This window comes from Haloechinothrix alba (assembly GCF_900188115.1).
Lineage (GTDB): Bacteria > Actinomycetota > Actinomycetes > Mycobacteriales > Pseudonocardiaceae > Haloechinothrix > Haloechinothrix alba.
The window spans coordinates 1-57,671 of record NZ_FZNW01000009.1 but is presented as its reverse complement, the minus strand read 5'-3'; the positions used below and the strand labels follow the sequence as shown (position 1 = coordinate 57,671).

The following is a 57,671-nucleotide window of genomic DNA, read 5'->3' as shown; positions in this document are numbered from 1 at the left end:
ACGGCGTCCCGCCGGTCGGCCTCGTCCAGCGGGTGCATCTCCAGCTCGGCCGCGCGCATCAGGAAGCGGGGACCGGCGAACGCGGACTTGTTCTCCTCGTGGTCACGAACCACGTGGCAGGTGTCCTGGCACAGGAAGCACTCGATGCACTTGCGGAACTCCTGGGAGCGTTCGACGTCCTCCTGCTGCATGCGGTACTCGCCGGGTCCGAGCCCCTCCGGCGGGGTGAAGGACGTGACCTCCCTGGCCTTGGTGTAGTTGTACGACACGTCCGGGACCAGGTCCTTGATCACGGAGAACGCCCGCATCGGCGTCACGGTGATGGTCTCGCCCTCACTGAAGATGGACATCCGCGTCATGCACAGCAGGCGCGGACGCCCGTTGACCTCCGCGGAGCACGAACCACACTTGCCTGCCTTGCAGTTCCACCGCACGGCCAGGTCCGGAGCCTGGGTCGCCTGCAACCGGTGGATGATGTCGAGGACGACCTCGCCCTCGTTCACCTCCACCTCGAAGTCCTCGAGGGAACCACCTTCCTCGTCGCCGCGCCAAATCCGGAAGTGGCCCTTGTAGGTCATGGTGCTCCTTCCTCGCGCTGCGCGCCGGAGCGCGCGGGGTGCTCGACCAGCTCGGGCTCGGTGTAGTACTTCTCCAGCTCGGTCAGCTCGAACAACTCGAGCAGGTCGGCACGCATCGGCACCTGCTCGCCCGGTGTCACCGTCACCGACTCCCCGTCGAGCGTGCACTCCAGCAGGGTGTGGCGCCATTCCGCGTCCATCTTCGGGAAGTCGTCCCTGGTGTGCCCGCCCCGGCTCTCCGTGCGCCGTAATGCCGCACGCGCCACGCACTCGCTGACGAGCAGCATGTTGCTCAGGTCGAGTGCGAGGTGCCAACCGGGGTTGTACTGCCGGTTTCCCTCGATACCCACGTGCCGGGCCCGCTCCGCCAGGTCCCGCAGCTTGGTCAGCGCCTCGCTCATCTCACCCTCGGTGCGGATGATGCCGACCAGGTCATTCATCAGCCGCTGCAGGTCGCTCTGCAGCGTGTAGGGGTTCTCGTAGGTCTCCCCGGCCCCGAACGGCTCGACAGCGGCCCGCGCCGCCTCATCCACCTGGGTCTGGTTCGCGGTGGGGCGCTCGGTCAGCGACGAGAGGTACTCGGCGGCGCCCGCCCCTGCGCGGCGGCCGAACACCAGCAGGTCGGACAGCGAGTTGCCACCGAGCCGGTTGGAACCGTGCATCCCGCCGGCGCACTCCCCCGCGGCGAACAGGCCGGGAACGCCGTCGGCGGCCCCGGTGTCCGGGTCCACCGCGACCCCGCCCATCACGTAGTGGCAGGTCGGGCCCACCTCCATGGCCTCGGAGGTGATGTCCACATCGGCCAGCTCCTTGAACTGGTGGTGCATCGACGGCAGGCGCCGCTCGATCTCCTCATCGGACAGTCGGGATGCGATGTCGAGGTAGACGCCACCGTGCGGCGAACCGCGCCCCTCCTTGACCTCGGTGTTGATCGCCCGCGCGACCTCATCACGGGGCAGCAGGTCGGGGGTGCGCCGGTTGTTGTTCGGGTCGGAGTACCACCGGTCGGCTTCCTCCGGGTTGTCGGCGTAGTAGCCCTTGAACACGTCGGGGATGTAGTTGAACATGAAGCGCTCGCCGTTGGCGTTCTTGAGCACTCCCCCGTCACCCCGCACACCTTCGGTGACCAGGATGCCCTTCACGCTGGGCGGCCACACCATGCCGGTGGGGTGGAACTGCACGAACTCCATGTTGATCAGCTTGGCGCCCGCGCGCATCGCCAGTGCGTGCCCGTCCCCTGTGTACTCCCAGGAGTTCGAGGTCACCGAGAACGACTTGCCGATCCCGCCGGTGGCGAGCACCACGGCGGGCGCGTCGAACTGGACGAACCTGCCGGACTCGCGCCAGTAGGCGAACGCACCGGAGATCGCGCCGGAGTCATCGTTGAGCAGCTGGGTCACCGTGCACTCGCTGAAGACCTTCAACCTGGCGTCGTAGTCACCGAGATCCCGGTAGTCCTCCTGCTGCAGGGACACGACCTTCTGCTGCATGGTGCGGATCAGCTCGAGCCCGGTCCGGTCACCGACGTGGGCCAGCCGGGGGTACTCGTGACCACCGAAGTTGCGCTGGCTGATCCGCCCGTCGCCGGTGCGGTCGAAGAGCGCACCGTAGGTCTCCAGCTCCCAGACGCGGTCGGGAGCTTCCTTGGCGTGCAGCTCGGCCATCCGCCAGTTGTTCAGGAACTTGCCGCCGCGCATCGTGTCGCGGAAGTGCACCTGCCAGTTGTCCCCGGAGTTGACGTTGCCCATCGCCGCGGCGCAGCCGCCCTCGGCCATGACGGTATGCGCCTTACCGAACAGGGACTTGCAGATCACCGCCGTGCGCAGCCCCTGCTCCCTGGCCTCGATGGCCGCACGCAGCCCGGCGCCTCCGGCACCGATCACCAGCACGTCATAACTGTGCCGCTCTACCTCGGTCACTCATTCACCTCAAGTCTCGCGGGTAACGCACTCACCCGATGAATCGCAGGTCCGTGATGGTCCCGCTCGCCACAAGCATGACGTACAGGTCGACCAGCATCAGCGTGCCGAGCGAGATCCACGCGAACTCCATGTGACGGGTGTTCAGCGCGGAGATTCTGGTCCACATCCGGTACCGCACGGGGTGCTTGGAGAAGTTCTTCAGCCGGCCGCCCATCACGTGCCGGCACGAGTGGCATGACAGCGTGTACAGCCACAACATGACCACGTTGACCACCAGGATCACGTTGCCGAGCCCGAGCCCGAACCCGCCGTCGGCGGTCTGGAAGGCCAGCAGCATGTCGTAGGTATTGATGATCGTGATGGCGAAGGCCAGGTAGAAGAAGTACCGGTGGATGTTCTGCAAGATCAGCGGGAACCGCGTCTCGCCGGTGTACCGCGCGTGCGGCTCGGGCACGGCGCAGGCGGGCGGAGCCAGCCAGAAGGACCGGTAGTAGGCCTTGCGGTAGTAGTAGCAGGTCAGCCGGAACAGCAGCAGGAACGGCAGACTGAGCGCCGCGTACGGGATCAGCGCATGATCAGGGATGAACCTGCCGAAGTGCGCCGCCCCGTCGACACACCCCGTCGAGATGCAGGGCGAGTAGAACGGCGTGAGGTAGTGGTACTCCTCCACCCAGTAGTTCTGCTGCAGGAAGACCCGGACCGTCGCGTAGATCACGAAGATCGACAGTCCGGCGATGGTGAGGACCTGCGGTACCCACCATCGGTCGTTCCGCAGCGTGGAGACCGGTAAACGTGCTCGCGGGGGTGCGTGAACTCCTGTGTCTGTACTCACAAGCGCTTTCCGTGGTAGCCGCCGACACCTTCGTCGTCCGCATCCTCCCACAAGGACGGGTCGTACGGTGTGTCGGGCACCACTACCACTTCAGAGCGGTCAGCGGGCGTCCTCGGCGGCGCCACCCGATCGCTTCCGGAGCCCTCGAACTCCTCGACGTCGATGTTGAGCCGTTCCACGTCGTTGACCAGCCGCCGTACCGCCGGTGCGTCCCCGTACCGGCTACGGAGCGCACCAACGCACTGGCGCAGCTCACTGAGGGTTCGCCGGAACTCCGCGATCTCGCCTCGTGTCATCTCGACACCTCCCTGCCCGCTCGTGACACCTACGGCGCTCCCTGCGCCGACGGTGCTTCAAGGTCAACTTTGCCTTGATCGCATCTCTGTGACAAGAGCCACATCGTGCGGGCTCAATGAGACCACAGTCACATTCCGCGTTCGCCGAGCACCCCGAGTTCCTCGCTTGCCACGGTGTACGAGAGCCCTTCCGGGTAGCCCTTGCGAGCGAGCATGGTGACGACACGCCGCAGTGCGGTAGTGGAGTCGACTCGTTGCAACGACGGCAGCTTCTTGCGCACGAGCGCCCGCGCGCGTTCCTCCTCGTCGCCCTCTTCGACCCCGCTGACGGCCTCGTCGGCGATCTCCTTGGGCACGCCCTTGCGCAGCAGTTCGGCGCGGAGCGCGCGACGTCCCAGACCCTGGTGGGTCTGCCGGGAACGCACCCAGGTCGCGGCGAAGTCGGCATCGTCGATCAGGCGGGCGGCTTCGAGCTTGTCGAGCACCTGCTCGATCACGTCACCGTCGAACCCCTTACGTGCCACCGCGTCGCGCAGCTCCGCCCTGGTACGGGGTCGTGCGGCGAGCCGCCGGAGGCAGATGTCCTTGACTTGCCGGAAACTGTCCCCGGCAGCCGCCGCACCGTCATCAGGACCGGACATGACCCGTGTCAGAACTCCACTGGGGCGGGAGCGGAGTCATCGCCGTCCTCCGCCGACGCTCCGATGCCCATCTTCTCCTTGATCCGCTTCTCGACCTCGTTGGCGATGTCCGGGTTGTCGGACAGGAAACGGCGCGCGTTCTCCTTACCCTGCCCGAGCTGATCGCCCTCGTAGGTGTACCAGGCACCGGACTTGCGCAGGATCCCGTGCTCAACACCCATGTCGATCAAGGAACCCTCACGGGAGATTCCCTTGCCGTAAAGTATGTCGAACTCACTTTGCTTGAAGGGGGGTGCGCAGTTGTGCACCACGATGTCCTCGGCGACAAAGGTGTGCAGCTCCTCGACCTCGATGTCGAAGGTGCGAGCCCGCTTCACTGGAAGTACCTCGCGAATCACCGCGTAGCGCACGTCTTCGGCGAGTATGTCGTGGAGGAACTCGTCGTCCAGGGCATCGGCGAGAGCTTCGAGCCTGTCCCTACGGATGCGGTACTGGCCCAACACCTGCCTCATCCCGCCCCGTGGGTTACCAGCACAGGAACCGATCATCTGCGCTGCTTCATCAGCGGTCAGCCCACGCTGATCCAGGTACTCGAGCACGGGCGTCATCGCCTCGGTCGACAGGTATCCTGCCTGCGAACCGCGCCGTCGCCTTCCTTCCAGGCTGTCCGGTATCGCCTGCGCCAGGGCCGTGCCACGGGGCCCCCACAGCGGAATGGAGTCGGCAAAGAGCGTGACGTTGTCCATACCGGCGACACGCACCTCGAATGTCGGCCGCTTGCCCTTGACACGGCGCCCATCGATAACACTGGGGCGCTTCTGTGTCGGGTCGTACTCCCGAACGGCGCTGACGATGCCGAACCGTAGCAGCAACCAGTGAATCTGGTGGGCCAACTGTTCCGAGGTCGTCGTGAACCCCACCCGGAGCGCTCCGGTCTGCTCTCGACTCACCCATCCATCGGATTCGAACAACCCGAAGAGAAGGTTCCCCACCACCTCGGCGGAGACATCGGTCTCGAAGCACCACTCCGGAACGCTCTTCTCCCACGCAAGCTTGCCGTGAATGCCCGCCTGGCGGCACAGTTCGAGGACACCATTTCGCTCGCCTGGCCGGTGACTGATCGCGAGCGAGATCCGCCCTTGCGGGTGAGCGTCACACCCGAGCCCCGCCGCGATCTGCTTGACATCGTCGATGAGTGTCTCTTCGACATTGATGAAGTTGATCGGGGTCTTGCCCCCCACGTAGCCGTCACCGATCAGATAGCCGAGTAGACGGGCATGATCCGGTGCAACGGGCTCACCGTCGCCGAACCCGTCGAACCGGCGCGGCTGGGCCACGCGATCGCCGCGCTGCAGCTCGCCCGCCAGGCACCATCCGCGCTCTGTCAGCACCTTGTGGTCAGGCGTTGCCCAGATGGTGCTCCCCCCGGCGACACGGAGGCCGACCACCTCCTGCTCACCTTGATCGAACCACGAGACGACAGGCCGCGTATGCAGCGTGCCGTCCTTCGCAGCCGCGACCACGTGGATCGGTTTGCGCTCGTCCACCACATCCTCGATGCGATGTGTCAATCCGGTCACCGGATCGAACACACGCGTTCCCTCAGCCAAGCACTTGTTCTTCACGACCTTGACCCGGGTGCGGTTACCGACCGGTTCCCCGCCGTCCTTCAACGTCTCGATACGCCGGACATCCAGCCGCACTGAGGCGTAGAACTTCAACGCCTTACCACCGGTCGTCGTCTCAGGTGAGTTGTGCACCATCACGCCGTCGGCGAAGTAGTTGTGCGATCCCTCGATCTCGATGTCATAGCGACTCATGATCGGGTAGTCCGTCTTACAAGTGATCTCGGTCACCCGAGCCGGCATGAGCTGCAACGTCGAGTCGACAAACTTGTGCGTTACATCAAACTGGCCACGGAGCCGAGGGAGGAGCTTGTATTCCATGGACGGGTGAACATAGGGCGCGATGAGCTCTTGGAACTGTGCTGTGGCTGCTGTGGTGAACTGCAGCACGGGCACCTGTCGCGCACCTCGACGGGTGAGCTTCACATCCAGATCGTAGGTATCGCGAAGGTAGTCGACTAGACGCTCCTGTGAGCCTTCGCCAAATGCTGCAACGCAGATCTCCGCGCGCCCGCTACCACCGGCGGTACGCTGCTGGGCGCCCTTCGAGCGGACGGTAAAGCAGCCGTCGTCCATATACCAGATAGCGAGCGAGAGTGGTGTGAGCGCTTTGAGGTAGTCCCAGGACAGGTGCTTCTTCCCGTCACCGAAGTAGACGGCCTCCCTCAACTCCGACAGCTCGGCGAGCGGTGTGAAATCAGCGAACACCGCGTCCTTGCTGTTCGTTGTCCAGCTATGTGGAATGTTCTCCATCAACGAGAGCTTCCAGCGCAAGTACTCTGACTGTTCAGCACCATGGCCCATACGGAACCTGGCGCTCTCCGAGTCTTGGCGCACTGGACGAGACAAGTTCCCGTCTCCCATAAGAGAGCCAAGTATGACCTGCCACTGCTGGTCACTGAGGAAGCATGGCTGAGCGAGCATCACCCGTTCTCCCACTCGGATGTCCTCTGCTTCGCGCCAGCCCCCAGGAGTACGGATGAGGTGATTACGAGTCATCGCCAGACTTGCGTGGCCGCGTCCTGTTCCACCACCGGGACGGTCGACCTTGAAGTGGAGAAATTCATCGGCTCTACCGTTATTGAACCAGTTCACGACGCGACGGGGGACGACATTCCCACTGTCAGGGTCATACGACATGACCTCGACATCCATCTTCTGGTTGACGATCTTGCCGAGCTTCTCTTGCGTACCATCAGCCAGTGTGACGTTTGTGTACCAAGATCCACACCCGAACATCACACCGACTTTCTCCCGGAGCTGGTTGATGAACAGCGCCATGGTGCCCGAGTTGTGCAGTGCCGATGTCAGCTTCCGCAGCGCCTGACTCATCAGCCGCGCCTGCAGCCCCACGTGCGAGTCCCCCATCTCGCCCTCGATCTCGGCGCGCGGCACGAGCGCGGCGACCGAGTCGATGACCACGATGTCCAGCGCGCCCGAGCGGATCAGCATGTCCGCGATCTCCAGCGCCTGCTCCCCGGTGTCCGGCTGAGAGACAAGCAGTGCGTCGGTGTCCACGCCGAGCGCCTTGGCGTACTCCGGGTCCAGGGCGTGCTCGGCGTCGATGAACGCCGCGATCCCTCCTGCCGCCTGCGCGTTGGCGACCGCGTGCAGCGCGACCGTGGTCTTACCGCTGCTCTCCGGGCCGAACACCTCGACGACCCGGCCACGCGGCAAGCCGCCGAGGCCCAGGGCCACATCCAGCCCGATGGCTCCGGTCGGAATCGCCCCGACGGACGCGCGCTGGTCCTCGCCGAGACGCATCACCGAGCCCTTGCCGTACTGCTTGTCGATCTGCGCAATGGCCAGCTCGAGTGCCTTGTCCCGATCCGGTGCTGCCATGGAAACCCACCTCGCTGATGTGAAGCCGTTTACTGGGGGCGCGTCGAGGCCAACGCTACGGTGCGGGACCGACAGTTCCCGACCTCGTGCGGCGCTCCGTGGCCGGTAGCCCTGCTCGCGAACCCATCATAGGCGAACATTCGTTCGACACCATACGACACGCCGATGTACCGGCCTATTCGCCGGGTCCCCGACTACCGGTGACGCATCCCGTTCGCGCATCATCCCGCCGGCCGTCAGATCTCTTGACGGTCCAGCGGCACCTCGAACTCCGCGCACACCGCCCGCCATACCTGCTTGGCAGGCACCCCATCGGCCAGCGCCTGATCCACCGTCCGCCCGTCCAGGCGGCCGAGCACATAGTCGGCGGCGAGCGTCTCCGCCCGTACCTCTCCGAACTCGGCGGCCATCAGGCGCCGGAACACCGTGCGTCGCATCGCCAACTACCTTAATGATCCCGCACGACCGTGCCGCACCGACCACGGTCCGAGCCGCGCACCCCGGCCTGCGGGTACCAGCACGCGCCTGTGCCCCCGCCTCGCCGGTACGGTCGGGGCGTGCTACCCGATCAGATGGACGTACCCGACTGGGGCCCGCTCGCCCTCGAGCTCGCCAGTCTCGCCGCCATCCTGGCCACGCTGACCCTTGTGGTCATCGCGTGGCGGAACATGCGGGACCGCGACAAGTAGCCCCGCCAGTCCGCCTGGACCTGCTCCTGGCCACCGGCCGAGCCGACCAGGTCCCCGGCGAAAAGCTCGGCGTCCTCCTGCGAGTCCGCGTGCACGCAGGTCACCTGCGCGCCGGCCGGACCCGGAGTCGCGCATGTGACGGCGGGACCGTACTCCTCCCCCGCCGCGGCGACGACCCTCCGGACTCGGGCGGTCCCGGGTACGCCGGGAACGCGGCGGCGTCCGGTGGTCCCGATAGACCTGCAGTGGGGTGCTGCGGCGTCACGGGAACCGGACCGCTCTGCGCGGGTGAGGCCTGTCCCGGCGGTGCGGGTTGGGTTCGAACCGGGTGGGATCCGGCCGCAAGGCGCGGGAGACGGATGCCCCGAGGTCCTCCCGTCTCCCGTCGCGAACGTCCCTGCGGAAGGCTTCCGCCAGCCGACTCGTGAGTAACCGTCCCGGCCTGCGACGGACAGATACAACGCAGTCGACGCCCCGATCCCGGAGGCAGCCCGCGCGATGCATAGATCGTGTGCGCTGCGTGGTTCCACACACGCAACGCACCTGACCAGGAGTGATCAAGTTTCGCTCGATACACGAATCTATGACATTATCACCCGATAGAATGACCATTGAGCACGCGCTGTAGCGGAAATTGTGTTACGCTCACATTCGCGCAAATCCGCACCGGCTCGCCCAGGTCAGGGCGCTATGTCAGGCGAATGCCGAGAAGGTCGCCGCATCACTCAGTGTCACATTGATGAACACTTACAGTCCCTATTGCGCGAATTCCTCCTGCTATACCCTCGTTAACTTCGGGTGAAGTCGATCACCCTGGTTGCTATGTGTATTATTCCGATACCCAACTACCCCGGACGTGGGTGATAAGCACGCAAAGGAGGTAGATCCGGTCTTGTCCTCCTCGAATGTCACTGAACACCGCACTTCTCAGCACGAAACCCGCCGAACATTGCAGAAGCTACCGGGGACCGCCGGGCTGCCCCTCGCGTTCGGCGGCACTGTCTCCGCAGGTTCCGAGCTGCACATGAGCGAGTTGGTGGGGACGACAACCGACTCGCTGTACGGCCTGACGGTCAAGTCGGGTCAGGGGCTCGGCGGCCGCGCCATCGAGCTTCGCCGGCCGGTCACGGTCACCGATTACGAGGTGGCAAGGGTGATCACGCACCATTTCGACGGCCCGGTCCGAGAGGAAGGGATACGCTCGATACTCGCCGTACCCGTGATTGTCCGGCGGAACGTGCGCGCCGTCCTCTACGGGGCGATCCGGCAGCCGGTTCCGCTCGGCGACCGTACGATCAATGCGGTCGTCGAGTCGGCCCGCGAGCTCGAACAGGACATCGCCGTGCGCGAGGAAGTCGACCGCCGGATCGCGGCGCTGACCGAGCACACGACTCCCGGAAATCAGGTTCCTACCCCGGACTCGAGGGACCGCGAGTACGTGCGGCAGGCACACGCCGAGCTCCGGGCACTGGTGCACGACCTGGACGACGCGAACCTGAGCACCCGTATCGACGCGGCGTGCGACGCCCTGCGGGCGAATCTCGACAACGCGTCGCCTTCCGAGACGGTCCAGCTGTCCCGCAGGGAGCTCGATGTGCTGTCCATGGTGGCAATCGGCAAGACGAACGCCGAAGCCGGAAACGCACTCGGGCTGCGGTTGGAGACGGTCAAGAGCTACATGCGCAGTGTCCTGCACAAGCTCGACTGCCACACGCGAATGCAGGCTGTGCATACCGCGCGGCGGATAGGACTCCTGCCGTGACGAGAGCTGGTCCAGGCCGCACGCGCCGCACGCCGTGACGCGACGCCTCGACGTGCACCCCGAGCGCCCGTGCTGACGCGCGCACCGTCGGTGTCGTACGTGAGGATGGGCGCATGGGCGAGAAGGCAACCGGCGATCCCCTCGCGGGCTTCTCCGCAGCCACCCGTGCCTGGTTCACGAGCACCTTCACGGCGCCGACGGCCGCTCAGGACGGTGCGTGGCGCGCAGCGGCCGAGCACCAGCACTCCCTGGTGATCGCCCCGACCGGCTCGGGCAAGACACTGGCCGCCTTCCTGTGGGCCCTCGACCACCTGCTGACCACGGCACGCCCGAGCGATCCGGCCTACAGGTGCCGCGTGCTGTACGTCTCCCCGATCAAAGCCCTGGCCGTCGACGTGCAGCGCAACCTACGAGCCCCGCTCGACGGCATCGCCGAACACGCCGAGCTGCTGGGGACTCCCTCGCGCGAGATCGGCGTCGGCATCCGCACCGGGGACACACCCGCGTCCCAGCGGCGCGCCTTCCGCACCAACCCACCCGACATCCTGGTCACCACGCCCGAGTCACTGTTCCTGCTACTCACCTCGAACGCGCGGGAGAACCTCCGCGGCGTGGACACGGTCATCGTCGACGAGGTCCACGCCGTCGCAGGCACCAAACGGGGCGCCCATCTCGCATTGTCGCTGGAGCGCCTCGAACACCTCCGCCATTCCGGAGCCAACGACCAGGCGCCCGCGCGCCGCATCGGGCTGTCCGCGACGGTGCGCCCCGTCGACGAGGTCAGCACGTTCCTCACGGGAGGGCGGCCCGTACGGGTCGTCGACCCGCCCGCGGGCAAGTCCGTGGACCTCACCGTCGAGGTACCTGTAACGGACATGACGACGCTCGACGAGCACACCCGGTCCATCTGGCCCGCCGTCGAACGGCGCATATTCGACCTGATCACGCAGCACCGGTCGACGATCGTGTTCGCCAACTCCCGCAGGGTCGCCGAGCGCCTCACCGCCCGGCTCAACGAGCTCCACCAGGAGCGCACCGGCTGGCCGGAAGGGCAGCGCATCCCCGCGGAGGCGATCGGCCAGTCCGGCCTCACAGCGGGCACAGCCGAGCAGACCATCGCGCGCTCCCACCACGGTTCCATGGCACGCGAGCAGCGCACCGCCGTCGAGACGCAGCTCAAGTCCGGCGAGCTGCCGTGCGTCGTGGCCACGTCCTCGCTGGAGCTCGGCATCGACATGGGCGCCGTCGACCTGGTGGTCCAGGTGGAGGCCCCGCCCACGGTGGCTTCCGGGCTGCAGCGCGTGGGGCGGGCCGGACACCACGTCGGGGCCGCGTCCTCCGGCGTGGTCTTCCCCCGTTTCCGGGGCGACCTCGTGCCGTGCGCTGTGGTGGCAGAACGGATGGCCGCGGGCGCCATCGAGTCCCTGCACTACCCCCGCAACCCCCTGGACGTGCTCGCGCAGCAGATCGTGGCGATGGTGGCCGAGCGCGAATGGACCGTCGAGGAGCTCGCGCGAGTGGTGCGCGCGGCCGCGCCCTTCCACGAACTGCCGGACGACGCGCTGCACGCCGTGCTCGACATGCTGGCGGGCCGGTATCCCAGCACCGAGTTCGCCGACCTGCGACCAAGGATCACCTGGGACCGGGCGCGCGGAACGCTGCTCGGCAGGCCCGGTGCCCAGCGGCTCGCGGTCACCTCTGGGGGCACCATCCCGGATCGAGGCCTGTACTCGGTACGCACGCCCGACCCCGCGAGCGGCCGGGGTAACAAGGTCGGCGAGCTCGACGAGGAGATGGTCTACGAGTCGCGGGTGGGTGACAGGATCCTGCTCGGTACGACCTCCTGGCGCATCACCGACATCACCCATGACCGTGTGGAGGTGGTCCCGGCCCCTGGAGAGTCCGCTCGTATGCCGTTCTGGAAGGGTGACGCGCCTGCCCGGCCCCGCGAGCTCGGCGTCGCGCTCGGCGCCTTCGTACGCGAGCTGACCGCGCTCGGCGGTGACGACGCGCGCGGGCGCCTGACCCGCGCGGGCATGGACCACTGGGCGAGCGAGAACCTGCTGGCCTACCTCGCCGAGCAACGCGCGGCCACCGGTCACGTGCCGGACGACCACACCGTCGTGATCGAACGGTTCAGGGACGAGCTCGGTGACTGGCGTGTGGTCGTGCACTCGCCGTTCGGGGCGCGGGTGAACGCCCCGTGGGCGCTGGTTATCGCCGCAGGACTGCGGGACAGCCGTGGGCTCGACGCGCAGGTCGCGCACTCCGACGACGGGATCGTGCTGCGCCTGCCCGACACCGAGTCGTACAGCCCGGACGGCACTGCCACCGCGACCGGGTTACCCGCATCGGCGCAGGAGGTGTTGCTCGACCCGGACACCGTGGAGCACACGGTAACGGAGGAGGTCTCCTCCAGCGCACTGTTCGCGGCCCGGTTCCGGGAGTGCGCGACACGCTCGCTGCTGTTCCCGCGCCGCGACCCCGCCAAGCGCATGCCGCTGTGGCAGCAGCGCCAGCGTTCCTCGCAACTGCTCGACGTGGCCTCCGGCTATCCCCGCTTCCCCGTGGTGCTCGAGGCCATGCGGGAATGCTTGCAGGACGTCTACGACCTGCCCGGCCTGCGCGAGCTGATGCGCGACATCGCCGCGCGACGCACCCGTGTGATCGAAGTGGACACTGCAGGCCCCTCCCCCTTCGCGCGCAGCCTGCTGTTCGACTACGTGGCGACCTTCCTCTACAACACCGACACCCCCATCGCCGAACGAAAGGCGGCCGCGCTGGCGCTGGACACGTCCCTGCTCGGTGAGCTCGTCGGCGGCGAGTCGCTACGCGATCTGCTCGACCCCGACATCATCGACGAGATCGAGGAGTCCCTGCAGTCGCTGCATCCCGACCGGCACGCCCGCGATGCCGAGGGTGCCGCCGACCTGCTGCGCGTGCTCGGGGACCTCACCGAAGGGGAGGCGGCCGCGCGTGGTGTCGAGCCGGTCTGGTTGGCCGAGCTGGAGCGCGCGCATCGCGCGATCCGGGTCCGGATCGCCGGGCAGGAGCGCTACCTCGCGGTCGAGGATGCCGGCAGGGTCCACCAGGCGCTGGGCGCCGTGCTGCCCTCCGATGTGCCCGAGGTGTTCCTGGATGCCGGCCAGCAGCCATTGCACGAGCTGCTTGCCAGGCACGCGCGACGCCGGGGACCGTTCACCGCTGCCGAGGTCGCGGCCCGCTTCGGCCTCGAACAGGGCACCGCTCGGGCGGCACTCGACGAGCTGGCGCACACGGCGCAGCTGGTGCGCGGTGAGCTGCGCCCCACCCGGACCGGCGAGGCCGGCCCCGCAACCGGCGAGCCCGACTACTGCGACGCGGCCATCCTGCGCCGCATCCGCCGCGCGTGCCTCGCACGCGCGCGGGCCGAGGTCGAGCCGGTGGACACCACCGCGCTCGCGAGGTTCCTGCCCGCGTGGCACGGGGTGACGAGCACCGCGCGGGCACCGCACACCACGCCGGGCAGCGACGACGTGCTGGCCTGCGTCGAGCAACTGGCCGGTGCCCCCATCCCGGCCAGTGCGCTGGAGACGCTGGTACTGCCCGCTCGCCTGCCCGGATACTCCGAGCGCACCCTCGATGAGCTCACCGCGTCCGGCGAGGTCGTCTGGACCGGTTGCGGATCACTCCCCGGGTCCGACGGCTGGGTCGCGCTCGCCCCTGCCGACCTCGCCGACCTCCTGCTTCCCGACGCCGCGGACGCAGCACCGGACAGCCCCGTGCACGCGGCCGTTGTGTCCACTCTCGACGGCGGGGCCCAGTTCTTCAGGCAGCTCGTCGACGGCGTCCGCGGCCGCGGTTGCGCAACCGCATCGGAGGACGAGATCGCCGCGGCACTCTGGGACCTGACCTGGGCCGGTCAGGTGACGTCCGACAGCGTGGCCCCGCTGCGTGCGCGGCTGGAGGGGCGCGGCACCACGCACAAGGCACGCTCCGCACGGCCACGCGGGCGTTACGCGCGGCTGCGGGCCGGTCGCGTCGCCCCGGGGCACGCCTCGCAACCCGCGACCTCCGGCAGGTGGGCACTCGTGCCGAGCCGGTCCGCCGACACCACCCGGCGTGCACACGCGCGAACCGAGGCGTTTCTGGAACGGCACGGCGTACTCACCCGGGGAGCGCTGGAGGCAGAGGGAACGGTCGGCGGGTTGGCGGCGATCTATCCGGTGCTGCGGGAGATGGAAGATGCCGGGCATGTGATTCGCGGGTATATCGTGGACGGGCTCGGCGCAGCCCAGTTCGCCGCGCGAGGTGCCGCGGATCGGCTGCGCGGGTTCGCGGGCCCTCGATCCCCCGGCCGGCCTGCCGAGGCGATCGTGCTGGCAGCCGCCGATCCCGCGCAGCCGTACGGAGCTGCGCTGCCCTGGCCCGAGCCTGCGGGCGTGACCGGCCACCGCCCGGCGCGCAAGGCCGGGAGCCTCACCGTGCAGGTCGACGGCGAGCTGGTGCTCTACATCGAGCGCGGCGGGCGGTCCGTACTGACCTTCACCACGAGCGAGCACGCGGTGCGCACCGCGGCGAGCGCGCTCGCCGATGCGGTCCGTTCCGGGATGCTCGGCACCCTGTCCGTGCGCCAGGTCGACGGAGCCTACGCGCTGACATCGCCCCTGGCCGCGGCGTTCCACGAGGCTGGTTTCCGCACCACCCCGCAGGGACTGCGGCTGCGAAGGCCATAGGGCGCCGTCGCGGGTCCGGCGACCGTGCCGAGGGCGGGTCGCGAAGCTAGTACAGTATGCGCGACCGGTGGCGGTGAGGCCCATCAGGCGGACGGTGCGGCACGGCATGCGAACCGGTCGAACGGTGCGAGGTCCTCGGGAGGCGACGGGATGGCGGTACGGAACCTGCGGTATTTCGGCGATCCGGTGCTGAAGACCGTGTCCGATCCGGTCACGAGGTTCGACGCAGCCACCGAGTCCCTCGTCGACGACCTGCTCGACACGGTCCGCCTTCCGGGCAGGGCGGGCCTGGCCGCACCGCAGATCGGGGTGAACCTGCGCGCGTTCAGCTACCACGATCACGACACCGTCGGCTATGTCCTCAACCCGGAGCTGGTGGAGGTATCCGAGGAGATCCGGGAGATGGACGAGGCGTGCCTGTCGGTACCCGAGCTGTCCTTCGCCGTACCCCGCGCCACGCGAGCGGTCGTGCGAGGCGTGGACCTGCGCAACGAGCCGGTCACGGTCGAGGGCACCGGAGTACTGGCGCAATGCCTGCAGCACGAGGTCGACCATCTCGACGGCCTGCTCTACCTCGACCGGCTGAACACCGAAAGCCGCAAGCAAGCACTCGGACTCACCCGGAAGACGACGTGGTTCTGGCAGCGCCACTGAGCGAGCACAGTCCCCTTCCCGAGCGCTCTCCGAGCCGTCAGCGGGTGGCCAGCCGTAGCAGCGCCCAGAGCTGTGCGACCGCGTCGACGTCACCTTCCGTTGTCACCTCGGTGGTCGGCGTCCTGCCCCACAACCACAGGTAGACCCGCTCCGCCGAACCATGGACACGCGCGTCGACGTTCCCCGCGTCCCGGGCGTCCACGCGCCGGACCGTGCTCTGTGTCGGGTCCGCACGCACCCACCATGCCCGGTCGCCCGCATGCAGCCCGACCGTGCCCTCTCGTGTCCCGGTGACCCCCAGCTGTCCCAGCCGGTGCCCGAACCACACGTGCAGCACCTCGTCGATGCCGTCCAGAGCGACATCCTCCGGGATCTCGCGTACCGGCACGCCGGCAGCCGACTGCACGTCTACCCGGTGGATCGTGGTCTCGTGCGCCATGCGCCGCTGCCAGAACCCGACGGTGCGGTCCGCAGGCCACCAGGTGTCCACCGGGGCCTCGGGATCGGCGACGTCGAGCTCCGGGAGCAGCTCCGACAGGCCGGCTCGCAGGTAGTCCTCGACGGACTCCCCGTCACGCGGGTCACGCTGCCACTGCTCGGGGCGCGTGCCTTCGGCGAGCCACGCGCGCACCACGCGGTACACGCTGCCGACGTGGCGCACCGTCTCCCCGAGCGCCATCCCGGGGCACGACGGTACGCGCGCCTCGTGCCGGGCACCGGCGGCCGTGTCCGCGAGCAGCTCCGCCTCGACACGCAACGTCTCGAGGTAGCGGCGGTGCTCGATGGTCGCCTGAGCCGACATCAACCGCTCCTGCCGAGCTGCCGCTCGACCACCCCGAGAAACCGGCCCGCGTGCTGCAGCAGATCGTCCGCAGCCGCCGCCGTGACCCGGTGACCGATCCCTGCCTGCGCGGCGGCATACGTGCCGGACTGCGCGGCGAAGTATCCTGCCCAGTCGGACAGCTCCGGAGCCACGCTGCTCAGCAGGGTCCACACGCTGGTCGGCCGCGCGCGACCGCGATGCGGCCTGCCGCGCGCGGCCAACACCGCAGCGGCAGCACGCAGACCCGCGATGTAGGCCCCTGTGAACCGCTCAACGGGATCGGCCTGCCAGGCAGCGCTGGTCAGGCGCCGATCGGCCTGCGAGCTAAGAGTCAGCGCCATCGGCGCGACCCGCGGAGCCGCCCCGCCCCCGGTGACGCCACTCGCCTCGGGTGATGCGCCCACACGTGACATGCGAATTCCTTCCGCCGACACGACCACCGCCGCCTGCCGGAACGATTACCCCACCGGCAGTCGAACTGCTGTTCGATCTCCCGTTCAGCATAACCCCGCGCGTCATCGCGCTCAAGTCGCACGTGCGTTCGATTTACGGTTACCTCGCCCCCGGCAGCGGCGCGCTGCATCGCCTCCGGCCACTCGGTCGCCTACGCTGGGAACACGACGGCCCTGTTGCCAGCACACCGACGAGGAGGGCGGGCATGACAGCGATGTCATCGAGGTCAGCTCGATTGGTCCAGCTCTCCCCCGAGGAGTTCCGCGCCCGGCTGACGGAGGCACTCGGCGTCTACACCGCGGCCATGGGCTACTCGGTCGGCACGGCCGAGCTGCGTGCGCCGATGTGGCTGGCCCACATGCTGCGGGACGGCTGGCGCAACGTCGTGGCTCTGGACAGCGATGACGGGCTCGTCGGCCTAGCCTACGGCTACCGCGGCCAGCGCGGCCAGTGGTGGCACGAGCAGGTACACAAGGGGTTCGCCGAGGCTGCCGTTCCCGACGACGTCCGGGCGTACTGGCTCGGTGACTACTTCGAGCTCACCGAGCTGCACGTGCTGCCGGGCAACCAGGCGGGCGGGATCGGCGAGAATCTGCTGCGCTCGCTGCTCGCAGGTGTCGCCGAGCCGGCAGTACTGCTGTCCACCCCGGAGGGCACCACAAGGGCCTGGCGCCTCTACCGCAGGCTCGGCTTCCAGGAGCTACTGCGGCATCACCACTTCGCGGGCGACCCGCGCCCGTTCGCGATCCTCGGTCGTGAACTGCCCCTGTAGGGCCGCGCACCGTACCGTCCGACAGCTGGTCACCGCCCCGGGACACGGACGGGCAACCCGTGGGTCGGCAACCCGGACCACGGAATTCACGTCGCGTTCGCCCACGGACGGGTGAAACTTCCTACGTTCGGGGGCGGCGGATCGAATCCGCCCCGAACTGCCCATCACCCACCCAGATGCTGGACACGAACACGGGAGTCGATACACGTGACTGAACACGATGCGGTACCCGGAACGCCCTCACGCAGGACGCTGCTACGCGGCGCCGCCGCCACGGGAGCGATGGCGCTCGGATTCGGAGCGCTGGACGGCTTTGTCCGCGCGGCAAACGCCGCCCCTCCGGCCGATGCCACGGCCCGGCCCGGCAAGGGCGGCTACGGGCGGCTACGCCCGGTCACGCGCCGGGATCCTGTCACCGGCTACAGCCAGGAACTCCACCTACCGGACGGCTTCGACTTCGCCCTGCTCGGCCTCGCGGGCACGGCGATGGACGACGGTCACACCACGCCGCTCGGCCACGACGGCATGGCCGCCTTCCGCGGCCCGCGCGGCAGCTACCGGCTCGTACGCAATCACGAGGAACGAACCGGATCGTCGGAGGTGACCCCGTCCGGCGACGAGGCTGATCGTTACGACTCGCTGGGCGGCGGTGGTACCACCACGCTCCAGGTGGGCTTCCGGCACGGCGCGCCGGAGCTGGAGGGGGTGTGGACCTCGCTGGCAGGCACGATCGTCAACTGCGCGGGCGGCCCGACCCCGTGGGGAAGCTGGTTGAGCTGCGAGGAGACGACAGCCGGCACGCACGGCGGCTGGGAGCGCGAGCACGGGTACGTGTTCGAAGTGGACGCGAGCGCCGACAGCGCGGTCGCGGCGACGCCGCTGCCCGCGCTCGGGCGGTTCGTGCACGAGGCAGTAGCCGTGGACCACCGCACCGGCATCGTCTATCTCACCGAGGACCAGAACACCGCGGGCTTCTACCGGTTCGTCCCCCACCGTCGGAACGACCTGTCCGCGGGCACCCTCCAGATGCTCGCGATCTCCGATGCGCCGGGATACGACACCAGGACGGGCCAGGAGCAGGGCGAGAGCCTGGCTGTCGAGTGGGTGGACATCGCCGAGCCCGACCCGGCCACCGCGGAGATCGACCCGTTGGCCGTGTACCGGCAGGGCCTGGCGTCCGGCGCCGCGACCTTCGCCCGCCTGGAGGGGTGCTGGTGGGGCAACCAGGCCGTCTACCTGGTCTCGACCAACGGTGGCGATATCGGCGAAGGCCAGATCTGGGAGTACCGCCCGCACCCCGGAAGGGACGGCGGCACGCTGAGCCTGGTGTACGAGTCGTTCGACCGTGCCGTACTGTCCTTTCCGGACAACATCACGGTCTCACCCAAGGGAACGCTGCTGGTGTGCGAGGACACCGGGCGCTCGAACCCCCAGCTTCTCGGCGTCACGACCGACGGCGAGACGTTCCCGTTCTGTGTGGACCCCTCGAACGACGAGTGGTGCGGGGCGACGTTCAGCCACGACGGCAAGGTGCTGTTCGCCAACCTGCAGGGATCAACGAGCGGTGACCCGCGCGACCCGGACGTCCCCGGCCGCACGGTGGCGATCTGGGGTCCGTGGCAACACGGCGCGCTGTGAGGTGACCGGCGGTCGATGGTCCCCGCTGTGCCGGTCAGGCGGGGACCATCGACCAGTCGGCTACCCTCCCGGCGAAGCCGTCCCCTGCCGACGGGGCGGACTGCACGATCCCTCACGCGTGAGCTGTACTCCTCCCCCTTCGTGCCGCCCTCGACGGCCGTGCGTTCCGTGCTCTCAGGCACCGGGCCCACCACGCGGATCGTCCGGCTGCTCGTCCTCGTGCTCACCCGGCGGTACGCCGTCCGGCCACACACACGGCGAGGACGCACCGAGCCTCATACGACCGTCGCCGCTTCGGGCTCGCAATGACATACGAAAAGCGTCCTCCTCGTGCTCGACCGAAATGGAGACACGGTCGGGTCGCCGGTCGGTGAACACCCGGTAATTGTCACTCGTCCAATACGAGTGCAGCGCTTCGGCGTACTCGTCGTTGCGTTCGACGGGGAGATCGTCGAGAGCATACGCCTTGCTCACCTGATAACGCCCTCGTGGGCCATCGTCCGTCGGATCGGTGCATTCGGCCGTGTGCTCACGAACCACGGTCAGTGTGGGGTCGTCGGGAAGCGCCGCGATCGCCGACTGGAGATGATCTTCGACCCGGTCGGCCGCCTGTTGCTGTGTCATCGTTCGCATGTCCTCGCCACCTCCCTGGCTACACGCCACGAGCGCCACAATCGCGGCGACCGGAATCAATCCGGTTCTCACTACCCGCACACCCTTCGCGATCCACGCCATACCTCCTCACACTCCCGGCGAATCAGCCACGTCTCCGGAATCAGCACCGGGAGCCAGGATCGTGTCCGTCCTGTCCGGAGTACCGCCCACCGCGATGGTCACTATGTTCTCCAACGAGTCCGAATCGTCGTGCCAGTACGCCGAGTGGGCGTCTCCCGAGTACCCGAGCGTGTACCAGTCACCGTCCGGACCGGGATCCGATGGGAACTCGTGCGCACCGAAGTCCGCGGAGATCGGCTGCTTGTCGTGAACGAATCGCGGCGTTCCTCGGATCACGTCGTTCTCCGCCGTTGTGGCATAGACGTTCTCGGTGTCGATACCCAGCTCGGAGGCGTGTCCCACGCCGACTCCCGGGCTGCCGACGAAGACCATGTTGTCCACGTCGAGATTGGGTTCGCCGTCGTCGTCCGTACCCGCCGCGTGCCCGATCACGGTCGAACCGTAGCTGTGCCCGAGTACCGTATTGTGCCCTCCGCCGCCTTCGTGGGTCGCACGAAGCCCGTCCTGGAAACTCCGCAGGTCCGCGGCGGCGTCCTCGGCGTAGTGCGCGTTGGTGGCCGGGCCGAGATCCTGCGGGGCGTCGTACCCGATCCACGTGACGACCGCCGCGTCGCCGCCCGACTCGAATCCGGCTTCCGCGATCAGCTGGTCCGCTTTCTCCAGCTCCGACGCCATGCTGTGCAACCCCGACTCGGTCCCGGGAACCTGGGTCACCGTGTTCTCCGCGGTGTCGGGATTCCCGGTCGCGAGGATGCCGCGACCGTGGCCTTCGGTGTCGAAGTCGAGCGGGTACGCCTGCGGGTAGGCCTCACTCGGCTCGCGCCCGAGCTGGTCGTTGATGGCCTCCAAACCCTGCCGGGTTCCCGCAAGCTGGTCGAACTCGCGTTGCTGCTCGCTCGTGCGCTCCTCGCCCAACTCGTCCAGGGCCTCGTAGCGGGCCTTGACGTCCGCGTAGGACTCCTCGAACAAGATGCGGTTGGCGCGGTCTCGAGCCTCGACCGGGATCCCGTCCAGCGAGCCGACGCGATCGGGGTGGGTGTAGATCGCCGACTCCCGTTCCAACGGGCTCAGCTCGTCCCACCACTCCTTGACCTCCGCCGCCGAGTCACCGGCATCCGGAAAGTCACTCGGGCGCACGACGCGATCCGCACCGGTCGCCTGTAGCTCCAGCCCGGCGTCGGCCGGCATCAGATCGTTGAGCTGTCGCGAAGCGGCCTGGTCGGCCTCCGTCGCATCATCCACGGCTGCCTGGATCTCTTCGCCAAGCTCCTCAGCCAGCCTACGGTTCTCCGCCTTCTCCTCGTCGGTGCGCGTGTCGCCCGGTCCTCCGGCATTCGCGCGAACGGTCCCGGTATCCGGGTCGACGCTGAGCAGGTACGTGCTGTCGACGATTTCCATGACCCGACCGATCCGCTGCTGCGCGTCGCTGACACTGTCCGCGAGAGTCCGGAGCACGGCAGAAACCCGCTCGGCGTACTCGACCGTCGTTCTGTACTCGCGGCGGACGTCGGAGAGATGGTCCCGTGCCACATCGGCCGCGTCTCCCCACCACCCGCCCAACCCCGCGACCTCGCGCTTGATGTCGTCCGACGTCGCCTCCAGCGCGCTCGCCGGCCGGGCCCACCCGGCGGCGATGTCCTCGTACACCGCCGGATCCGCCTCCCGGAGGTGCCGGAACGTGACCATTCAGTCCCCCTCGCGCCCACCGAGACCGTCCAGAGTCTCAGTGATCTCCGACTCGAACTCCTCGTACGAGCCGTCCGCCTCCTGCAGCAGCCCACCGGCCACCGCCGTCCGCTTGCACAGGTCGTCGATCTGGAACTGCCACATCGACGCCAGCGAGCTCATCGTGCTCGTCGTCGCGAACCCCTCGTTCGCCCCGTCATGCCGCTCGATACTGCCCGTGAACTCGGACATGGCATGCCGCGCCTCATCCGCCAGATCGACGATCGCGCCGCCCGCCTCGGTGAGCCGGCCCAGCTCCACCCCGTGACCGTCCGCCATAGGCTCGCCCCTCCCGCGTCACTACGTCGCCGGAAACCTATCGTGCAGGCGCGGCGCGTGCAGGGGGTTCAGCTGACCCCTGTGACGAGCACGAAGACGGCGAGCAGCCACACATACACCGCGAAGACCCGGAACTTGGCGGCCTCCAGCAACCGCAGGACCACCCACAGCGCCCCGGACCCGACCACGGCCGCGACCACGAACCCGGTCGCCATCGCGGCCCAGCTCACCTCTGTCAGGCCGCCGTCACCGAGCGCACCGAGAAGCTCCACACCGGTGGCGGCCAGGATCGTGGGGATCGCCACGTAGAAGGAGTACCGCGCGGCCATCGTGCGACCCATCCCGATCAGCAGCGCCACGAAGATCGTCGTACCGCTGCGGGAGATGCCCGGTGCCAGCGCGGCAGCCTGCGCCACACCGATCGCGATCGCCATCATCAGGGTGATGTCGCGCGGCCCTGCCCAGCCGAATCGCAGCCACCGGCCGCCGCGGTCGGGCGTCATGGCGTCGGTCCACCACAGCATCGCCCCCGTCAGCACCAGCGCGACCGCCACCACGGTTGTGGAGGCGAACACCCGCTCGGTCAGGGTGTCCTTCAGCAGCAACCCCAGGACCCCGGTCACGGCGGTCGTGACCAGTCCGAGGAACACCAGCCGCGTGGCCAGCGCGCCCTGGAATCCGGAACGCCAGTTGGCGGCCACCCTGCCGGTGACCACCTCGCGGTGCACGCCCTTACCCAGCTGGCGCAGGCCCGCGCCCATCACCACGACGACCGAGACCATCGTGCCGACGTGCACCACGAGGTCGAACAGCACCATCTCCGGCGACTCGGGAGGGGGGACATCGACGCCGAACTCCGTCAGCCAGCTCTGCGTGAGCACCAGATGGCTGGTCGAGCTGACCGGGACGAACATGAACACGCCTTGCACGACACCCAGCAGGGCTGCCACAAGCAGGTCCACCGACACCTCCGCGACTCGGGATCGGGCACGCTCCACCGCATCGGTGTTCCGACGCCGGTGGCAGTGCCGTCGCGCTCGCTAGACGGATGCGAGCTGCTCGCGGAGCGTATCCAATCCCATTCCACCGAGGCGCAGGGCCCGCATGTGGAAGTCCTTGATGTCGAACGCGGCTCCGTCCCTACGTTCGGCCTCGGCGCGTGCGGACAGCCACAGGCGCTCCCCGAGCTTGTACGACGGGGCCTGCCCCGGCCACCCGAGGTAGCGGTCGATCTCGTCGCGCACCAGGTCCGGATCGGTGATCGTCCTGGTCAGCATGAACTCCAGCCCCAGCTCCGCGGTCCAGCGCTCGCCCTCGTGGAAGCCGGTACCCGCCGGGATCTCCAGCTCGAGGTGCATGCCGATGTCCACGATCACCCGCGCGGCACGGAACAGGTGCGCGTCGAGCATGCCCAGCAGGTTGCCGTCGTCGGAGAGATACCCCAGCTCCTCCATGAGCCGTTCCGCGTACAGCGCCCAGCCCTCGGCGTGCCCCGAGGTGAACGCCATCAGGCGCTGGAACCGGTTGAGCGACTGCCCCTGGTGCACGGCGGTGGCGATCTGCAGGTGGTGGCCCGGCGCACCCTCGTGGTAGACCGTGGTGACCTCACGCCAGGTCGGGAACTCCGACTTGTCCGAGGGCACCGACCACCACATGCGGCCGGGCCGCGAGAAATCCTCGCTCGGGCCCGTGTAGTACGCCCCGATCTTCCCTCCCGGCGGCGCCAGCAGGCATTCCAGCCCCATGACCTCGTCCGGGATGTCGAAGTGCGTGCCCCGCAACGAGTGCAACGCCTGATCGGAGAGCTGCTGCATCCAGTCGCGCAACGCTTCCTGCCCGGACACCAGGTACCGGGGGTCGGCATCGAGTGTGGCGGCGGCCTCGGCGAGCGTGGCACCGGACTTGATGCGTTCGGCGACCTCGAGCGCCTGCGCCTCGATGCGATGGAACTCCTCCCAGCCCCACTCGTAGGCCTCGCGCAGATCGAGGTCGGCCCCGGTGAAGAAGCGCGACCACATCCGGTAGACGTCCTCCCCGACGGCATCCTTCGACGGGGCGTGCGGTGCCAGCTCGGCGCGCAGGAAGCCCGCGAACTCGGCCATCGCCTCCTGCGCGGCGTGCGCGTGGTGGGTCAGCTCGTCGCGCAGCTTCGACGGCAGTCCCTCGACCGAGTCCGCGCCGGAGACGAGGGTGTCGAAGAAGCCGGGGTCGCCGTGCAGGCCCGCCCATGTGTCGCACTGCTCGGCGACCCTGGACACCTGCCGCAAGGCCGCGACACGGCCTGCGTCGGACGAGACCAGCAGCGAGGACCGCACCTGGTCCATCGCCCGGGGCACCTTGCTCAGCCGCTCGGCGATGGTTTCCCAGTCGCGCACCGTCCCCTGCGGCATGAGGTCGAAGGCCATCCGCACCTCGTGCACCGGGCTCTCGATCACGTTCAGCGCGGCCATGTCGAGCCCGGCCTCGTGGAGTTCGGCATCGACGGCAGCACGCTCGGTGAACACCGCCTTGGCCGCTCGCTCGGACGGGTCGGCAGGCTCGCGCTCGGCAAGCGCGTCGCTCGCCCGGCGGGTCAGCTCGGCACGGGCGGCGTGCCCCTCCGGGGAGTAGTCCGTCATCTCGGTGTCGTGCCCGGCGACTCCCATGAAGGTCGCGGCCACGGGGTGTGCGGCGGCGTAGTCCTCCACGAACTGGTCACAGATCTGGTGGATATCTGATGTGCTGGAAACCATAGCGGCACGTTACCTGGCCCTGTTGCCGCGAAGCACGCACCGTGCGTGGCCGGCACGCCGTCACACCGGCGCCCCGCGAGCAGGCGGGTGTCGCGCGGAGCACGCCTCGACGACCCCGGCCCCGCCGCCGTTTCGTGCACACCGGACCATGGACCCCGTGAACGATCTCGACACCGAGCTGCCCAGCCACGTGGAGCGGGCGCTCGCCGACTACCTGGAACGCGCAGGCGAGGGCATCGGCCACGTGGAGCAGTTCGCCGAGCCGCGGCGAGCGCTGGTCTCGTTCGTCCTCGGCGGGGGCAAACGCATGCGCCCCACATTCGCCTGGTGGGGCTGGCGCGGCGCGGGCGGCGCGCCGGGTGGCGACAGGGCCGAGGCGGCGCTGTACGCGATCTCGGCGCTGGAGCTGATCCAGGCATGTGCGCTCATCCACGACGACGTCATGGACGACTCGCACTCGAGGCGGGGTGCCCCCACCGTGCACGTCTCGTTCGCTGCCAGGCACACCGAGCGCGGCTGGCACGGTTCCGCGGACCGCTTCGGGCTCGCCTCGGCGGTGCTGATCGGTGATATCGCGCTCGCCTGGGCCGACGACATGTTCAACTCCGCGGGCCTGCCCGCGACGGCTTTGTCCGCCGCGCAGCCCGCCTGGCACGCCATGCGCACCGAGATGCTCGCAGGCCAGTACCTCGACATGGTCAACCAGGTCACGGCCGACCCCTCGCCCGAGGCAGCGATGCGCGTCGACGAGCTCAAGACCGCTGCCTACACCGTGCAGCGACCGCTGCACCTTGGTGCGGCCCTCGGCGGGGCCGGTCCCGAGCTCATCGAGGCGCTGCAGGCGTTCGGCAGGGACGTCGGCATCGCCTACCAGCTGCGCGACGACCTGCTCGGGCTGTACGGCGACCCGGCCGTGACCGGCAAACCCGCAGGCGACGACCTCCGCGAAGGCAAGCGGACGCTGCTCGTCGCGCTCGGCCTCGAACACGCCACGCAGCAGGGCAAGGACCCGCTCGCCTCGGCGATATCCGACGCGGTGACCGACCCGGAGCCCACGGACACGCAGATCGAGCGCGCGGTCTCCGCGCTCGACGAGGTGGGCGCCGTGGACTCGGTGGAACGCCGGATCGGTGAGCTGACCGGCTCGGCGCTGGCCGCCCTGGAGCGCGCGGACGTCGCCGAGCCCGCGGCGACCAAACTCGCCGAGCTGGCGCACACCGCGACGTCGAGGACGTTCTGAGGTCATGCGCAGGAGGTCGTCGCGCAGCGACGCGCACACGATGGATGGCCGGGCCGAGCACGTCGTCGTGGTCGGCGCCGGGCTGTCCGGCCTGTCGGCGGCACTGCACCTGCTGGGTGCGGGCAGGCAGGTCACGCTGGTCGAGCGGGAGGCCGCGCCCGGCGGCCGTGCAGGGTCGAACAGGCTCGGCGAGTTCACCGTCGACGCGGGCGCGAGCGTGCTCACCATGCCCGCGTTGCTCGACGAGGCCTTCGCCGCTGTCGGAGAGTCACTGGCCGGGCGCGTGCGGCTGGCGCGACTGGACCCCGCGTACCGCGCGCACTTCGCCGACGGCCGGTCGATCACGGTGCATTCCGATGCCGAGGCCATGGAGTCCGAGATCCGCAGGGTTTCCGGGCCCGCGGACGCGCAGGGGTACCGCGAGCTGCGCGACTGGCTGACCCGCCTCTACCGCGTGCAGTCCGAACGCTTCATCGGAGCCAACTTCGACTCACCCCTCGACCTGCTGGGTGCCGACCTGGTCAAGCTCACCCTCCTCGGCGGGTTCGGGCGGCTCGGTCCACGTATCGGCAGGTTCTTCCGGGACGAGCGGGTACGCAGGTTGTTCTCCTTCCAGTCGCTGTACGCGGGGGTCTCCCCCGCGACGGCGCTCGCCGCCTACGGGGTGATCGCCTACATGGACACCGTCGCCGGGGTGTACTACCCGCACGGCGGTATGGGAGCGGTCGCCTCCGCGATGCGCGGGGCGGCCGAACGCGCGGGCGCCGACGTACGCATGCGCACGGACGTGACCGCACTGGAGTCCGGTTCCGGTCACGTGCGCGCGGTGCGCACGCACACCGGCGAGCGGATCCCCTGCGACGCCGTCGTGCTGGCTGTCGAGCTGGACAGTGCCTACCGGTTGCTCGGCACGCGGCCACGACGGCCGGTGGCCCTGCGCCCCTCCCCTTCGGCGGTCGTGCTCGACGCGGGTTGCGACGCGGCGCCCGCAGGCAGCACCGACCACCACACGATCTACTTCGGCGAGCAGTGGAACCGCACCTTCGACGAGATCATCGACGAGGGAGCCCTGATGAGCGACCCGTCCCTGCTGGTGTCGCGCCCCACAGCGACCGAGCCCGCGCTCGCCCCGCACGGCAGGGAAGTGATCTCCGTGCTGGCCCCGGCTCCCAACCTGTCCGTGGGTCGCATCGACTGGCAGGCCACCGGACCCGCCTACGCGGAGAAGATCCTGGCGACGCTCGAGGAACGAGGCATGCGTGGCGTCCGCGACGTGATCGAGGTGAGCAGGCTGCGCACGCCGCACGACTGGGCAGCGCAGGGGTTCACAGCAGGCACCCCGTTCTCCCTGGCGCACACGCTGCCGCAGACCGGTCCGTTCCGGCCCCGCAACGTGGTGCGCGGATTCGGAAATGCCGTGCTCGCCGGGTGCGGGACCACCCCCGGCGTCGGGATCCCGCCGGTGGTGACCTCCGGAAAGCTCGCCGCTGAACGCATCACAGGGAGCGGGAACCGACAGCCATGACACACGCCCAGCGAGACATCCCGCAGCACGGGAGCGCGGCCCCGGTCGGGCCGCCGCCCGCCAGGGAACTGCGCGCCGCCTACACGTGGTGCAGGCGCATCAACGCGCATCACGGGCGCACGTTCTACCTGGCGACGAAGTTGCTCCCGGCGCACGCTCGTCCCGCGGCGCACGCGCTGTACGGCTTCGCGCGCGCCGCTGACGAGATCGTCGACAACCCGGCGCCGCACAGCGACCCGGCAGCCGAGCTCGCCGCGCTGGAGACCGCCCTGTTCCGCGCGTTGGACGGGCAGCACACGCGCGACCCGGTCCTGACGGCCGTCGCCGACACCGCGAGCCGGTACCGCATCGAGCGCGTGCACTTCGAGGCGTTCCTCCGTTCCATGCGGATGGATCTGCGTGTCGCGGAGTACCCGACCCGCGCGGCCCTGTCCGAGTACACGCACGGCTCAGCCGCGGCGATCGGGCTGCAGATGCTTCCGGTGCTCGGCACCGTCGTGCCGCGCGAGGAGGCGGCGCGGGAGGCCGCGGCGCTGGGTGAGGCGTTCCAGCTGACCAACTTCATCCGCGACGTCGGTGAGGACCTCGGCCGTGGCCGGCTGTACCTGCCCTCCGGCGAGCTCGCCGCGCACGGGGTTGACCGGCAGCGGCTCCTGTGGGCATTGCGCACCGGCGAGCGTGACGCACGCATCCGCAGCGCCATCGCCGAACAGGTCGGCCACGCCCGCGCGATGTACCGGCGCGCCGAACCCGGCGTCGCGAAGCTGCGCCCCGAGTCCCGGCCGTGCATCCGCACCGCGCTCCGGCTGTACGAGGCGATCCTCGACGAGATCGTCGCCGCCGACTTCGACGTGTTGCGCGTGCGCGCCGTCGTACCCCGCGTGCGCCGCCTCGCGCTCGCCGGGCGGGCGGTGCTTCGCGAGTACACCGCATCGCGGCGAACGTGACCGCGACGGCCCACGCGCACCCTCGGGGCGCGCTAGGGTGGCGACCATGAGCACGAGTACGAATCGACCGGTCCGAATAGGCCTGCAACTACAACCACAGCATGCCGACTACGAAGCGATCCGGCGTACCGCCAGCGCCGCCGAGGAACTCGGCGCCGACGTGGTGTTCAACTGGGACCACTTCTACCCGCTCTACGGCGACCCGGAGGGTAAGCACTTCGAGTGCTGGACCATGCTGGGCGCGTGGGCGGAAAGCACCTCGCGCGCCGAGATCGGGGCGCTGGTGACCTGCAACAGCTACCGCAATCCCGACCTGCTCGCCGACATGGCGCGCACCGTCGACCACATCAGCGGCGGCAGGCTCGTCCTCGGGATCGGCTCAGGCTGGTTCGAGAAGGACTACGAGGAGTACGGCTACCCCTTCGGCACCAAGGGGAGCAGGCTCGACGACCTCGCCGAGGCGCTGCCGCGGATCGAGGCCAGGCTCGCCAAGCTCAACCCGCAGCCGACCCGCCGGATCCCCATCCTCATCGGTGGCGGTGGGGAGAAGAAGACCCTGCGGCTCGTGGCGAAGCACGCGCACATCTGGCACGGCTTCGGCGACCCTGAGGTGGTCGAGCGCAAGGTCGACATCCTCGACCGGCACTGTGCCGACGTCGGTCGCGACCCGGCAGAGATCGAGCGTGCCGTCGGGGTGAGCGGCGCGCCGGAAGAGCTCGGGCCACAGCTGCTCGAGCTGGGGGTCACGCAGTTCACCGTCGGCGTCGGCGGGCCCGACTACGATCTCGGCCTGCTCGCCGACTGGATCAACTGGCGGGACAAGCAGAACTCCTGACCGCACCGGCGGGCAGCACGCACGGGCAAGGGCGGAGCGAGTGCTGACGGCGAGGCCGCACGCGTCACTCGCTCCGCCGCCGTGGTGCCCGCGAGCCGCGGTCCCGGTGTTACAGGGCCGAGGCTTGCGCGCGCCGCTTGACTTCGGTTCCTTGGTTGCTGCGCAGGGCGTTGATCGGTGTCCGCCCCGGCAGGCTCTCATCGGACGTGAACAGCCAGGTCAACATCTCCGTCGGTTCGAATCCGGCGTCGGCGAGCACCGTCAGGGTTCCCGCCAGTCCTTTGACCAGCGCGTCCTCCGCGATGAACTCCTCGGGCACACACAACGTGCCCGATCGCCGCAGGGCAATGAGATGCCCGTCTCGTACTGTCTGCCGTACTTTGTTGACCGATACGCCGAGCCGGCTCGCCGCCTCTTCCAAGGTGATCACGGCGACGTCCGTACCCAGTACGTCATCGGCGACAGGGATCGCACTCACAGGTATCAGCCTGCCATAACGACCAGCCGCACAACATTCCGTCCCGCTGCTCCGTTCGGGGAAGCCCGCGCCACGCTCGGTTCCCGCACGGGCAGGCCGGAAGCCGGGGAGCGGCCCGCTGCCGCCCGCGAGCGCCCGGTCCGGTGCCGATAGCATCCCGTGGTGTGACGCAAGCGGACGCAACCCTGGTCGGGTCGCTGCTCGACAACCGGTATCGCGTGACAGGACTCCTCGCCCGTGGCGGTATGTCCACGGTGTTCCGGGGCATCGACACGCGCCTCGACCGGCCGGTCGCGATCAAGGTGATGCATCCGCAGTACGCGGCCGACAGCAACTTCGCCGAACGCTTCGAGCGGGAGGCCCGGGCCGCGGCGCGGCTGCACCATCCGCACGTGGTCGCCGTGTTCGACCAGGGCGTCGACCGGACCACCGACCAGGCGTACGCGTTCCTTGTCATGGAGCTCGTCGACGGCGGCACGCTGCGCGAGCTGCTCGACCAGCGAGGCGGGCTGGACGTCCCGCTGGTGTGCGGGATCGCCCTGCCCGCGCTGCGCGCGCTGTCCACGGCGCACCAGGCCGCGCTCGTGCACCGCGACATCAAGCCGGAGAACGTGCTGCTCGGCAGGACACCGCGGGCCGCGACCACACCGTCGGCCACCGTCAAGGTCGCCGACTTCGGGCTGGTGCGCGCCATGGCGAGCGCGAGCACGACCAGCTCCAGCGTGATCCTGGGCACCGTCGCCTACCTCTCCCCCGAGCAGGTCACCACCGGTGATGCGACCACGCGCAGCGACGTCTACTCGTTCGGCATCCTGCTGTTCGAGATGCTCACCGGGCAGGTTCCCTACACCGGGGACTCACCGCTGTCGGTGGCCTACCGGCACGTCAACGACGACGTGCCGCCGCCGAGCTCGGTCAACCCGCGGGTACCGGCTGCCCTGGACGAGCTGGTGGTGCGCGCCACGCGACGCGACCCGCAGTCCAGGCAGGCCGATGCGGGCGTGCTGTTCGACGAGCTGGACCGGCTGAGCGCCGAGCTCGGCATCACGCAGGCCGACGTTCCCACGCTGCCCCCACCGGATCACGACGTGGACACCACGACGGGAGACACCGTGCCGGTGCGGGCCGGTGCCGGGCACAGCAGGAACGGCACCCGAGTGTACTCGCAGGCCGAGCTGGCCGGGGAACTCGCGGGCGCGACGGACGAGCACGACGCCGTCCGGCCACGACGCCGCAGGACGCGGCGAATCGCCCTGCTGTCGGTACTCGGGCTGTTGCTCGCGGCGTTGCTGGGGGCCGGGGCGTGGTGGTTCGCCGCCGGAGATACCACGACCGTCCCCGAGGTCGCGGGGATGGACCAGGCGAGTGCCGAGGAGACGCTGGAGCGGGCCGACCTCGACGTCGACGTCACCCGGCGTCACCACGACTCGGTCGAGGCAGGCACCGCCATCGGTACCGAACCGGCTGCGGGCACCGAAGTCGATCAGGGCGGGACCGTCGAGCTGTCCGTGTCGATGGGCAGGCCGGTCGTTCCCGACATCGCCCCCGGCACCCCGCTCGCCGACGCCGAGGCGGCTATCGCCGATGTCGAGCTGGTGCCGGTTCGCGACTCGGACGCCGACGACTATCACGAGTCGGCCCCCGAGGGCGCTGTGCTCGCGGTCACTCCGGAGCCCGGCACGGCCCTCGATGTGGGCGAGGAGGTCGCCATCGCGCTGTCCCTCGGCCCGCCGCCCGACCCGGTTCCCGATGTCGCGGGCCTCAGCGCGGAGGACGCGCACGACGAGCTACGCGATGCGGGGTTCGAGCCCTACGACGCGGGTGAGGAGTTCTCCGAAGGCGTGCCCCAGGGTGCCGTCGTGCGCACCGACCCCGAGGCAGGCGCGCAACCGGAGGGCGACACACCCCGGGTCGGGGTGTACGTCTCCAACGCGGTGGAGGTTCCCTCCGTCACCGGCAGGACCGTCGGCCAGGCCGAGAGCATCCTCTCCGAACACGGTCTGGAAGCCGAGGTCGACTCGGCTGCCGGCCGGTTCTCCGTGGTGGTCGGCCAGGATCCCGAAGCCGGCGAGCTGGTCGAGCCCGGCAGCACGGTCACCATCGACGGGTTCCCGTAAGTCCCGTCCGGCGAGTCGTGCGAACGTGGTCGCACCGAGTGATGGTTCGCTGGCGACGTGTTCGCATACCCTCGAAATGGTTAGGCCATTCGTGTGGACATTGTTCGCATTCAGTTTTTCACGGTAACTGGCTGCCTGGAACGTCCGACAATTCATGTAGAAACATGAATACCCATGATCGGTGGAATCTACCCTCGGTCGATTTCGCGAGGGCCACGCGGTCCGTCGAGCGGCGAAGGGGCCAGGGTTGTGATACCTGATGAGACGCCTCGCGCGGAAAGCCCACAGAAGCCGGCAGTAGCCGTCCTCGAACTCGGCTACGTCGGCCTGTCCACGGCGCCGGCTCTCGCCGATGCCGGATACCGGGTGATCGGTTGCGACACCAGCCACGGTGACCGGTGCCCGCGTGCTCGTCGCAGGGATCACCGACCCGCACAACGCCGGCTGGAATCTGATCGGGCCGCACACCCTCCACTCCCGTGCGGAGCACCGCTGGCTGGAGCTGTACCCACCGTCTTCAATACCACCTACCGGGCCGGCCACCTACCCGGCAGGGCATTCCTGTAGCGGGTCTCGCGAAGATCGGAGAACGACATATGAAAGCACTGGTTACAGGCGGTGCCGGGTTCATCGGGAGCCACCTCGTCGAGCGGCTGACCCACGAGGGACACCACGTGATCGCCCTCGACGACGCCTCGACCGGCGACTGGCGCAACCTCGACACAGTCGCAGGCAGAAGCGGTGTTGAGTTCGTCTCGGGGTCAATTATGGACGCCGACTTGATGAACCGTCTCGTCGATTCCGTGGATCAGGTGTTCCATCTGGCGGCGGCCGTCGGTGTGCGGCGCATCCTGGACGACCCGATCGCCGGGTTGCGGACCAACCTGCGCGGCACCGAAACGGTGCTCGACAGCGCGTTGCGCACCGGGACACGCGTGCTCGTGATGTCCACCAGCGAGGTCTATGGGCACAACACCGCCGACTCGCTGCACGAAGATGCCTCACGTGTGCTCGGATCACCGCTGGTCACGCGCTGGTCCTACGCGGCCGCCAAGGCACTCGACGAGACCATCGCCTACGCCTACTGGCGCTACCAGGGCCTGCCTACCGTGATAGTCCGGCCGTTCAACATCGTCGGACCACGGCAGACCGGACACTACGGGATGGTGATCCCCCGCTTCGTCGACCAGGCGCTGCGCGGGGAGCAACTGACGGTGCACGGCGACGGCAGCCAGACGCGGTGCTTCTGCCACGTCAGCGAAGCCGTCGATGCCGTCATGGCGCTCGCCGCGCACCCCGAGGCTGCCGGCAAGGCGTTCAATATCGGCCACCCGGAGGAAGTGTCGATTCTCGAGCTCGCACAGCAGGTCATCGCACTGACGGGCTCGTCGAGCACGATCCGGTTCGTGCCGTACACCGAGGCATACGCGGAAGGGTTCGAGGACATGCACCGCCGGGTACCGGACATCACGCGCGCCCGGGAGCTGGTGGGCTTCGCGCCGACACTGACCCTCGAGCCCATCCTCCGCGGTGTCATCGAGCACCGTACGAGTGCGCTGGCGGCGGGCGACGCCGCGGCCGTACGCGGGGAGGTCCGCCGTGCAGCCGTTCAGTGACGACTTCCTCGCCGCGCAGCGGGTGCTGGTGATCGCACCGCACGCCGATGACGAGACGTACGGCTGCGCGGGCACCATGGCGCGGGTCAAGGCACTCGGTGGTGAGGTCTACGTGGTGCTGGCCAGCGTGGCCGACCTCGACCACTACGGCACGGACGGCAGTGACGCGCGCACCAAGCTGGTGACCGGGAGCACCCGGCTCGCCGAGTTCGACGCGGTGATGACAGCGCTGAAGGTCGACGACTGGGACGTGCTGTTCACCGACGAGCACACGCACATGGCCCTGGACACCGTCCCGCGCAAGCGTCTGGTGACGCTCCTGGAGTCAGCGGGACGGTTGGCGATCGACACGGTCGAGCCGACGATGCTGATGATCCCCGCGCCCAGCTACAACCAGGATCACGAGGCGCTGTACCAGGCGTGCATCACGGCCACGCGCCCCGGCGCGCCGGGACAGAAGTACACCGTCCCGTTCGTGTTGAGTTATGACCACTTCTCGCTGTGCTGGCCCGTGACGGAGACACGTTTCCAGCCGAACATCTACATCGACGTGTCCGAGTACCTGGACGTCAAGATCGCCGCGCTGCGGATGCACGCCTCGCAGGTTCGTGACGAGCTCTACTTCGGCAGCCCGGAAAGCGTCGACCTGCAGACCCGGGTACGGGGCAGGGAGGTCAGCGTGGCGGCCGCGGAGGCGTTCTGCCTGCTGCGGGGCGTGGTGTAGGAGGGGTGACGCAGCAGTGACCATCGTGTCCGTTCACCAGCCGAACTTCATGCCGTGGCTGAAGCTGCTGGACAAGATCCTGGCAAGCGACGTCTACATCGCCTATGACACGGCCCAGTACACCCGATCGGAGTTCCATTCCCGTCAGAAGATCAAGATGAGCTCCGGGCCCGACTGGCTGACCGTGCCGCTGCGCAGCCCCGGCACCTCGGCCATCAAGGACGTGCGGATCGCCACCGACCAGCCGTTGCGCGAGCGGCACCTGCACCGGATCACGCTCGCGTACCGGCGATGCCCGTACTTCGATGAGGTGTTCCCGGTGCTGGAGCGGGTCTACCGGCGCGATCACGAGTGGCTCGTCGAGCTCAACCTGGACCTGATCAGCAGCATATGTGACTACCTGGGCAGCGAGGTACGGATCGTGCGCGCGAGCGAGCTGGCGCACACCGGCGACCGGATGCAGCGACTGGTCCAGCTCCTCGAGGGGGCGGGCAGCAGCGTCCACCTCACCAGCACCATCGGGACCGAGCACGACTACATGGATCCGGAGGTGTTCCACGCTGCCGGGATCGAGCTGCGCGCGCAACGGTTCGACCATCCCGTCTACGGGCAGCCGTACGGGTCGTTCGTACCCGACCTGGCCGCGATCGACATGCTGTTCTGCTGCGGCCGCGAGACCGCGCGGATCCTCGCCTCGCGCAGGGAGTTCGTCACCGTAGCAACGCAGAGCCGGGACACCGATCGCGTGCGCTCCGGGAGCGGGTGATCGGCGGATGGAGTGGTGGCTCGCGCTGTTCGTCTTCGGTGTCAGCATCACCCTGTGGATCGGGGTGGGCCTGCTCCGGCTGCTCACCCAGGATGCCGTTGAGCGGCGACGGAGGGTGGCCGACAGCACCGGGGCGCGCAGGCTCACCCCGGCGGATGTGGCGGTGCTCATCCCCGCACACAACGAGGAAGCCAGCATCGCGGCGACGATCACATCTGTGCTGCGGCTGGTCCCGGGAGCGAACGTGCACGTTGTCGCCGACGGGTGTACCGACCGCACCACCGAGATCGCCGGGTCGTTCGGCGTGAACGTGCTGGAGCTGCAGCCCTCGCGCGGCAAGGCAGGCGGGATCGAGGCCGCGGTCGAGCATTTCGAGCTGGCCCGGCGCTTCGAGCTGATGCTGATCACCGACGCCGACACCCGGCTGGATCGTCACTACCTGGATCGGGGCCTGCGGCTGATGGAGGACCCGGCGATGGCTGCGCTGGCGGGATACGCGCATGTGGACTGGCAGCCCGCCGCCGTCAACGGGCTCGGCAGGTTGCTGCTGTCCTACCGCACCCGGCTGTACGCGGTGATGCAGGGAATGAAGTACGGCCAGACCTGGCGGCACACCAACGTCACACCCATCGTGCCGGGATTCGCCAGCATGTACCGCACGAGGTTGTTGCCGCGGATGGAGCTCAACCCGCCGGGCCTGGTCATCGAGGACTTCAACATGACCTTCGAGCTGCACCGCAAGAAGCTCGGCAAGATCGCGTTCGAGCCCTCGGTGTACGGCATCTGCCAGGACCCGGAGAACCTGCGGGACTACTACCGGCAGATCTGCCGGTGGTGGCTGGGCTTCTGGCAGACCCTCCGCAGGCACGGCCTGTGGTTCAGCGTGTTCTCGGCCGCACTGGTGCTCTTCCTGTTCGAGGTCTTCGTGGTGAGCCTGGTGCTGCTGCTGGTGGTGGCGAGCCTGGTGTTCCTCGCGGCCGAGCCCGCGACGGGCGGGCTGGCGTTGCAGTGGGACTGGTACGCGCCGGTCCACGCGTGGCTGGATCCGCTGATCACCCCGCTCAACCTGGTGGTGTTCCTGTGGCTGCCCGACTACCTGCTGACCTGCCTGGTGGCGCTGTGGCTGCGGCGGCCCAGCCTGCTGGTCTACGGTGTGGGGTTCATCTTCCTGCGGGTGCTGGATGCCGTCGTCACGGTGCGCACGCTGATCCAGTTGTGCCGCGAGAAGTCGACGGGCCGGTGGACGAGCCCGGCCCGCCGCAGCGTGCAGGTGCTCAGCGCGGACGGGCATGCTCCGGGTGCCGCGGGCGGGGACGTCGCGGGAGGTGTGGCCGTGGCCGCCCCTGCCGATGACCGCCCGGCAGCGGCCCTGAACTGGCGGGACGCGGCGCCCGTACTGTTCGACGGCGCCCTGGTGCTGGCGTTGTTGCTGCTCGCAGCCGCGCTGCTGGTGCTCGGTGTGGCGGCCTCGGTCATACTCGGGATGACGGTGGCTACCGTGGTGGTGTGCGCTCTCCTGGCGTTGATCGTCCCCTGGTACCGCGCACGACGTGAGGACCGGTGAAGTTATGGCGCGCATCGATCGCCCGACCGGCAGGCTACCGACGCGGCTGACCCGCAGGACGTTGCTCGTCGGCGCGGCGGGGGCACTCATGCTGGTCGGCTACCGCAAGACGGTTGAGGCGCTGTACGGCCCGTCGTCGCCGACGGTGGGCCGCGAACGCCGCGTCGCGGGATACGTCCCGTACTACGACCAGCAGGCCGCGTTCGACACGGCCGACGCTCAGGCCGACGTGTTCGACCTGATCCATCCGGTCTGGTACTCGCTGGAGGCCTCCGGGGAGGTCGTCCTGGCCGACGACGAGCACGTGCGCGTGGACCGCGCGCGGGTGCGGCGCCTGAAGTCCGCCGGCGTGCGGATCCTGCCGACGTGCACCAACCTGCGGAACGGGTCGTGGGAGCCGGAGCTGGTCAAGGCGATGCTGGCCGACCCTGGTGCGCGCAGGCGCCACGTCGAGGCCCTCGTCGAGCTGGCCGTCGAGTTCGGCTACGACGGCATCGACATCGACTACGAGGACCTGACCGCCGCGGAGCGCGACCCGTACTCCCGATTCCTCGAGTCCCTGGGCGACGCGCTGCGTGCCGAGGGAAAGTCGCTGATCTCGTCGGTGTATGCCAAGCACACCGAACCCGGGCCGGATCCGCACAGCCAGGCGCAGGACTACGCGGCCATCGGCGCGGCCTGCGACCAGGTCGGGGTGATGGCCTACGACTTCCACTGGGCCGACTCGCAAGCCGGGCCCACCGCGCCACGCGACTGGGTGGAGGAGACGGTGAGCTGGGCCGTTACCCAGATCCCGCCGGAGAAGGTGCGGCTCGGGATCGTGCTGCTCGGCTACGACTGGCCCCGCGGTGGGCGTGGCGAGACAGTGACCTACGAGGACGCGATGCGGCTGGCGGAACAGCACGATGTCGAGGTGCTCGACGAGCGCAGCGCCGACGGGCCGCACTTCGTCTACACCGACGGGAGTGGCCGCGAGCGGGAGGTGTGGTTCGAGAACGCCTACAGCGCGGCAGCCAAGCTCGAGCTGGTCGACGACTACGACCTGGGCGGCGCGTTCTTCTGGCGGCTCGGCTACGAGGACACGCGGACCTGGGATCTGATCGAGCCGCGCGGCTCGTGACCCGCGCCGGTCAGTTACGCAGCATCTCCGCGACGAGGAAGGCGAGCTCGAGGGACTGCTGGGTGTTCAGCCGCGGGTCGCAGGCCGTCTCGTAGCGTCCCGCCAGGTCGGTGTCGGTGATGTCCTGCGCACCGCCGAGGCACTCGGTGACGTTCTCGCCGGTGAGCTCGATGTGGATGCCGCCGGGGTAGGTGCCCAGCGAGCGGTGCACCTCGAAGAAGCCCTGCACCTCGTCGACGACCCGGTCGAAGTGGCGGGTCTTGTAACCGGTGGAGGACTCGTGGGTGTTGCCGTGCATCGGGTCGCACTGCCAGATCACCTGGTGCCCGGAGGCCTCGACCTTCTGCACGATCTGCGGCAGCACCTCGCGCACCTTCCCGTTGCCCATCCGCGCGATCAGCGTCAGCCGCCCCGGCTGGTTGTGCGGGTCCAGCCGCTGCACGTACTCCACGGCCTGCTCGGGCGTGGTGGTCGGACCGATCTTGACGCCGATGGGGTTGGACATCAGCTCCGCGAACGCGATGTGCGCCCCGTCGAGCTGGCGGGTGCGCTCACCGATCCACAGGTAGTGCCCCGAGAGGTTGTACAGCTGCGCATCCGGCGAGTCCGGCTCGTCCAGCCGCAGCATCGCCCGCTCGTAGTCCAGCAGCAGCGCCTCGTGACTGGCGAAGATCTCGGTACTGTGCAGCGACGAGTCCGTCACCCCGCAGGCCGACATGAACCGCAGACCACGATCGATCTCACCGGCCAGCGCCTCGTACCGCTCCCCCGCCGGGGACGTGCGCACGAAGTCCTTGTTCCAGTCGTGCACCTGCGCGAGATCGGCCATGCCCGCGCCGGTCAGCGCCCGCACCAGGTTCATCGTCGCCCCGGAGTTGGCGTAGGCGCGGATCATCCGGCCCGGGTCCGGCACCCGCATCTCCTCGGCGGCGGCCAGCGAGTTGACCACATCGCCCCGGTACACCGGCAGGCCCAGCGCGTCGGTGCTCTTCGACCGCGGCTTGGCGTACTGTCCCGCGATGCGGCCCACCTTGACCACCGGCAGGCTCGCGCCGTAGGTCAGCACCACGGCCATCTGCAGCAGCGTGCGCAGGTTCGCCTGGATGTGCGGCTCGGTGTTCGACTCGAACGTCTCCGCGCAGTCGCCGCCCTGCAGCAGGAACGCCTCGCCGCGGGCGACCATCGCCAGGCGCTCGCGCAGCCGGTCCACCTCGGCGGGCACCGTGATCGGCGGTACCGACTCCAGCACACCGCGCACGTGCCGCATCATGTGCTCGTCCGGCCATTCCGGCTGCTGAGCCGCAGGCTTGGCCAGGGCCTCGTCCAGCTTCCGGCGCAGGTCGCCCGGCAGGGGCGGCAACGGCGGCAGGGTTTCCATCGGGGCGTCGACAGTCCAGTTCACGCACCCCAGAATACGGGTCCGGCCGATCGCAGCTGCGCGGGACCGCGCCCGATCCTGCTGGCGGCCGCTCGATCGAGGCCGACATGTCGGTGGTCGGCGGTACTGTGCGCCGCACATAGCGGGGGTGGTGCCGGCTTTCGGAGCACCAAGCACTGACGTTCGTTTTGTTCGATTATTCGCAGCACAAAGGTTGTGGGCGCACACATGGTTGAACGCTTCGTCTTACCACCGGACCAGCCCGAGTCGCTTTCCGCACTGGTCACAGCTCTACGACAGGATGCGCCTGGTCAGGAACCGGTGCTTGTCGCCGGGGACGGGTCCCGGATCGAGCTACCGGACGAACTGTTCGCAGTTCTCAGAGATGTAGCCACCACACTTTCCCAGGGGTTCGCGGTCAACGTCGGCCCGCAACTCACGACACTGACCACCAGTCAAGCAGCGGAAGTACTGGGGATCTCCCGGCCGACACTCGTACGGCTACTCGAGCAGGGGGAGATCCCGTTCGACAAGCCGGGCCGCCATCGCCAGGTGCGCTTGGTCGACGTACTTGCCTACCAGGAAAGCGCCCGTCGTGTGCGCTCCGCCGGTCTCGACGAGATGGTTCGCAACTCCGAGGAATCCGGCGTCTACGACATCGACGAGGGTGCGACGACCATCCGGTCCGCGCCCGAACAAGGCCACGAGTGAGCGCGCTGGATGTCCCGGGCCTTCCTCAGCGCCACCAGTGTCGCGCTCAATGCCAGATTGTCGGGCCTCGCCGGTACGGTACGCGCCATCCCGCACCTGGTTACCCGCGCATGATGAGGCCCGATTGCGAAGGGACGCCCGATGGACGCAGCCAATTCGAAGTTCGTGACGTATCCGGTGACGTCGCAGCGCTGGCCGGACCTGGCGGCGCTGTTCGAGACGCCGGGCCCGCGCGGTGGCCGGCAGGACACGGCGAACTGCTGGTGCGCGGTCTGGCGCTGGCCCATGCGCTCACCCGAGTCGAACAAGGAGGCGCTACGCTCGCTGGTCCACGGTGGCGAGCACACCGGGCTGCTGGCCTACCGGGACGACCAGCCGGTCGAATGGGTGTCGGTGGCGCCACGCGAGCAGTTCGCCAGACTGCTGCGCACCAGCCAGTTCAAGCCGAAAGACGAGGACACTGGCGGCTTCGTCATCAGCTGCTTCGCCGTCGACCGCACGACACATGGCCACGGGATCGGCCGCGCACTGGTGGACGCGACCGTGCGATACGCGCTGGATGCGGGCGCGACCGCCGTGGAGGCCTATCCCGGTGAGCCGACCGACTACAAGGGCAAGCTGGACTGGTTCCTGGACTACGGCTTCGAGGCCACCCGCACGGTCGGCAAACGCACCATCGTGCGGTTCACGCCGTGAAGGCCCCGTTCGCCCGCGTACGGATTCGTGCCTCCGGCCCTGTTCGGTCCGGAGGCACGAATCCGCAGCTGGTGCTACTGCTCGGGAACGCTCGCGACGAAGGCGCGCCAGGCGTCGAACGAAACGGTCAGCGTGCCGCCCTCGCGGTCCTTGGTGTCCCGGATGCGAGCACGGGTCGGTTCAACCGCCAGCTCGACACAGTCACCATGCGTCCCCGAGCGGGACGACTTGCGCCACTCTACGTGTTCCATTGCTCCGCCACTTCCACGATCCGTTCTTGAGACTGCCGCTGTGGTAGCGCCTCGCCTCTGAGGTGGTCCCATCGTCTCACGAGCTGTGTGACGACTTCTGGATCGTCCAGCACGAAGCCGCGCGCCGGTGTATCGACGTAACTGATCTCTCGATTATCGACCGTTACCAGGCTGAACCCGCCATCGACTCCGAGATATGTGTCAGCACCGAAAGGCATGACCTGCACACTCGCTGATACTTCTGTGAGGTGCTTCAGTTGCCGGTACATGACGTCCCGACTGCCGATCTGACGGTGCAATACAGCCTCGTCCAGCACAGCGACGATGTCTGGAGGCTTGTCCTGGACGAAAATGTGCTGTCGTGCCATCCGCGCAGCGACCTGATCCTCGTCGCCGAGCAGCGCGCGAGCGTAATCCTCAATCTGTAGTTGGCCGGGCACGACCAACGGCGCAAACAGCCGGATCACGCTGGCCTGCTCTTCGATGTCCGGCCATGCGCGGAACCACTCGGGCACAACGTCCTGTTTCAGCGTGTGCAGCCGGATTCGCGACAGGAAGCCATCGGTGCTCAACGCCTTATCGGCTTCCGTGGCGAACGCTTCGCTGGGAAACTTGTTACCGACCTCCACCTTCTCGACGAGGCTGGCCGAGAACTTGACCTCTTCCGCGAGCTGCTCTCGGGACCAGCCGAGACCCTCCCGGGCGCGCCGCAGCTCGCTGCCGAACAAACTCACCACATTCACTCACCCCATTCGCACGGCTTCCGCACTACGGCATCTGGGTGCCCCACTGATGTCGTGATGCGTACACGTTCCGTTTCGTAGCGTAATCGACGGGTACGACACTCAGTACATGTCCACGCTCTGGGTCTCGCTTCTGGTCGTCACGTGCCTGTTGATGATCGGCTACGTCCTCAGCCATGTCGTGCGCGACGCATTGCTGCGTCGGCGCCGCTGGCAACACGATCCCCGGCCACACATGGTCATCACCGACGAAGAGTGCTATCTGGACGGTGGAGAGTCACACCGGACGACTCCCGATCGCCGTCATCACCTGTGATACTCCCGGCCGGTGCGCGTTGTTCCGCCCGCGCGCCGGCCGGTTCCCATCCCGAACCGGCAGAAAAGGACAACGCATGAGCTGGTGGCACCGCCTTGATGGCCGCATCATCGTCGACGACGGCGACAACGTGTACGTCATCCACCCCGACGATCCCGACCACCCGGACAACATCCGCGACGACGACGCGCACTCCCCTTGCGAAGGCGGTTGACTGTTTCGTCAGTCAGCTTCGACGTAGCCAGCCGACAACCGGGAGAGCGGCGAGTGCAGTACCGCCGCCCCACACCACCACACGCATCCCTTCCCACCTGCGCACCGCTGCCGATACGTGGCACCCCGTAACGGCACGCCTCCCCTGAACGACACGGCACGCAGAGCCGATCGTGACGTTATGCGGCTTGTATGCCGGATCGTTTGATGTGCCGAGGGAGTTCACGTGTCACGAATGGGGCGTCGGTTGGCGGCGACGGTCGCGGTGGCTGCGCTGGTCACCGCGTCATGTACGGATGACGATAATTCCACCGAGCCCGAAACCGGTGGTCAAAACACCGCTGAGGACCAGGCGTCGCCGGACGAGGAAACCGTCGAACTGCCCGACGAGCCAGCGGCCTCCTCGTTCCTCTACGCCGAAGGTGTCGAGCCGGCTGTCGGGGAAGCTGACGATGACGTGACCGTAACCTGGGGCGACCCAGTGGACGCGAAGGTGCCCTTCCTCGCAGTCAATGGCACAGAGGAACCGGTCTCGCGCGTCGAGGTCTCCGGAACCGTGGTCGACGGCCAGGGCGAGACGATCACCAGCGGCGCGTCGCAGAGCGTCCAGCCGAACGTGGTGGAGCCGGGCGAGGTCGCGTTCGGCTTCGTCTACGCCGGGGCCGGAAAGCAGCTGCCCGATGATGCTGCCGTCGACTCCCCCAACGTCGACTACCGGACCGGTCTCGGCGATTTCGAGAACATCATCGCCCTAGAGATCGAGAAGCTCGAACGCGTCTCCGACGGGTTCACGGGCAGCCTGACGAACCCGCACGAGCTCGACGTCGACGGGCCGATCGACGTGACGCTGGCGTGCCTGAACGGCGATGGGGAGTTGCTCGACGTGCTCGGCACTTTCGCCGACCGCGACAGCGTAGAGGCAGGTGGCACGGCCACCTTCACGGTCGATCTGTTCGGCGACGAGCCGGATTGCGACGGCCTGCTCGCGGGCAGTTCCGGATACGATCCCAACGTGTGAGCGACACGACGTGCACCGCGATCACACGATCAAGGCAGTGCCTTACCGCGCCGCCCGGCGGTGCGCATCAACGCGTCCGACACCTCTGGCTACGCCGACTGAACAGCTGGCCAGCGGCCCGTCGGTGGGACCGGCACCGGCCAACCTCACAACCACGTTGCGATTCCACGTGACCGCGACCGCGAGCGTCGACGTCGATCGCGCACCCCGGCACGGGACCAACTGGCGCGGGTAGCCGGGTACAGCAACGCACCTCGGAGCACGCAACGTACGAGGCTCGATCCGCTGCCGCAAGGCCAAAGGACTGGTGGATTACCGCACCGCACGTGCACCCGAGTACGATTCCCAATGCAAGCCGCGTGTATACCGTCCGCTGACCAGCGATACGATCCGCCAGCTGCCTGCACAACGGCCGGGACGCAGGCGCCACTTCCGATATCCGCTCACTCCACCTCAGCGACTCGGGACAGCGCCTGTGACAGGCTTCGCGTGGCGCGCTGTACCGCAGTGGCGATGCCCTCGCTGCGGCCGCCCAGGACCCGCTGCGTTGGCCCAGCGATTGAAATGGCGGCCACAGCCTGAGTCCGCCCGTTCCTGGCCAGAAGGACTGGCGCAGCGATTGAGGACAGGCCCACCTCGAACTCCTCCTCGGAGCACGCCCACCCGCGTTCGTGGATAGTAGCGAGTACCTGGCGGTACCGCTCGCTGTCTACAATGGTGTAAGGCGTTTGCCGGGCGAGCCCGGCGCTCAGTACAGCCCTTGCCACGAACGGGTTGAACGCGGCGATGGCCTTCCCGGAGCTGGAGGAATGGCCGGGAACCTTGCGGAACGCCTCTGTGTGGAACCGCAGACCGTGTGTGCCCTCCAACCGGTCGACGTAGAGTACGTCCGCACCGAGCGGGATGCCAAGCTGAACCGTCTCGGAGATCTGATCCCTCAGCTCGGCCAGCACGGGCAGGCCCATCTCCTTCAGCAACAAGCGGTCCGCGGCCAGCTGTCCGTATTCGAACAGCCGCAGCCCCAGCCGGTACCGGCCGCTCCCCCGGCGTTCGAGAAGGCCGCGGGAGGCGAGCACGCTGAGCATCCGCGAGGCGGTGCTCTTCGCGATGCCCAGTTCCCGTGCGATCTGCGTGGCACCGACCTCGTGGTTCCGGGTGAAGCACTCGAGTACGTCCATGGCGATCGATACCGACCGCAAGCCCGAATCGTCGGAGTGGTTCCGTGATTCCGTGGCAGGCTTTCCGGCGGGAGAGTCGATCGGCGGGGTGTCGGTCACCTGTGTCACACCTCCAGAACCAGCCGCTCCCGCGCGGCGCGGGACACGCACACCATCATGGTGCCGCCGGATCGACGTTCCTTCTCAGTGAGTACATGATCGCGGTGTTCCACGGAACCGTCCAGTACCTTCGTCTCGCAGCTGCCGCAGATCCCTTCCCTGCAGTCGTTGGGAACGTCGCACCCCTCGTCGAGCAGCACGTCCAGTACCGAACGCTCGGCGGGCACCGTTACGGTCCGCCCGGTGGTGGCTAGTCGCACCTCGAACGCACCTGAGGGGAAATCCACCTGCTCCGGCGCAGCGAAACGCTCCACCCGCAGGTACTCGGCCGGGCAGCACGCGGCGGCCTCATCGAGCAACGGCGCCGGGCCACAGCAGTACACCAGGCCGCCGGTGCCGAGCCCAGTGACCAGCTCAGTGACCAGCCCAGACACGTCGGGGCGGTCCGACTCGTCGCCGGGCAGCAGCGACACACGCTTACCGTATCGTCCCAGCTCGCCGGCAAACGGCATGCTGGCACGGTCCCGTCCCCGGTACACCAGCCGCCACGGTCTACCAGCAGCCTCGGCGGCAGCGACCATCGGCAAGATCGGAGTGATACCGATACCACCTGCCAGGAACAGGTACCCGTTCGCTTTCTCCAACCGGAAATGGTTACGCGGACCCCGCACATCGACGAAGTCGCCCGGCCTCAGTTGCTCGTGCACCCGACGCGAACCGCCACGACCGGCTTCCTCCCGCCGCACGGCCACCCGGAACCGCGTCCGGTCCCCCGGGTCGCCGCACAGCGAGTATTGCCTGCGCATGCCATCGCCCAGCCCGACGTCCAGGTGTGCTCCCGGCTCCCACTCCGGCAGTGCCCCGCCCGCAGGATCGACCAGCTCGAGCGACAGCACGTCGCGGGCCTCCCACGTCATGCGGTGCACCAACAGCTGCTGGTGCGACTCGGTCATTTCTTGCCCCCGAAGGCGTACTTGCCTGCGAAAGCCGCGGAATTCCAGCCGGTCGGAGCGTCCTCGGGCTCCTGCGCGGCCACGGTGACCGGCCGCGACTGCACGATGCACGCCGGGTCACCCGGCTGATGACCCTGGTGGATGACCCACTCGACGTCGACCGGATGCCCGTAGTGTTCCTCGATGGAACGCACCGCCGCGGTAATGGCGTGCAGCTGATCGTCGTCCACCGCCCGCGCCTCACGCAGCTCTTCCGGCATGGCGGACTCGGTCACGCGGCCCGCGGCATTATCGAACTCCGAGATGGTCTCCTTGCGTGCCGTGTCGTACCGCAGCACGCGGGCGTCACTCTTGCCGATCTCGGCGTGGTCCGGTGTGACAAGGCCCTGCACCACGGCCTCGCCCCATCCCCAAGATCCCTCAACGACCATGCGGTCGCGCTTGCCGGTGATCGGATGCACCGAGAACGCCACACCGGAGGCGCGTGCCTGGATCAGCTCCAGCACGCCTACCGCCATCGGCATGGCATGGTGGGAGATGCCCCGTTGCAGGCGGTACGACAACGCTCTCGGGGTGAACAGGCTCGTCCAGCAGGCGCGGACCGATTCGAGTACCGCGTCGGGCCCAGAGACGCCCAGGTAGGTCTCGAAGATCCCCGCGAAGCTTGCGTCGCTGCTGTCCTCCCCGGTCGCCGAGCTACGCACCGCGACGGGCAGGTCGGACTGCTGGCACCGGTCGGTCAGCTCCTGGTACGCCTTGCCGATCTCGCCTGCCAGTTCGCTGTCCAACGCGGTCGCCTCGAACGCGGCGCGGATCTCGTCGGCAGCGGCGGCCACCCGGTCCTCACCCGCGTCCGGCGGCAGCGGCGCCAGAGCGGCGTCGATCCGCTCGTCCAAACCGGTTACCTGGCAATGCGCACGGTAGGCATCCACCCCGACGACGAACCCGCGCGGCACGTGTACACCGGCGGCCATCATCTCGACCAGCCTGCCGATCTTGGCGCCGCCGAGACCCACGGCCTCGCCGGGCTGCATGTCGTCGAGCCAGTGCACAGGCTTCACGTGCTCACCTCCACGGGCTCGGCGGCGTTCGCGGCCCGGCGGTACACCGTCACGGTCCCGTTCGTGCCGTCGACCTCGATCTCGTCGCCGTCCTGGATCGCCAGCGTCGCAAGGCCCACCGCGGTCACGGTCGGCACGCCGTACTCGCGGCCGACGATCGCCGCGTGCGACAGGGTGCCACCACCGTCGCACACGCAGGCGGCGATCTTGGCGAAGGCGGGAGTCCAGTTCGGCGACGTGGACTCGCACACCAGGATCTCACCCGGCTGCACCCGGTGCAGCTCGTCGGCATTTGTCAGCACCCGAGCGATACCCCGAGCCGACCCTTTCGACGCCGCCACACCGGTGAGCGACTTGACGTCCTCCGTGCTACCTGTCGCCTGCACAGCGCGCAGGAAATGGTCGTTAAGTCCGAAAATTTCGATCAGGATGGGGTCGGTGACCGCGTCCGGCACGGTGCCGAGCACCTTGGGCATCGAGGCGCGCCGCTCGGCCCAGTAGTCGAAGTACTGCCTGCGGTCCTCAACAAGGCTACGGAACGAGTTGTACGACTTCTCGCCGTTGACCACCTGCATCAGTTCAGGCCAGAACAGGTAGATCGTGTCGTCCGGGCGATCTGCGCCGACCGCCTCGGAGATCTGCAAGCAGGCCCACCTCATCGGCAGGGACACCCGCAGGTCGATGTAGTAGTTGTGGTCGTCCTGCCACCACGGGAAGTTCGCGGCCGTGCAGGAGGCGAGCCCCGCGTCGAAGACTTCCTGTTCCTCGGAGGTGAGCTTGGCCCGCGCGGAATCGATGGCAGCGTCCCGTTCGGCGATCGTCTCCTGCAGCGCGGCGTCGAAGTCGTGGTTGTCGTCCTTCTGCAGGAACGTCTTGACCATACCGAGCGCCGGGGTCGGGTCCTCGATCCACGACGGCAGGGCGATGTCGCAGGAGCCCTCCGTGCGGTATCCGTACACCTCGAGGAAGTCGTCGAAGGAACTCAACCACTCGTCAGCAGGACCTCCCCGCTCGGCGAGCGCTCCCCGCAGCTGGGTGGCGTCGTGCTGCAGGAACACCGAATCCAGACCGGACTGGCGGGCCTGGCGGGTCAGATCCCATAGCGCTCGGTCGGTCTCCATGATCTTGGTGTCGTAGCCCTGCAGGAACTTGGCGATCTCGTTCGGGTCGATCCCCATGTCCACGCAGGCGCCATAGAAGCCGACGTAGTTGGCCAGAAGCGGGTACATGATCTCGAAGTGGATCTCGAAGGAGCGGCGGTGGAAGCGACGCGCTTTGACAAGGTAGTCACCGAGCCCGCGCAGCGACTGCGAGCGCAGGTCGAAACCCTTCAGGTGCTGCCACCACGCCTCGACCTCGTTGCGCCGCTCTGCCCAGATGTCGTCGAAGTTCTCGAGGAACCTCGGCAGGTTGCGTTGCATCAGTTCGTGGCGGTGGCCGATCTCCCACTCGTCGGTGACATCGATCGAGGAGGCATACGTGTGCGTGCCGGCGATACGCTGGGTGATCCCGCGCCCCGGTGGCAGCGGCAGGGCTTCGGCGGCCAGCTGCGTGCCCCAGGAGTACCCGTCCTCGTTCCAGATCAGCCCCATCGGGGTGAGGCCGCGCGGCCAATGGAAGTCCAGGAACCAGAAGCGTTCCTCATCCTCCTTGCGGAAGGTGCGGAACGGCTCTACCGACCACGGCGTGTAGCCGTACTCGGGTTTGAATCCGGGGTACCACTCATCGGTGACGAACTCGTCGACCGGGACGACATTGCTCATGTGACCTCCTCGCATCGGGGCACTGCGGTGGCTGTGATGAATGTTGCAGCGCGACTTCGCTCACTCAACCCTCCCGTTCCTCCCTCGCGAACGTTCGCCAGCGAGGAACATGCGCCTTCCCGCTGTCGCCAGGCGTTCCTACTGTGCAGACCGACGGAGTCAGCGGTAGCAAGGAAGGGAGCGCGATGGGTGGCGTCTCCGAGCGCATCGAGCCGCCGTCGCTGGTGGGGCGGTGGCCGGCGAGCGAGCTGGCGACGGTCCGGCTGGTACGACACGGGCAGACCCGCACTTACCAGTCAGACAGTGGTCTGACGGAGGTTGGGCGCCAGCAGGCCTACGCCAAGGGAGCCGCGTTGGCAGGCACGCTGGCACCGGGCGCTCACGTGTGGCTGCCGCACGCACCGACGGCTCGGGCTGCCGAGACGGCCACCGCCGTGCGCGACGGTATCGCAGACAACCTCGGCAGCACCGCTCCGGAACGGGTGCGCCTGGACGAGCCGTACATCGACACCTGGTTCGACAACCTCCGGGTGTGGTGCGACGGTCGCGCGCTGGACCCGACGCAGGCCTACGCGACGTACCGCGCCCGCCGTGCCGACACGTCGCCGGACAGGTTACCCGGTTGGTTCGCCGAGATGGACCGGTTCTTCTCGCTGCAGACGTGCGGCGAGGACCCCATCACCTTCTGGTTGACGCAGCCGCTGCAGCACTTCGAACCCGCATCGGTTGCGGTGCGCCGATTCTGGACCGGCATCCAGCAGGCCGTGCGCACCGGGCCAGAAGGACTGCACCTCCTGGTCAGTACCCATTCGGGGTGCATACGTGCGGTCGCAGCCGCCGCGTTCGGCTACGACCCCGGTGAGCCGCGCAACACCGAGGACGTCACGATCCAGATCCCGCGCGCGGCGGACCGGGCGGTGCTCGCCTATCGCGGCCGCGCGGTCGAGCTGGCTGTGCCCGCCGAGACCCGACCGCCCTGGTGCGCGACGACGCAGTCCATCGTACGAGAGGGGTGAGACACAGCCATGCTGTCCGCGGAGAAGAACGAGCGCCTCACACGGGTGGGGCCGGACACGCCGATGGGGGAGTTGTTACGCCGTTACTGGTGGCCGATCGCCACGCACGACATGGTGGGCAGGCAGCCTGTGCGGCGCAGGCTGCTCGGTGAGGACCTGGTGCTGTTCCGGGACGCGGGCGGTAACCTCGGCCTGCTCGAGGAACACTGCCCGCACCGCAGGGCCTCGCTGTCGCTGGGATGTACCGAGCAGGATGGCATCCGCTGCGGGTACCACGGCTGGCTGTTCGACACCAGCGGGCAGTGCCTCGAGCAGCCCGGCGAGCCTGCCGACACCACGTTCGCGCAGCGTATCCGCGCGCGGGCCTACCCCGTGCAGGAGCTCGGCGGGCTCATCTTCGCTTACCTGGGACCGGAACCAGCACCGCTGCTGCCGCGGTACGACCTGTTCGTCTGGGACAACGTCTGGCGCGACATCGGGCACGCCGAGCTGAACTGCAACTTCCTGCAGATCATGGAGAACTCGGTAGACCCATATCACGTCGAGTGGCTGCACGGCCGGTACGGCTCGTTCCAGAAGGAGCTGGCGGGCGAAAAGCCCTTGGAGGTGCTGTCCAAGAAGCACGTGAAAGTGGCCTTCGAGGTCTTCGAGCACGGCATCCTGAAGCGCCGCATCCTTCAAGGGCAGTCCGAGCAGGACGAGGACTGGAAGATCGGGCACCCGCTGGTGTTTCCCGGGATGCTTCGTATCGGCGGCGGGGGCCTGCACTTCTTCCAGATCCGGGTTCCGGTTGACGACACGCACACCTGGCACGTCTGGTACCAGACATACCGGCCGACCGAGCACGGAACGATCCCGGAACAGGAGGCGATACCGGTTTACGAGGTTCCCGTGTATCAGGAGAACGGTGAATTCATCCATGACTATGTGGATGGTCAGGACATCATGGCTTGGGTGACTCAGGGGGAGATCGCCGACCGCAGCAAGGAACATCTCGGCAAGTCCGACCTGGGTGTGATCACACTACGCAGGCTCTACCAGGAGCAGATGGATCGCGTGGAGGACGGCGAGGACCCGATCTGCGTCTACCGCGATCCGGATCGCAACACAGTCATCGAGCTACCTCAGGAGAAGGACAAGTTCGGCGGGGGCGAGGCGTTCCGCAAGGAGTTCCTCAACGGCGGCCAGACTCGGTACAGCCCGCTGAAGGAGCGGATCGAGCCATTGTTCCAGCGCTACGGTGACGCTGACCTGGTGACGAGGTGATGCCATGACGGGTTCGCTAAACAGCGCTTCGGGCGGTACGACAGCCGCCGCGGCCCGTGCGGTCTTCGGCACCCCGGTTCGGTACTGCCCGTCCTGCGGGGCATCGCTCGACGGGCCCGCGGGGTTCGTGCATGAGTACTGGGTGGGCGGGGACCGCCAGTTCCATTGCTGGTGCCCCGAGTGCTACCTGTTGTGCACCGTGGTGCTGAGCCAGCTTGTCACCAGCCACGAACCGGAGCACTGACATGGCCGCGCTGCTACTGGATTTCGGTGGCGTCGTCCACCGATCCTACCTAGAGCTGGTTCCGGAGTGGGCACGAAGGGAAGGGATCCCTGCCGAGGGCGCCAACCGCAGCGGCCCGTTCGGCACCAGCTTGGATCCGCTGTGGGAAGCCCTGCAGCGCGGCGAGGTCACAGAGCGAGACTTCTGGCGCCGGCGCGCGGCCGAGTTCGGGGAGATCTTCGGGCAGCGATGGTCGACGCGGGACCTGATGCAGCGGGTGAGCGACGTGGCCGAGGAAGTACTCGTACGACCCGAGGTGTACCGGCTGCTGGATGCCGCCGCGAGTGCAGGTGCGCCGACCGGGGTGCTGACCAACGACCTCGAGCACTTTCACGGAGCGGACTGGGTGGCGCGGCAGGGCGTACTGCACCGGTTCGACCGCGTCCTGGACGGGTCGGTGACGGGTGTGCTCAAGCCCGACCCGCAGGCCTACCGCAGCGCCGCGGCGGAGCTCGACGTGGCGGTCAGCGACCTGGTGTTCCTCGACGACCAGCCGTGGAACGTCGCGGGTGCGGCGAGGCTCGGCGCGCGGGCCATCCAGGTGGATGTCACCGATCCGCAACCGGCGTTCGATGCCGCGGCCGTGGCGATCAACGGTTCGCGAGCGCGGCGCGGCGAAGCCGGTTGATACCGCACACCAACGTCAGACGGCAAGTAGACGAAAGGAACGGACTTGAAACGCAGCACCGACCGGATCCTCACCACACACGTCGGTAGTCTTGCCCGGCCACACGGGCTGCTCGAGACGATGCGGGAGAAGGAGCATGGCAGGCCGTACGACCCCGAACTGTTCGCGGGCCAGACCCGCGAGGCCGTCGCCGATGTTGTGGCCGAACAGGCACGCGCGGGAATCGACGTGGTCACCGATGGTGAACAGGGCAAGGTCACGTTCGCGACCTATGTGGAGGAACGGCTCGGCGGTTTCGACACCGTGAACGGCGAGACACTGATGCCGTACTCGTGGCAGCAGGAGATCGATGCGTTCCCGGACTACTACCAGGGCTACTTCGGCAAGTACTCCTCCACGGTCAGCCCGATGCGGGTGATGGTGTGTACCGGCCCGGTTAGCTACCAGGGACACGACGCGGTCCGCACCGACATCGACAACCTGAAGGCCGCCGCAGCGCAGCACGACATAGTCGAAACATTCCTGCCTGCCACAAGCCCGCGAGGGTTCGGGCGTAACGAGTACTACACCTCGGAGACGGAGTACCTCTACGCGGTCGCAGAGGCCATGCGCGAGGAGTACCTCGCGATCACCGAGGCCGGGCTGCTGCTGCAGATCGACGACCCGTGGCTCATCGAGATCCTCAGCGACCCCCGTACACCACCCGAGAAACGGCGCGAAACGGCACACACGCACATCGACGCGCTCAACCACGCATTGCGCGGCATCCCCGAGGAGAAAATCCGGCTGCACACCTGCTACGGGCTCAACCACGGTCCGCGGGTGCACGACCTGCCGCTGAGCGACGTCGTCGACTACATGCTGCGGGTCAACGCCGGAGCGTACTCTTTCGAAGTGGCCAACCCCAGGCACCAGCACGAGTGGCGGATCTGGGAGACGACGCCGCTGCCCGACGGCAAGATCCTCATCCCAGGCCTGCTCAGCCACGCCACGAACTTCGTGGAGCACCCGCAACTTATCGCGGACAGCATCGCCACGTACGCCTCGATGGTCGGTCCGGAGAACGTCATCGCGGGTGCCGACTGCGGGTTCTCCTCCCGCGCCACATTCGCGCCGGAGGTGGACCCAGCCGTGGTGTGGGCCAAGTTCCGGGCGCTGGCTGAGGGTGCGGAGATCGCCACCAAACAGCTAGCACTGTAACAGCACGGCGGGGTCACTACACTCGACTGTCGAACCTCCGTGCGCGGTGGGCGAATCTTCGTAGCCACTCAGGAAGATGAGGCCATGCTGCGTACGGAGGTCTCGCAGTAACCGCAGCAGGTGTCGGTCCGTCTTGGCTGCCGGAGGCCGCACCGACCGCAGGCCGAGCCCGGACTGGCCGGCGAATGGCATCAAGGCGACAATCCTCCGCAGCTGCAACAACGTACGCAAGATCGGCTTGAGCACGCAGGAGCATCAGTCGGTGCTGATCTGTTACCGCTACGCGCCTACGGCACGCCTACCTGTTTGCCTGACGGCCCGCCGGGGCACCGTCCACCCAGGTTGCCTAGCGTTGTCGGAGCCCGGGCGCTGGCCGGGCTCGGTGTCGCGTTCGCACGGAAGACCGTCCTGCGGGCGCTGTTGAAGCTGCCGGCACCGGACCGGCCAGTGCCGACCGTGATCGGGGTGGCTGAGCTAACGCTAGCGCTACGCGACCGTGCGCAGCGATACAGAAGCCGATGAGCGCACGGATGTTTCTGCCCACCACACGTACGACACGCTCGCGGCCTCGTTGTGCGAGCATCCCGGTGTGCGGGTGGTGTTGCGGATGGTGCGCGGCTTCGCAATACGGCTCAGGTTGCCGAGCCGTTCCGTGGCTATGGGCGTCAGCTGGTTCAGCACTCCGTCCGGGCGTTTCGGTCATGATCCATCCTTCCTGCAAAGCAACGCTCGCACGTAGGAACAAGACCACATCCACCGTTAGTCAGACAGACCCGCGCGGAACCCGAGGCGCGAGACCCTATGTTGCCTTCGGCGCAGCCTTGATCCATTCTGGGTCGTTGGCGACCTTGCCGACTTCTGAGGCACCGCGCGGTGATCCCAGACCGTCAAAGAACGTGTGACTGGCTTCGATAAAGTCTGCCCATTCTGGCGGCACGGCGCTTTCGTGCCGGATGGCTTCCATCGGGCACGCTGGTTCACAGGCGCCGCAGTCGATGCACTCGTCGGGATGAATGTAGAGCATCCGTTCGCCTTCGTAGATGCAGTCGACCGGACATTGCTCGACGCAGCTCTTGTCGAGCACGTCGAGGCAAGGCTCGGAGATAACGTATGGCATGACTGCTCCCGCGTCAGTGGGCCGTGTGGTCGTATTGGACGAATAGCGTCACGCCGCCGTCCGCGAAGTTTTCAATGTCGGCGGCCGCGGCTTGCCCCTCCGGCGACGCGAGTCCGTCAAACAGGTGCTCCGCCGATGGGAATGCCAGTTCGGCAATCAGGTAGTAGGGCGGTGGCGAATCGTCGAGCGACGCGCAGTAGCGGGCCACGAAGGACACGACGCCGGGAACTTCCTTGACAAGTTCTCGGTGGGTTGTCTGGTAGTAGCTGTCGAAGGCGCGTGGACTGTTAGGGTGCCCGTACGCCACGGTCAGGATATGCATAGCGGTGCTCCGTTGTCGTTCGATCTGGTCAATGGTGGCCGGGCGATGCCGAGAATGCGTTGCCGCTCGGCGATCTTGACGCGATCCGCGCCGCGACAGCTGCCGAGGCGCTGCTCCTCAACATTGAGTCGTAGCCATCCGTTCCAGTCGGTGTAGCGCACCCCGTTGCATTCGAGCCGGTACAGCAGGGCATCGGTGTCCGGCTGTGGTGGTGCGGGCAGTCGCGGCAGGTCCGCCAGTACCTCGGAAGCGGTCCGCGCGCCATCGGCCTTGTTGGTGCCGATGACGCCGGTAGGGCCGCGTTTGAGCCAGCCCGCGACGTAAAGACCTGGCTCAGGGGCGCCGTCCCGCAACACCCTGCCCGCTTCGTTGGGCACCGTTCCTGTGATGTGGTCGAACGGGAGCCCTTCGATGGGGTCGGCCTGATAGCCAATGGCACGGACCGCGAGTCCCGCGCTGATCGTCTCCCCTCGTCCAGCTGGGACGACTCGATCCAGCTCCAGTCTGGTGCGTTCCGTGACCACCTGTCTCAGCCGCTGGTGGCCGCGCAGCTCGACGGGACTGCGGAAGAACCGTAGGTGGATGCGACGCCGCGTGGCGCGCGGTGCGCGGGCGGTCCATTCGCGCATGATCTGCAGGTTCTGACGCTGCCGAAGGTCCAGGTCTGACACATCCGTGTACGCGAGTACTCCGTCGTCATGCACGGTGACGTCGGCGTTGCCCAACTCACCAAGCTGGCGCAGCTCGGCCGGTGTGAACTTGGCCTCGTGAGGGCCACGCCGGATCAGCACGTGAATATCCTGCACTCGGCTGGCCGCCAAGGACTTCAGCACCGCGTCGGGAACGTCGGTACCTTGCAACTCGCCCGATGATCTGGCGAGCATCCGGGCGACGTCGAGCGCGACGTTGCCCGCGCCGATAACCACCGCTCCGTCGTGATCGAGCGGTGGCGCATGACCAACGTTGTCGGGGTGCCCGCAGTACCAGCCGACGAGCCGGCCAGCTCCTATGCTGCCGGCTACGCCCTCGCCCGGTATGCGAAGAGCGCGGTCACGAGGACATCCCGTCGCGTAGACGACGGCGTGATAGGACCGTCGCAGTTGGTCTAGAGTGACGTCGCTGCCTACTTCTACGTTGCCGATGTACGTTGCGGCACCCGTTGCGCACGGCGATTGCAGCACGGTGGCGACGGTCTTCATCCGAGGATGGTCAGGTGCGACGCCGTAGCGAACCAGTCCGAACGGTGCGGGCAGGCGGTCAAAGACGTCAACCGTGGCGCCGCCGTCCACGAGTGCTCGCGTCGTGTACAGACCCGCTGGCCCTGCCCCGATCACCGCGACGCGCCCCACACGATCCGTTCCAGTGCCGTGCGCGTGGTGATTCGTGGCCATCATTCACCACCGCACCTGGAGTGACTCGAGTCCACGGAAGAAATAGCTGGCGATGTAGGTCGGTTCATACCCGTCGGCGAGTCGAAGCTCGGGCATGCGGTTGAACAACGTCTCCAGCGCGATCCTGATCTCGGCTCGGGCCAACGGAGCGCCAGGGCAGCTGTGCAGCCCCTTCCCGAAGGCCAAATGGTCGCGCACGTTCGGCCGGTCCAGATGGACCGCGTCCGGGTCGGAAAACACCGACTCGTCACGATTCGCCGAGCCGAACAGCAGCAACAGTGGCGAACCCTGTGGCAATGCGGTACCACCGAGCTCGACGTCTCGCGTCGTGATGCGGAACAGCCCGCGATGCGGGGCGTCACGGCGCAACGCTTCCTCTGTCACCTTCATGATCGTTTGAGTGGGTTCCGCGGTGACACGTTCGAGAATGTCCGGGTTCTGCAGCGCAACGAGCACGGTCGCGGTGATGGCATCGCGAGTGGTATCGAATCCGGCTACCCTGACGGCGCCACGGATTATGTTGTGCACGTAGTCGTCCGCCAGCCCGTCGAACTGGTCCGTGCCGTGCACCAGCACCGAGATCATGTCGTCGCGAGGGTGCGCCCTGCGGTCATCGATCTGGGATTGCAGGTACCGAGTGTACTCACCAAGCCTGCGCGCGGCCGCGACGCGGTCCGAAACCGGTGCCAGCTGATTCCACAGTGTGTTGACGTCGTCGGTCCATGTCTGGATCTGTTCGGCGTCCTCTGGAGGGAAACCGATGACGGCGTTGATTACCGTCTGCACGAACGGGATTGCATACTCGCTTACAAGCTCGGCGCTACCACCGGTGAAGCGGTCGATGAGCTCGTTCGCGCGGTCGCGCATCACAGGCAGCAGGGAACGGACTCGCGCGCCGCTGACGCCCGCGTCGAACAGGGCACGCATCTGCCGGTGTCGTGGCTCATCCTCGTTGACGACCATGGTCGTCTCCGGCACGTTGGCAGCCCTCAGCTCGGCGACGACCTCCGGCGGATTGTCGTAGATCCACGGCAGCGCCGCGGCGGAGGAGAACGACTCCGGATCGTCGAGCACCGCCTTGATATCGTCATAGCGGGTGACCATGTAGGCACCGATCGACGGGCTCAGCGTTACCGGCCGTTGCCTGGCGTCCCGGTAGAACAGGTGTGGATTCTCTCGATGTGGGCTGACCATCGGGTTGAAGTCGAATTCAGCCTGAGCGCTGTCCTGCTGTTTGGTGACCGCCATCGATCTCTCCTTGCTGTCTGGCGAACTTGCCAAGGACGTTAGGAGTGCTTGCGGTCACCTTCGATCCGTTTCGCGCGGCGCGCCTGGCCGGTTCGTGCGGCTCAGTCCGCGCGGCGCAGGGTCTCCGAGGGAGCGGCGCCATAGCGAGAGCGGTAGGCCGCCGCGAACCGTCCCAGGTGAACGAATCCCCAGCGGCAGGCGATCTCGGCCACGGTGTACTGGTCCGGATCGGCTGCTCGAAGGTCCGCGTGAGCATGGAGTAGCCTGACGCGTCGGAGGTACGTCTTCGGTGGCACGCCGACATGCTGAGCGAATCCTTCGTGCAACGCCCGGACGCTGAGCCCGCACTGTCTCGCCAGATCGAGCACCGTCCATGGCCGTTGCGGCTCATCCTCGATGAGGTCGACGGCGCGGCGAATCGCCGCCGGCCGAACAGAGCGTGCCGGTGTGCCCAATGGTTCCCGGTATGGATGGTCAACCGTGTGAAGCAATGCCGTGATGATGCTTTGTATCAGTGGGCGGGCCACAAGCGGCTGAGAGAGCGGACCGTCCGGTTCGCGCGCCAGTTCGATTAACGATCTTGCCAGCATCCACCACTGCCGTCCGGGCCCCTTTCGAAGGTCGATGCTTCCGCCGAACGGAACCACCGTGCGCACCGGCGCTCCGACCAACTCGGCGAGCTGCGACTCCAGCGCCATTCGCTCGATCTTCAGCCCGAGCAGGCTGCCGCCACCGGCCCAGCCCTGGAGCGTGGCAACGCTGTCCGGGCGGTAAACGGCTGCTACCGAGGGCGACGCGTGCACCTCACCAGCCGCGGTCGAGGTGCGCAGTGTCCCGGCGAGCGGAATGTTGATCTCATAGCCGGTTTCAAGCTCACCGGTGGTGAGACGTACCTCGTCAGAGTAGGACAGCAGTCCGGCCGACACCGGTCCAATCCTGGTCGCATTCAGACTCATGCGGAAGCGGGCTGGATCGTGCAGAACTGTGAGGTGGTGTGGGAAGTACACCTCGCCGCACCGGCTGCTTGCCTCATCCGGGTCGGCTGTACTGATCCGGACCGCCAGCATGACACCTCCTCCTGTGACCTTTCCCCTGTTGGCCGGACACGTGGTTATGCGGCCTTGAGTAGTTCCTGCTGTTCCCACTGCTCGGGGCTGGCATAGCCCAGGGCGGAG

The 57,671-nt window shown here is 67.9% G+C and carries 53 protein-coding genes (1 of these 53 running past the window's edge); 26 read left to right on the top strand and 27 right to left on the bottom strand.

Annotated features, from left to right (window positions below):
- The 7 genes from CHB84_RS10195 to CHB84_RS10165 all read right to left on the bottom strand — a co-directional run.
- Window positions 1–578, bottom strand: partial view of a succinate dehydrogenase/fumarate reductase iron-sulfur subunit gene (locus CHB84_RS10195; RefSeq protein WP_089301313.1) — the 5' portion only. The gene continues 175 nt to the left of window position 1, outside the view; only the first 578 of its 753 coding nucleotides appear in the window; it begins with the start codon at window positions 576–578; its stop codon lies off the left edge, out of view.
- Entirely contained in the window at window positions 575–2,497 is a 1,923-nt protein-coding gene (locus tag CHB84_RS10190) for a fumarate reductase/succinate dehydrogenase flavoprotein subunit (protein ID WP_089301312.1), read from the bottom strand. Before CHB84_RS10190 ends, CHB84_RS10195 begins: the two co-directional genes overlap by 4 nt.
- Window positions 2,498–2,528: 31 nt before the next feature.
- Complete coding sequence (locus CHB84_RS10185; RefSeq protein ID WP_089301311.1) at window positions 2,529–3,332, bottom strand: hypothetical protein; 804 nt, start codon at window positions 3,330–3,332, stop codon at window positions 2,529–2,531.
- A complete protein-coding gene (locus CHB84_RS10180) occupies window positions 3,329–3,628 on the bottom strand; it encodes a hypothetical protein (RefSeq protein ID WP_089301310.1) in 300 nt (99 codons plus the stop codon). The genes CHB84_RS10185 and CHB84_RS10180 overlap by 4 nt, the downstream gene beginning before the upstream one ends.
- A gap of 128 nt (window positions 3,629–3,756) precedes the next feature.
- On the bottom strand, window positions 3,757–4,269 hold the full coding sequence (locus tag CHB84_RS10175; protein ID WP_089301309.1) for a regulatory protein RecX: 513 nt from the start codon (window positions 4,267–4,269) through the stop codon (window positions 3,757–3,759).
- Between the two features lie 8 nt (window positions 4,270–4,277).
- Complete coding sequence (recA, locus tag CHB84_RS10170; RefSeq protein WP_089301308.1) at window positions 4,278–7,736, bottom strand: intein-containing recombinase RecA; 3,459 nt, start codon at window positions 7,734–7,736, stop codon at window positions 4,278–4,280.
- Between the two features lie 236 nt (window positions 7,737–7,972).
- On the bottom strand, window positions 7,973–8,173 hold the full coding sequence (locus CHB84_RS10165) for a DUF3046 domain-containing protein (RefSeq protein WP_089301307.1): 201 nt from the start codon (window positions 8,171–8,173) through the stop codon (window positions 7,973–7,975).
- 120 nt (window positions 8,174–8,293) lie between these two features.
- Between CHB84_RS10165 and CHB84_RS23780 the strand changes: the two genes are divergently transcribed.
- The 4 genes from CHB84_RS23780 (at window position 8,294) to def (ending at window position 15,556) form a co-directional block, all read left to right on the top strand.
- Window positions 8,294–8,425 carry a hypothetical protein gene (locus tag CHB84_RS23780; protein WP_281251745.1) on the top strand — a complete coding sequence of 44 codons (132 nt, stop codon included), beginning with the start codon at window positions 8,294–8,296 and terminating at the stop codon, window positions 8,423–8,425.
- A 1,024-nt stretch (window positions 8,426–9,449) separates the two neighbouring features.
- The gene (locus CHB84_RS10155; protein ID WP_089301422.1) at window positions 9,450–10,187 is read left to right on the top strand and encodes a LuxR C-terminal-related transcriptional regulator; all 738 of its coding nucleotides are present in this window, start codon (window positions 9,450–9,452) and stop codon (window positions 10,185–10,187) included.
- Between the two features lie 113 nt (window positions 10,188–10,300).
- On the top strand, window positions 10,301–14,902 hold the full coding sequence (locus tag CHB84_RS10150; RefSeq protein WP_089301305.1) for an ATP-dependent helicase: 4,602 nt from the start codon (window positions 10,301–10,303) through the stop codon (window positions 14,900–14,902).
- Window positions 14,903–15,052: 150 nt separating this feature from the next.
- Complete coding sequence (gene def, locus CHB84_RS10145) at window positions 15,053–15,556, top strand: peptide deformylase (RefSeq protein ID WP_089301304.1); 504 nt, start codon at window positions 15,053–15,055, stop codon at window positions 15,554–15,556.
- A gap of 37 nt (window positions 15,557–15,593) precedes the next feature.
- Here the strand turns inward: def and CHB84_RS10140 are convergent, their stop codons facing one another.
- Both CHB84_RS10140 and CHB84_RS10135 read right to left on the bottom strand, forming a co-directional pair.
- Window positions 15,594–16,358: a maleylpyruvate isomerase family mycothiol-dependent enzyme gene (locus tag CHB84_RS10140; RefSeq protein ID WP_089301303.1), complete on the bottom strand. Its 765-nt coding sequence runs from the start codon at window positions 16,356–16,358 to the stop codon at window positions 15,594–15,596.
- Window positions 16,358–16,792, bottom strand: a complete 435-nt coding sequence (locus CHB84_RS10135; protein WP_089301302.1) for an SAV_6107 family HEPN domain-containing protein — start codon at window positions 16,790–16,792, stop codon at window positions 16,358–16,360. Before CHB84_RS10135 ends, CHB84_RS10140 begins: the two co-directional genes overlap by 1 nt.
- 245 nt (window positions 16,793–17,037) lie before the next feature.
- On the opposite strand from CHB84_RS10135, the gene CHB84_RS10130 reads away from it, so the two are divergent.
- Entirely contained in the window at window positions 17,038–17,604 is a 567-nt protein-coding gene (locus tag CHB84_RS10130) for a GNAT family N-acetyltransferase (protein ID WP_089301301.1), read from the top strand.
- 207 nt (window positions 17,605–17,811) lie between these two features.
- The gene (locus CHB84_RS10125) at window positions 17,812–19,242 is read left to right on the top strand and encodes a PhoX family protein (RefSeq protein ID WP_245818661.1); all 1,431 of its coding nucleotides are present in this window, start codon (window positions 17,812–17,814) and stop codon (window positions 19,240–19,242) included.
- Window positions 19,243–19,416: 174 nt separating this feature from the next.
- Here CHB84_RS10125 and CHB84_RS10120 read toward each other — a convergent pair whose 3' ends face one another.
- From CHB84_RS10120 to CHB84_RS10100, 5 genes are all read right to left on the bottom strand, one after another.
- The gene (locus CHB84_RS10120) at window positions 19,417–19,875 is read right to left on the bottom strand and encodes a hypothetical protein (protein ID WP_089301421.1); all 459 of its coding nucleotides are present in this window, start codon (window positions 19,873–19,875) and stop codon (window positions 19,417–19,419) included.
- A 108-nt stretch (window positions 19,876–19,983) separates the two neighbouring features.
- Entirely contained in the window at window positions 19,984–21,663 is a 1,680-nt protein-coding gene (locus tag CHB84_RS10115) for an alpha/beta hydrolase (protein WP_089301299.1), read from the bottom strand.
- Window positions 21,664–21,981, bottom strand: coding sequence for a hypothetical protein (locus tag CHB84_RS10110; protein ID WP_089301298.1), 318 nt, complete (start codon window positions 21,979–21,981; stop codon window positions 21,664–21,666).
- A 68-nt stretch (window positions 21,982–22,049) separates the two neighbouring features.
- Entirely contained in the window at window positions 22,050–22,943 is an 894-nt protein-coding gene (locus CHB84_RS10105) for an undecaprenyl-diphosphate phosphatase (RefSeq protein WP_089301420.1), read from the bottom strand.
- Between the two features lie 78 nt (window positions 22,944–23,021).
- Window positions 23,022–24,713: a DUF885 domain-containing protein gene (locus tag CHB84_RS10100; protein WP_089301297.1), complete on the bottom strand. Its 1,692-nt coding sequence runs from the start codon at window positions 24,711–24,713 to the stop codon at window positions 23,022–23,024.
- Window positions 24,714–24,861: 148 nt separating this feature from the next.
- Between CHB84_RS10100 and CHB84_RS10095 the strand changes: the two genes are divergently transcribed.
- The 4 genes from CHB84_RS10095 to CHB84_RS10080 are packed head-to-tail and all read left to right on the top strand — an operon-like array spanning window position 24,862 to window position 29,260.
- Window positions 24,862–25,953 (top strand): polyprenyl synthetase family protein, encoded by a 1,092-nt coding sequence (locus tag CHB84_RS10095; RefSeq protein ID WP_089301296.1) that lies wholly within the window; start codon window positions 24,862–24,864, stop codon window positions 25,951–25,953.
- Between the two features lie 4 nt (window positions 25,954–25,957).
- A complete protein-coding gene (gene crtI / locus CHB84_RS10090; RefSeq protein ID WP_089301295.1) occupies window positions 25,958–27,478 on the top strand; it encodes a phytoene desaturase family protein in 1,521 nt (506 codons plus the stop codon).
- Entirely contained in the window at window positions 27,475–28,425 is a 951-nt protein-coding gene (locus CHB84_RS10085) for a phytoene/squalene synthase family protein (protein WP_089301294.1), read from the top strand. Before crtI ends, CHB84_RS10085 begins: the two co-directional genes overlap by 4 nt.
- 46 nt (window positions 28,426–28,471) lie before the next feature.
- Window positions 28,472–29,260, top strand: a complete 789-nt coding sequence (locus CHB84_RS10080; protein WP_089301293.1) for an LLM class F420-dependent oxidoreductase — start codon at window positions 28,472–28,474, stop codon at window positions 29,258–29,260.
- 109 nt (window positions 29,261–29,369) lie between these two features.
- On the opposite strand, the gene CHB84_RS10075 is transcribed toward CHB84_RS10080, so the two are convergent.
- The gene (locus CHB84_RS10075; RefSeq protein ID WP_089301292.1) at window positions 29,370–29,738 is read right to left on the bottom strand and encodes an Rv2175c family DNA-binding protein; all 369 of its coding nucleotides are present in this window, start codon (window positions 29,736–29,738) and stop codon (window positions 29,370–29,372) included.
- A gap of 164 nt (window positions 29,739–29,902) precedes the next feature.
- Here CHB84_RS10075 and pknB point away from each other — a divergent pair, with 164 nt between their 5' ends.
- The 6 genes from pknB to CHB84_RS10045 all read left to right on the top strand — a co-directional run bounded on the left by pknB (window position 29,903) and on the right by CHB84_RS10045 (window position 37,645).
- On the top strand, window positions 29,903–31,855 hold the full coding sequence (pknB, locus tag CHB84_RS10070) for a Stk1 family PASTA domain-containing Ser/Thr kinase (RefSeq protein WP_089301291.1): 1,953 nt from the start codon (window positions 29,903–29,905) through the stop codon (window positions 31,853–31,855).
- 596 nt (window positions 31,856–32,451) lie between these two features.
- On the top strand, window positions 32,452–33,471 hold the full coding sequence (locus tag CHB84_RS10065; protein ID WP_089301290.1) for an NAD-dependent epimerase/dehydratase family protein: 1,020 nt from the start codon (window positions 32,452–32,454) through the stop codon (window positions 33,469–33,471).
- Window positions 33,455–34,195 (top strand): PIG-L deacetylase family protein, encoded by a 741-nt coding sequence (locus CHB84_RS10060; protein WP_176439897.1) that lies wholly within the window; start codon window positions 33,455–33,457, stop codon window positions 34,193–34,195. The genes CHB84_RS10065 and CHB84_RS10060 overlap by 17 nt, the downstream gene beginning before the upstream one ends.
- Before the next feature lie 16 nt (window positions 34,196–34,211).
- Window positions 34,212–34,961, top strand: a complete 750-nt coding sequence (locus CHB84_RS10055) for a WbqC family protein (protein WP_089301288.1) — start codon at window positions 34,212–34,214, stop codon at window positions 34,959–34,961.
- A 7-nt stretch (window positions 34,962–34,968) separates the two neighbouring features.
- Window positions 34,969–36,525: a glycosyltransferase family 2 protein gene (locus CHB84_RS10050; RefSeq protein ID WP_089301287.1), complete on the top strand. Its 1,557-nt coding sequence runs from the start codon at window positions 34,969–34,971 to the stop codon at window positions 36,523–36,525.
- 4 nt (window positions 36,526–36,529) lie between these two features.
- Window positions 36,530–37,645 carry a glycosyl hydrolase family 18 protein gene (locus CHB84_RS10045; protein ID WP_089301286.1) on the top strand — a complete coding sequence of 372 codons (1,116 nt, stop codon included), beginning with the start codon at window positions 36,530–36,532 and terminating at the stop codon, window positions 37,643–37,645.
- A gap of 10 nt (window positions 37,646–37,655) precedes the next feature.
- Here CHB84_RS10045 and CHB84_RS10040 read toward each other — a convergent pair whose 3' ends face one another.
- Window positions 37,656–39,059 carry a class II 3-deoxy-7-phosphoheptulonate synthase gene (locus tag CHB84_RS10040; protein WP_089301419.1) on the bottom strand — a complete coding sequence of 468 codons (1,404 nt, stop codon included), beginning with the start codon at window positions 39,057–39,059 and terminating at the stop codon, window positions 37,656–37,658.
- A 192-nt stretch (window positions 39,060–39,251) separates the two neighbouring features.
- On the opposite strand from CHB84_RS10040, the gene CHB84_RS10035 reads away from it, so the two are divergent.
- A complete protein-coding gene (locus CHB84_RS10035) occupies window positions 39,252–39,734 on the top strand; it encodes a helix-turn-helix domain-containing protein (protein WP_176439896.1) in 483 nt (160 codons plus the stop codon).
- A gap of 141 nt (window positions 39,735–39,875) precedes the next feature.
- Window positions 39,876–40,430, top strand: coding sequence for a GNAT family N-acetyltransferase (locus tag CHB84_RS10030; protein ID WP_089301285.1), 555 nt, complete (start codon window positions 39,876–39,878; stop codon window positions 40,428–40,430).
- A 74-nt stretch (window positions 40,431–40,504) separates the two neighbouring features.
- Here the strand turns inward: CHB84_RS10030 and CHB84_RS10025 are convergent, their stop codons facing one another.
- Both CHB84_RS10025 and CHB84_RS10020 read right to left on the bottom strand, forming a co-directional pair.
- The gene (locus CHB84_RS10025) at window positions 40,505–40,681 is read right to left on the bottom strand and encodes a DUF397 domain-containing protein (protein WP_089301284.1); all 177 of its coding nucleotides are present in this window, start codon (window positions 40,679–40,681) and stop codon (window positions 40,505–40,507) included.
- Complete coding sequence (locus tag CHB84_RS10020) at window positions 40,669–41,415, bottom strand: helix-turn-helix domain-containing protein (RefSeq protein ID WP_176439895.1); 747 nt, start codon at window positions 41,413–41,415, stop codon at window positions 40,669–40,671. Before CHB84_RS10020 ends, CHB84_RS10025 begins: the two co-directional genes overlap by 13 nt.
- Before the next feature lie 118 nt (window positions 41,416–41,533).
- On the opposite strand from CHB84_RS10020, the gene CHB84_RS10015 reads away from it, so the two are divergent.
- The 3 genes from CHB84_RS10015 (at window position 41,534) to CHB84_RS10010 (ending at window position 42,971) form a co-directional block, all read left to right on the top strand.
- Window positions 41,534–41,740 (top strand): hypothetical protein, encoded by a 207-nt coding sequence (locus CHB84_RS10015; protein ID WP_089301282.1) that lies wholly within the window; start codon window positions 41,534–41,536, stop codon window positions 41,738–41,740.
- Window positions 41,741–41,816: 76 nt separating this feature from the next.
- Window positions 41,817–41,954, top strand: coding sequence for a hypothetical protein (locus CHB84_RS22870; protein WP_176439894.1), 138 nt, complete (start codon window positions 41,817–41,819; stop codon window positions 41,952–41,954).
- A 246-nt stretch (window positions 41,955–42,200) separates the two neighbouring features.
- On the top strand, window positions 42,201–42,971 hold the full coding sequence (locus CHB84_RS10010) for a hypothetical protein (RefSeq protein WP_141134636.1): 771 nt from the start codon (window positions 42,201–42,203) through the stop codon (window positions 42,969–42,971).
- Window positions 42,972–43,414: 443 nt separating this feature from the next.
- Here CHB84_RS10010 and CHB84_RS10005 read toward each other — a convergent pair whose 3' ends face one another.
- The 4 genes from CHB84_RS10005 to CHB84_RS09990 all read right to left on the bottom strand — a co-directional run bounded on the left by CHB84_RS10005 (window position 43,415) and on the right by CHB84_RS09990 (window position 48,025).
- On the bottom strand, window positions 43,415–44,170 hold the full coding sequence (locus tag CHB84_RS10005) for an IclR family transcriptional regulator (RefSeq protein WP_245818660.1): 756 nt from the start codon (window positions 44,168–44,170) through the stop codon (window positions 43,415–43,417).
- 83 nt (window positions 44,171–44,253) lie between these two features.
- Complete coding sequence (locus CHB84_RS10000; RefSeq protein WP_089301280.1) at window positions 44,254–45,201, bottom strand: PDR/VanB family oxidoreductase; 948 nt, start codon at window positions 45,199–45,201, stop codon at window positions 44,254–44,256.
- Entirely contained in the window at window positions 45,198–46,262 is a 1,065-nt protein-coding gene (locus tag CHB84_RS09995; protein ID WP_245818659.1) for a PEP/pyruvate-binding domain-containing protein, read from the bottom strand. The genes CHB84_RS10000 and CHB84_RS09995 overlap by 4 nt, the downstream gene beginning before the upstream one ends.
- Window positions 46,259–48,025, bottom strand: a complete 1,767-nt coding sequence (locus CHB84_RS09990; protein WP_089301279.1) for a PEP-utilizing enzyme — start codon at window positions 48,023–48,025, stop codon at window positions 46,259–46,261. Before CHB84_RS09990 ends, CHB84_RS09995 begins: the two co-directional genes overlap by 4 nt.
- Window positions 48,026–48,168: 143 nt before the next feature.
- On the opposite strand from CHB84_RS09990, the gene CHB84_RS09985 reads away from it, so the two are divergent.
- The 5 genes from CHB84_RS09985 to CHB84_RS09965 are packed head-to-tail and all read left to right on the top strand — an operon-like array spanning window position 48,169 to window position 52,418.
- Complete coding sequence (locus tag CHB84_RS09985) at window positions 48,169–49,041, top strand: histidine phosphatase family protein (RefSeq protein ID WP_141134635.1); 873 nt, start codon at window positions 48,169–48,171, stop codon at window positions 49,039–49,041.
- A 9-nt stretch (window positions 49,042–49,050) separates the two neighbouring features.
- On the top strand, window positions 49,051–50,307 hold the full coding sequence (locus CHB84_RS09980; protein WP_217898512.1) for a Rieske 2Fe-2S domain-containing protein: 1,257 nt from the start codon (window positions 49,051–49,053) through the stop codon (window positions 50,305–50,307).
- Window positions 50,308–50,311: 4 nt separating this feature from the next.
- A complete protein-coding gene (locus CHB84_RS09975) occupies window positions 50,312–50,551 on the top strand; it encodes a hypothetical protein (RefSeq protein ID WP_089301277.1) in 240 nt (79 codons plus the stop codon).
- Window position 50,552: 1 nt separating this feature from the next.
- Window positions 50,553–51,218: an HAD family hydrolase gene (locus tag CHB84_RS23500; RefSeq protein WP_089301276.1), complete on the top strand. Its 666-nt coding sequence runs from the start codon at window positions 50,553–50,555 to the stop codon at window positions 51,216–51,218.
- A gap of 45 nt (window positions 51,219–51,263) precedes the next feature.
- Window positions 51,264–52,418 (top strand): cobalamin-independent methionine synthase II family protein, encoded by a 1,155-nt coding sequence (locus tag CHB84_RS09965; RefSeq protein WP_089301275.1) that lies wholly within the window; start codon window positions 51,264–51,266, stop codon window positions 52,416–52,418.
- Window positions 52,419–53,217: 799 nt separating this feature from the next.
- Here CHB84_RS09965 and fdxA read toward each other — a convergent pair.
- The 5 genes from fdxA to CHB84_RS09935 form a co-directional block, all read right to left on the bottom strand.
- Window positions 53,218–53,535: a ferredoxin gene (gene fdxA, locus CHB84_RS09955; protein WP_089301273.1), complete on the bottom strand. Its 318-nt coding sequence runs from the start codon at window positions 53,533–53,535 to the stop codon at window positions 53,218–53,220.
- 13 nt (window positions 53,536–53,548) lie between these two features.
- Window positions 53,549–53,857: an EthD family reductase gene (locus CHB84_RS09950; RefSeq protein WP_089301272.1), complete on the bottom strand. Its 309-nt coding sequence runs from the start codon at window positions 53,855–53,857 to the stop codon at window positions 53,549–53,551.
- The gene (locus CHB84_RS09945; RefSeq protein ID WP_089301414.1) at window positions 53,845–55,248 is read right to left on the bottom strand and encodes an FAD-dependent oxidoreductase; all 1,404 of its coding nucleotides are present in this window, start codon (window positions 55,246–55,248) and stop codon (window positions 53,845–53,847) included. The genes CHB84_RS09950 and CHB84_RS09945 overlap by 13 nt, the downstream gene beginning before the upstream one ends.
- Before the next feature lie 3 nt (window positions 55,249–55,251).
- On the bottom strand, window positions 55,252–56,496 hold the full coding sequence (locus CHB84_RS09940; protein ID WP_089301271.1) for a cytochrome P450: 1,245 nt from the start codon (window positions 56,494–56,496) through the stop codon (window positions 55,252–55,254).
- Window positions 56,497–56,597: 101 nt separating this feature from the next.
- Window positions 56,598–57,563, bottom strand: a complete 966-nt coding sequence (locus CHB84_RS09935; protein ID WP_089301270.1) for an AraC family transcriptional regulator — start codon at window positions 57,561–57,563, stop codon at window positions 56,598–56,600.
- Window positions 57,564–57,671 lie beyond the last annotated feature (108 nt).

Coding starts and splice junctions, on each gene's coding strand:
- CHB84_RS09990 (WP_089301279.1), bottom strand. CDS start 48,025: ATGAGCAATGTCGTCCCGGTCGACGAGTTCGTCACCGATGAGTGGTAC.
- CHB84_RS10175 (WP_089301309.1), bottom strand. CDS start 4,269: ATGTCCGGTCCTGATGACGGTGCGGCGGCTGCCGGGGACAGTTTCCGG.
- CHB84_RS22870 (WP_176439894.1), top strand. CDS start 41,817: ATGAGCTGGTGGCACCGCCTTGATGGCCGCATCATCGTCGACGACGGC.
- CHB84_RS10085 (WP_089301294.1), top strand. CDS start 27,475: ATGACACACGCCCAGCGAGACATCCCGCAGCACGGGAGCGCGGCCCCG.
- CHB84_RS10000 (WP_089301280.1), bottom strand. CDS start 45,201: ATGACCGAGTCGCACCAGCAGCTGTTGGTGCACCGCATGACGTGGGAG.
- recA (WP_089301308.1), bottom strand. CDS start 7,736: ATGGCAGCACCGGATCGGGACAAGGCACTCGAGCTGGCCATTGCGCAG.
- CHB84_RS10150 (WP_089301305.1), top strand. CDS start 10,301: ATGGGCGAGAAGGCAACCGGCGATCCCCTCGCGGGCTTCTCCGCAGCC.
- CHB84_RS10025 (WP_089301284.1), bottom strand. CDS start 40,681: ATGGAACACGTAGAGTGGCGCAAGTCGTCCCGCTCGGGGACGCATGGT.
- def (WP_089301304.1), top strand. CDS start 15,053: ATGGCGGTACGGAACCTGCGGTATTTCGGCGATCCGGTGCTGAAGACC.
- CHB84_RS10110 (WP_089301298.1), bottom strand. CDS start 21,981: ATGGCGGACGGTCACGGGGTGGAGCTGGGCCGGCTCACCGAGGCGGGC.
- CHB84_RS09935 (WP_089301270.1), bottom strand. CDS start 57,563: ATGCTGGCGGTCCGGATCAGTACAGCCGACCCGGATGAGGCAAGCAGC.
- CHB84_RS10180 (WP_089301310.1), bottom strand. CDS start 3,628: ATGACACGAGGCGAGATCGCGGAGTTCCGGCGAACCCTCAGTGAGCTG.
- CHB84_RS10100 (WP_089301297.1), bottom strand. CDS start 24,713: ATGGTTTCCAGCACATCAGATATCCACCAGATCTGTGACCAGTTCGTG.
- CHB84_RS10095 (WP_089301296.1), top strand. CDS start 24,862: ATGGACCCCGTGAACGATCTCGACACCGAGCTGCCCAGCCACGTGGAG.
- CHB84_RS10165 (WP_089301307.1), bottom strand. CDS start 8,173: ATGCGACGCACGGTGTTCCGGCGCCTGATGGCCGCCGAGTTCGGAGAG.
- CHB84_RS09950 (WP_089301272.1), bottom strand. CDS start 53,857: ATGCATATCCTGACCGTGGCGTACGGGCACCCTAACAGTCCACGCGCC.
- CHB84_RS23500 (WP_089301276.1), top strand. CDS start 50,553: ATGGCCGCGCTGCTACTGGATTTCGGTGGCGTCGTCCACCGATCCTAC.
- CHB84_RS10030 (WP_089301285.1), top strand. CDS start 39,876: ATGGACGCAGCCAATTCGAAGTTCGTGACGTATCCGGTGACGTCGCAG.
- CHB84_RS10140 (WP_089301303.1), bottom strand. CDS start 16,358: ATGTCGGCTCAGGCGACCATCGAGCACCGCCGCTACCTCGAGACGTTG.
- CHB84_RS09945 (WP_089301414.1), bottom strand. CDS start 55,248: ATGGCCACGAATCACCACGCGCACGGCACTGGAACGGATCGTGTGGGG.
- fdxA (WP_089301273.1), bottom strand. CDS start 53,535: ATGCCATACGTTATCTCCGAGCCTTGCCTCGACGTGCTCGACAAGAGC.
- CHB84_RS09980 (WP_217898512.1), top strand. CDS start 49,051: ATGCTGTCCGCGGAGAAGAACGAGCGCCTCACACGGGTGGGGCCGGAC.
- CHB84_RS09940 (WP_089301271.1), bottom strand. CDS start 56,496: ATGGCGGTCACCAAACAGCAGGACAGCGCTCAGGCTGAATTCGACTTC.
- CHB84_RS10065 (WP_089301290.1), top strand. CDS start 32,452: ATGAAAGCACTGGTTACAGGCGGTGCCGGGTTCATCGGGAGCCACCTC.
- CHB84_RS10015 (WP_089301282.1), top strand. CDS start 41,534: ATGTCCACGCTCTGGGTCTCGCTTCTGGTCGTCACGTGCCTGTTGATG.
- CHB84_RS10080 (WP_089301293.1), top strand. CDS start 28,472: ATGAGCACGAGTACGAATCGACCGGTCCGAATAGGCCTGCAACTACAA.
- CHB84_RS10035 (WP_176439896.1), top strand. CDS start 39,252: ATGGTTGAACGCTTCGTCTTACCACCGGACCAGCCCGAGTCGCTTTCC.
- CHB84_RS10045 (WP_089301286.1), top strand. CDS start 36,530: ATGGCGCGCATCGATCGCCCGACCGGCAGGCTACCGACGCGGCTGACC.
- CHB84_RS10115 (WP_089301299.1), bottom strand. CDS start 21,663: ATGGTCACGTTCCGGCACCTCCGGGAGGCGGATCCGGCGGTGTACGAG.
- CHB84_RS10120 (WP_089301421.1), bottom strand. CDS start 19,875: ATGCGAACGATGACACAGCAACAGGCGGCCGACCGGGTCGAAGATCAT.
- CHB84_RS10130 (WP_089301301.1), top strand. CDS start 17,038: ATGACAGCGATGTCATCGAGGTCAGCTCGATTGGTCCAGCTCTCCCCC.
- CHB84_RS10135 (WP_089301302.1), bottom strand. CDS start 16,792: ATGTCACGTGTGGGCGCATCACCCGAGGCGAGTGGCGTCACCGGGGGC.
- CHB84_RS10155 (WP_089301422.1), top strand. CDS start 9,450: ATGAGCGAGTTGGTGGGGACGACAACCGACTCGCTGTACGGCCTGACG.
- CHB84_RS09975 (WP_089301277.1), top strand. CDS start 50,312: ATGACGGGTTCGCTAAACAGCGCTTCGGGCGGTACGACAGCCGCCGCG.
- crtI (WP_089301295.1), top strand. CDS start 25,958: ATGCGCAGGAGGTCGTCGCGCAGCGACGCGCACACGATGGATGGCCGG.
- CHB84_RS10050 (WP_089301287.1), top strand. CDS start 34,969: ATGGAGTGGTGGCTCGCGCTGTTCGTCTTCGGTGTCAGCATCACCCTG.